This window comes from Lacinutrix jangbogonensis (assembly GCF_000797445.1).
GTDB classification, from domain to species: domain Bacteria; phylum Bacteroidota; class Bacteroidia; order Flavobacteriales; family Flavobacteriaceae; genus Lacinutrix; species Lacinutrix jangbogonensis.
Window position 1 is genome coordinate 115,344 of the sequence record NZ_JSWF01000025.1, and the last position, 57,671, is coordinate 173,014.

The following is a 57,671-nucleotide window of genomic DNA, read 5'->3' on the forward strand; positions in this document are numbered from 1 at the left end:
TAGAATTGCTCGCCTAATTCACTCACTTTTTCTATAATAGACATGTAAGCGTCGCTCTCGTAATCTGTTCTTGTTTCAAGCGCTTTGTTGAGCGCATCCATTTCGCTTTTCATTTTAAAAACGTGAGCGAATGCTTTGGAGGCTTCTTCAAAAACAGTACAATCATCTTGTGTAAGTAAATGTTGAGGAAGGTAAGCGATTACAGTATCTTTTGGATGACTAATTTTACCTCGTGTAGGATTTTGAACACCTGCAACAATTTTCATCATTGTAGATTTTCCAGCTCCGTTTTTTCCCATAAGTGCAATCTTATCGTTTGCATTTATAACGAAATTGACATCACTAAATAAGGTTGTACCACTAAATTCTACTGCTAAATTATCTACTGTAATCATATCTGTTTCTTTGAAAACGCGAAATTAGAAAAAAGCATAATATTATCTTTAAGAAAACTTGATTTTATATAAAAAATACGCGAACTTGGAACTTGTGCTGAACTTGTTTCAGTATTTAAACGGTTTTATATCAGTGTTATGCTAGCCTTAATTGTGCACAAAAACACTTAATAATTAGTGCTGTCTTTTCTGGCAACACTAGGGATAAATAAATAGTTTACAATAGAAATAAAACAATAATAAACCATAAGTATCAAGAGATGAAAAACGCAAAAAAATCAATATCCATCAATTTAAATACCTCTAAAATTCTCGTGTTTATTTGTTTTGTCCTTTTTAATTTTAATGGAGAAGCACAAGTAAATTGGACCAACGATGGGGATTCCTATTACAAATTAGAAAAAAACCAATTACTAACCTATACCTTACCCAACCATGATGCCAAGACAGTTATAACCAAAGAGCAACTGACTCCAACGGGTAAATCGGAACCTATAAATATAGCTCATTTTTCATTTTCTTCGGACCAACAAAAAGTGCTATTATTTACCAATACTAAAAAAGTTTGGAGACTCAATACCAAAGGAGATTATTGGGTATTTAACTTTAAAACAAATACGCTAAGGCAAATTGGAAAAAGCCTTCCTCCATCATCTTTGATGTTTGCAAAGTTTTCTCCTGACGGAAATACCATAGCTTATGTTTCAGATAACAATATATATGCTGAAGAATATGCAAGTGGCAATATTAAGCCCTTAACTACAAATGGTACGGTTTCATTAATAAACGGAACTTTTGATTGGGCTTACGAGGAGGAATTTAGCTGTAGAGATGGATTTCGTTGGAGCCCAGATAGCAAGTCTATTGCTTATTGGCAAATCGATGCAAGCGCTATTAAGAAGTTTTATATGATTAACAATACAGATTCCATTTATTCTCAATTAGTACCCTTAGAATACCCCAAAGTAGGTGAAACTCCATCCGCTTGTAAAGTGGGAGTTGTAACCATAAAAGATGCCCAAACAAAATGGATAGATGTGCCAGGAGATGTTTCTCAAAATTACTTGGTAAGAATGGAATTTATTCCAAGTACCAATAATCTTTTAATCCAACAATTAAACAGAAAACAAAACCAAAGCAAACTATACATAGCAGATGCTTTAAAAGGAACCGCAAATAGTATTTATGAAGAAACGGATGAAGCTTGGGTAGATTTATTTCAACTAGGCAATCCGTATGCAATTGATTATACCAATAATTTTAGTTTTTTAAACGACAACAAAAGCATTCTTTGGGCTTCTGAAAAAGATGGATGGAGGCACTTATATCAAGTTTCCCTAGAAGGAAATCCAGAGATACTCATTACCAAAGGTGCATACGATGTCATTGATTTAAAGCACATTAATTCTAAAGAAGGTTTTGTGTATTATCTAGCTTCTCCAGATAATGCCACGCAAAAATATTTATATAAAACGAAATTAAATGGAAAAGGGACAAACGAATTGCAAAGTCCAGAAAGTTTAAAAGGAAACCATGATTATTCTTTTTCTTCAAACGGTACGTATGCAGCACATATCTTTTCAAATCATTTTACCCCCTATTCTAAAGAGTTTATTAGCGTTGCCAATCACAAAGCTTTAACCGAAGAAGAAAGTATTCTTAAAAACATTAAAAAGCTAGAAGAAAAACCAACAACAGAGTTCTTTACCATCACCACGTCAGACAATATTGAAATGGACGGATGGATGGTAAAACCGACAAATTTTGATCCAAATAAAAAATACCCAGTAGTATTTTATGTGTATTCTGAACCTGCTGGAACCACAGTAAGAGACATCTATAATGTGAGCAGAAACAGGAATTACAATGGGAATATGGCTGAAGATGGATACATCTACATCTCGTTAGATAACAGAGGCACTCCTGCTCCAAAAGGACGCGCATGGAGAAAGTCCATTTACAGAAAAATTGGTGTAATTAATATTAATGATCAGGCTATGGCAGCCAAAGAAATTTTAAAATGGGATTTTGTAGATTCTGATCGAATAGCCGTTTGGGGCCATAGCGGAGGCGGATCTGCTACATTAAATTTAATGTTTCGATATCCTAAAATTTACAAAACAGGGATTTCACTCGCCGCAGTTGCAAATCAATTAACCTATGATAACATTTATCAAGAACGCTATATGGGCTTGCCTCAAGAAAATATGGAAGATTTTATTGAAGGTTCTCCTGTTACTCATGCAAAAAATCTAGAAGGAAATTTACTTTATATACATGGAACCGGAGATGATAATGTCCATTATCAAAATGCAGAAATATTAGTAAATGAATTGATAAAACACAATAGGCAATTTCAATTTATGCCTTATCCAAACAGAACTCATGGCATTAGAGAAGGAGAAGGAACGTCTAAACATTTATCCACTTTATATACCAATTTCTTAAAACTACATTGTCCACCAGGAGGAAGATAAAATTTGATTTTAAAAGCTATATTCTTAATCAAGGAAAAACGAACTTAAAACGTGTATAACAAATTGTTATTTCAGTCTTTACTTGGGCAATACTTCAAAGTTTTGCTCTGGGTCGTTTTCTTTTTCTAATTTAGTTCTCTGAAAACGCGACTAAACATTCATAAACAAGTTCGTTCAAACTCCAAACCGCCTCAAAACCAAAACTTCCCAAACAAATCAACTCCAAATCCAAAACAAAAGAGTACTTTCGCGCACTATTAAAAATAGCATTTATTATGAAGCGCATAAACGAGTACAGAAAATTATTTCAAGTTGAAGCACAACCAACGCTTGGAGAGCTTAAAAAGAAGTATAGAAACCTAGTAAAGGAATGGCATCCTGACAAGTTTCAAGATGAAGATGAAAAGGCTGTAGAAGCTGAAGTTATGGGCCGTAAGGTTATTGACGCTTACCACTTTTTAGTAAGTATTAACCCAGAAACTCACACTACTAATTTAGAAGAGTACAATACCACTATTACGTCGCCAATTATGGATTGGAAACACAAAGGTTTACTTTTAGAAGTGTCTTTTTTAGATGGTAATACTTATGAGTACTTTGGTGTAAATAAAGCGTTATACATTAAGTTTTCTCAAAGCGATAAACAAACACGTTTTGCAAAACGTAGTATTTTTAAGTCGTTTACCTATAGAAAAATAAAGAAAAAAGATGTTGTAGCATAATTAGAAAAACAGAATTTAAACCAGAATAAAAGCCTCAAAAATAAAATTTTTGAGGCTTTTATTCTATTCTGTAATTCCTACGAAGGCAGCAATCTCAGATTTAAAAGTAATCCCTGCTTTTACAAGAAAGACAAATAGTTGTTTTTAACGCAAAGTCACGCAACCTTTTAACACTAATTGCATCGTATTAATGTAACTACTCATTAAAAATCACAAAAAAGACACTTTTACTTTTAGTATTATCACTTTTTATATTGTCTTGTAATAATGCTAATGATTCCAATTCTCCAGTGGAGAACCCAACGATTGTTGGCTCATGGAAATTAACAGGCATTTATTTAGATCCAGGTGATGGTAGTGGCACTTTTGAAGATGTTACTAGTGAGAGAACTATAAATTTTAATGCCGACGGAACGTTTACTTCAAATGGAATCCTTTGTGATTTAACTGTGAGTTCAAATGTTTCAGTTTCTGGTACCTACTCTACTTCTAATACTACAATTGATGTTTCAGCTTGTAGTTTTGTACCATTAGAACTGAATTACACAATAGAAAACGCGCTTTTAATTATAAATTATCAATGTATTGAAGCTTGCCAAGCGCGTTACGAGAAACTATAAGATTCTTGGCTATACTCTGAATGACAGAATAAACTATATTATTTCTTTACACGTTGTAAATCTAAATCCTGAAAATCGAAACTAAAATCGATATTTGGTGAAATTCCTTTTAAGCTCATACTTTGTGCTTTCTTTTTATCATCTAAAGTAAAAGTAATAAAAGCATCAGCATTCATATCTTGGTATTCCCACTTTACGGCAAAAGTATTTCCTTTATAATATTGCAATGCTCCATTAAGTTTTGGAGAGCGTAAAAATTGAATCCATAGTTTACCTTTCTTTCTAAAAACTTCAGCTTTACCAAACCAATTGTCTTTATAAAAGCCTGTGAACTTTTTATGTTTAACACCTGAAGCATCTACAGCTGCGACTTCGTCCCATACTTTTTTGGTGAAATCATTACTACCAGAAGCTTTTTGCTTAAAATACGCTGCATATTTATCTACCCAATTAAAATTATCTAAGCCTAAATAGTCGTCTGTAATGGCATTAGCCACAGCTGAGAATAAACCTCCTCCATCATCACTAGTATTTGTTAAAATGATGACGCCAAGATTAAGATCTGGAATCATAACGGTATTGGATAGCATTCCTGGCAAACCACCAGTATGTTCTACTTTCATATTTCCCTTTACATCAGATAAAAACCAACCTAAACCATAACCTGCAAAATGAGAATTGTATCTAGGATTTGGATCTGCACTCATAGCAGTATGCACTTTCCACATTTCGCGATGGTTTTGTTCTGAAAACAATTGTTTCTTTAAATCGTCTCCAAACTTCCCTTTATTTAACTGCAGCAACATCCATTGTGAGATATCATCAACATTAGAGAAAATACCACCTGCAGCGCCATTCATCATTTCTTTAAAGGTAGGAATAACTCTAATCTCACCATTTTCAACGGCATGAGACGCAGATAAATTACTAGTATCTTTTATTTCGGCAAGTGAAGCGTAACTATTATCCATTTCTAAAGGTTCGAGAATATTAATTCTTATAAACGCTTCGTAAGTCATTCCGCTTTTTCTAGCAATAAGTTCTCCTGCTACTAAATATAATAAATTATCATAATCCCATTTGGTTCTAAAAGCAGATTCTGGCTTAAAATACTGAAAACTGGTAAGTAAATCTTCCATTTTAAAATCTGTACCATCGGGAAAAAACATAAGATCTCCTATTCCTAATCCTAAACCGCTACGATGTGTTATTAAATCTTGAATGTTAAAATTATCTTCAACGTATTGATTATACATTCTAAATTCGGGAATATGATCTTTTACCTTATCTAACCATGTTATTTTTCCTTCTTCAACTAAAATAGCTAAAGCAGCAGTTGTAAAGGCTTTACTATTAGATGCAATGGCAAACTGTGTGTGTTCGTTTACAGGACTTTTTGTTATAACAGATTTCACACCATAACCTTTACTATGGATCACCTTCCCATCTTTTACAACAGCAACAGCACAGCCAGCAACATTAAATTTACTCATAGCATAATTAACTAATGAGTCTACTTGCTTAGCATTCATTTGTGCATTTACGACAACCGTAAACACTAATAAAACTAAAAGTATTGATTTTTTAAATGTAGTGGATTTCATAAAAATAAATTTAAAAGATTAAAAGCGATTGGTATAAATATAAACTATTATTTTTTATTCTTCTCTTCTATCCATCTACTCATAAACTTAGTACTTTGAAGCGTGTGGTGCATAAGCATGCTTCCTATAAAGTTATTTCTGCGATGGGTTTCTAAGGCGTTTTGGGTGGTTTCAACTTTAAACAAAAAGTCTTTAATGTATAATTGTTTATCGAAACGAATATTAATAATCTTCACACCTAATTTTTGCTTTCCGGCCCAGTAAATTTTACTTGTATATAATTCTACAGCTCTATCTGCAAAACTTTTAGGAACATCCTCTACAAACCCATTAGGTTCTAAATCGCCATACATACCTTCTGCTCCAATACTAGTAGTTACACAAGGAACACCATTTAGCATAGCGTCTAAAATTTTACCTTTTAAACCTGCTCCATAACGCAATGGCACTAAACAGATTCTGTAGTTTTGCATAAGACTATTAATATCGTCCACAAAACCTTTTATTATAAAACCTTCCTTTTCATTATTTAGTTGCTTTGCTTTTTCGGTAACATAAGCACCATAAATATGAATTTCGGCTTTAGGTAGTTTTTTTCTAATTAGTGGCCAGATGTTTTGTTTTAAATGCAATAAGCCGTCTACATTTGGTTGATGTAAAAAATTACCAACAGTAACAAAGTGTTCTCTATTTTTATAATCTGGTAACTCCTTTTGGGATTTTAACGATATGGCATCTATCAAAAATGGCAAATAGCATAGTAAATCATCATTAATAAAAAACTGTTGCTTAAGGATTTCCATTTCAACTTCCGAAATAATAAGTGTAAGATCACATCTATAAATACTTGCAATCTCTCGTTTAGCAGTTTCATTATATAAGTAACTAACATCGAAAACGGCATTGTCTTTTAAAGCTTGGTGTCTTCCTCGTCTTAAGCAGTGTAAATCTTCTGTATCGAGAACTCTTAACGCCTTTGGACACTGCTCTGCAACTCTCCATCCAAATTGTTCTTCTATCATAAAACGATCGAACAACACAACGTTTGGATTTAATTCCTTTACAAAAGTGTCGAAACTAGAATCGTTAAGTACTATGGTTTCTGTCTTAATATCAATGGCTTCTAAATCGAAAGCATTATCGCTCTTTGTACAGGCAGTTGCAAAGGTAACATCGTAGTTTTCAGACTTAAATATTTCTATTAGTTGCATCATTCGACATCCAGCGGCAGAACTTTGAGGTTCTGGCCAAACGAAACCGATGATAAGAAGTTTTTTATTCAAGTTGAAAAAATTAAAAGTGTTCCATCTAATAACGCATTTTTAGTAAAAAAAATTATTCTGGTCTTGGCGCTAAAGCATAACCAGTTCTCACTTGATTAGCCCATTTTAAAATAGCTGCAATTTGCTCATCACTTAATTTTGCTTCACCATGCGTCCAGGTGTAAGAAGGTAAAGGCATCTCTTTTGCTTCTACCATTTCTATTAATTCTTCAATTTTATGATCTTTCCTTTTTACTGAATTGTCTTCCCATGTAGAAACGTTAAAATGTTTTGTTCCATGTTTTACATGGTCTGCCATCCAATAGTTTACTGGAGTAATGTTATTATACCAAGGGTATCGGGTTGCACTACTATGGCAATCAAAACACGCTTCGGTTAGTATTGCTTTTACATGTTCTGGAGGTTTAGTATCTTCAAAAAAAGCAGTTACAGATTCCATTGAACCTTCATTTTTTTCTGGCCCAAAAAACTGAGCGATTACAAATACTATTAATAAAATTAGCAGTATCTTTTTTACAATTTTCATATATTTATATTTAATATTTTTTTAGAAATCACATGCAGTTCGCTATTAATCATTGCCATTAATAGCGAACTTTTTAGCATGCGAGTTTCATTTTACTTAATTTTAAAGTCTAAAAGTAATAATTTCATTTGACTACAGAAACCTTATACCAAGAATTAAATTATGTAAATCACTCTAGAGCGAAACGATTACACTATGCCAACTTGGTTATTGATAATCCAGATTTAATACCTAAGCTCTTGGATATTCTTTTTATGGTAGACGATAAAATATCACCAAGAGCAGCTTGGGTTTTCGAATTTATGTGTGGCGAAAACTTAAATACTATTATTCCGTATCTAGATCGTTTTACCGAAAACATTAATAAAGTACACTTAGATTCAGCAGTGAGACCTGTTGCCAAAGTTTGCGAATATTTGGTAAAAGCTTTATATGGTAGAGAAAACCACAAAATTAAACAGGCTTTAAGTTCTCAACATAAAGAAAAAATTATTGAAGCTTGTTTCGATTGGATGATTAACGATGAAAAAATAGCTCCTAAAGCCTATGCTATGAATAGTTTATTTCTTTTAGGAAGTGAGTACGAATGGATTCATCCAGAGCTTGTTTTAATTTTAGAACGCGATTACCAAATACAGAGTTCTGGCTTCAAGGCACGAGCACGACAAATTTTAAAGAAGATTAAGAAATAGTGAATACTAATAAAAAAACTCAATCGTAATAGTTAAAAACCCGTTAACAACTGGCAAAAACTTTTAACACTTAACTCTTAACTTCTAACTTTGTTAACTATCTTTATGCCTTTCAAAATTTGAAACAAAACAGCACAAACTATGTCATTATCTGCATTAAGTGCCATCTCCCCAATTGATGGTCGTTATAGAAATAAAATTGAAGTATTAGGTGATTATTTTTCGGAAGAAGCCCTTATAAAATATCGCGTTTTAGTAGAAATAGAATATTTTATTGCCCTTTGCGAACAGCCTTTACCACAATTAGAAGGTGTTAACCCTTCTGTTTTTGAAGATTTACGCAAAATTTACAAAGACTTTTCTACCGAAGATGCGCAAGCGATTAAAGACATTGAAAGTGTTACAAATCATGATGTAAAAGCCGTTGAATACTTTATAAAAAAGGAATTCGATAAGTTAGGCTTGGAAAAATTTAAGGAGTTTATCCACTTCGGGTTAACCTCTCAAGATATTAACAATACAGCAATTCCTTTAAGTATAAAGGATGCAATGAACGACGTTTATGTGCCTCGTTATTTTGAATTATTAAAACGACTTGAAGCATTATCTAACGATTGGGCAGATATCCCAATGTTGGCAAGAACGCATGGTCAGCCAGCTTCCCCAACACGTTTAGGTAAAGAAATTGAAGTATTTGTTGTCCGTTTAAAAGCACAATTTAATTTATTAAACGATATCCCTAGTGCTTCTAAATTTGGTGGTGCAACAGGGAATTTTAATGCACATAAAGTAGCATATCCTAATATAGATTGGCGCGCTTTTGGAGCTGGTTTTGTACAAGAAAAATTAGGCTTACAACATTCTTTTCCAACAACACAGATTGAGCATTACGACCATATGGCTGCTTTATTCGATTGCTTAAAACGTATTAACACCATTATTATTGATTTAGATCGTGATGTTTGGACTTATGTTTCTATGGATTATTTTAAGCAAAAAATTAAAGCTGGAGAAGTAGGGAGTAGCGCAATGCCACATAAAGTAAACCCTATAGATTTTGAAAACTCTGAAGGTAATTTAGGTTTGGCAAATGCAATTTTCGAACATTTATCTGCAAAATTACCAATCTCACGTTTACAACGTGATTTAACAGATAGTACCGTATTACGTAATGTTGGTGTCCCTTTTGGACATACGTTAATTGGTTTTCAATCGACTTTAAAAGGCTTAAATAAATTATTACTGAACGCACCTAAATTCGCTCAAGATTTAGAAAATAATTGGGCTGTAGTTGCTGAAGCAATTCAAACCATTTTGCGTCGTGAAGCCTATCCAAATCCTTACGAAGCACTAAAAGGTTTAACAAGAACTAACGAAGCGATTACTAAAACGTCCATATCTAATTTTATTGATACTTTAGAAGTTAGTGATGCTATTAAAACAGAATTAAAAGCAATTTCGCCAAGTAATTATACTGGAATATAAGTTACTCTTTTATTTAAACAACAAAAGGCTATCTCTCGATAAGCCTTTTGTTGTTGTATTAACATGTAAAACTATATAAACGCTTTAAAAAAACTTATTTAAAGAAACTCATAAGATCTTTAATTTGGTTGTTATCTACATCTGCACTTTGGATGGTGTTAAATAGCTCAACCATTTTTTCTGGATTCATATCATCACCAAGAACTCGTGCAATACCAAATCCTGTACCTTTAGAACTTAATAGCACTAAAATTTCATCGACAGTATCATCATCTCCTAACGTATTAATTCTAAATTTCATACCGTCAGAACTAAACTCCATAAGCTCGCTATACTTTTTATTTTTAAAAATTTGCTTCGCTTTTTCTAACTCTACTTTATAAGCAACCATATCACCATCATTAATTTTATAGCCTATAAAATTTATTTTTTTAAAGCTTTTAACTGTTTCTTGTTGGGCTTCTGTTAACTCTGTGTCAGAAAGATCTACAAGGTTTGCTGCTAAATCTATTTGCTTAAAGTCTGGTAAATCTTGATGTGCTACAAAGTAGTTTTGTATTGATGCTTCATCTTTACAACTTACCAAAGCAAGAGCTAATAAAAGGCTTAAACAAACGGTTTTTATAATTGATTTCATGTGATTATTTATATTGTTTTTCAAAGGACACATGCTGTTCGCAATAATAATTATATTTGAATATAAAATATTAACAAGGGCGTTTCATGTGATTATTTATATTGTTTTCAATGGTCAAATGCTGTGCTATATAATAATTCTATTTTGTGATAAAATATTAACAAGATCACAGCATTTAACTAATGATTTTAGATACTGATTACTTCCTATTTTTTTTGTCTAATTCTTTTCCTCCTGGTAAATCGAAAGCGTTAATAAGCTTAGAGATTTGGTTTAAATCTATATCTCCTGTAAAAGAAACCAATACAGATTGCATTCCTCTACTCTTTCCATTAATTGAAATATCTGCATCTTTTAAAATAGCATCTAATCCATTAACAAACATTAAAAGCTCTGCAACATGATCTTCGTTTTTACCTTCTTTAACGTAGAATTTCACAACCATTCCATCATCTTTAATTTCCATTAACTCTTCTAAAGAACTAGAACGAGATTTTACCCATTTTGCTATATTTCCTGCAACCGCTTTATCGTCTGTTGCTAAGGTTTTAAAACTGGTAATACTTTTTACCATATCCATAAATTGTTGTGCTTCTTTATCGTCTGTTTCCACATTAATTTTCGCTAACATTTGAAACATTTTAGGCTTAATAGAAGCATAAGTCACATTGTCGTTGTCGCTATATTTATCAAATATATCGCTTTGAGCCATTGCTGTTAATGGCATTAGTAGTATTGCTAAAGCAAATACAATTACAGATTTTTTCATTGTGTTTAATTTATTTATTGTGTTCATTTTTTTTGATTTTAATTGTTAGTATTGTAAAAATGATTTCGCGTTTTAGAATTTGTTTTTAGTTTTTAAATTCATTTTACGCTTAGTACATTTTTTTAGTTTTATTTGTTAATTTTTAATTTGTTTTAAGTGAACTATCTTTTTAATAAGCGATCCATAGGATTAGTAATCTCTTTTAAATAATCTACTTGTTTGCTAGCTTTATTAATTTCACCTAAGTAGCTTACTTGAGCTGTGCCTTGATTAAGATGTTTAGACATGATTGCTAAAGCTTCTTTAGCATTGTTAATTTCAATTTTATCGCTTTCAGAAATTGTTTCCGCATTTAAATTAAGAGGATTATTAATAAAAATAGACACCATAAGAACCGCAACTGCTGCAACAGATAACCACTTGTAATTGAATACTCTTTTAGTTTGTAGTGGTAGTTGTTTAGTAAACTGTTCTTCTTGATTTACCAAAAAATAGTTAAACATTGGCTTATACATTTCTAAATGTGGCGCTACAGTGTCGCTTGAAAAATAGTCTTTTAACTGCTGCTCTTCTTTTAGTGATGTCTCTCCGTTTTCGTACTTTTCTAGTAAATTTTCTATATTATTTAACGCCATAATTATGTGTGCTAGTTAATTTTTCTCTTATTGTTTTTCTTGCTCTTGATAAAGCGACACGTATTGCAGTTTCATTCATATCAAGCATTTCAGCAATCTCTTTAAAATCGTATTGCTCTATGTCTCTTAATTGTACTACCATTTTTTGTTGTTGTGGTAATGTTTCCATTATTCTTCCAACCCAATCAAGACTATCGTCTATTTCTAATTGCTTTTGTAGCGAAACATTATGATCTTGATAATTACTATGTACAATTTTTAAATTCTGTGCTTGCTTAGACTTTAACTTATCGAAACAAAAATTCTTTGTCATTGTCATCGAAAATGCTTCAATATTTTTATAGTCCTTTATCTTCGCTTTATTCTTCCACAGTTTTATTAAAACTTCTTGTGTTGCATCTTCAGCCTCTTCTCTAGACACAAGCAATCTTTTTGCTAGTCTAAAGACCTTATCCTTAAAAGGTGTCACAATATTTAAAAACTCCGACTGCGTCATTTAATTTGGTTGGTTTATGTTATTACGACGAACCAATATCTATTTTGTTACAAAATATTTTAATTAAATATTCTATTAAAATAAAAGTAAGTACTTTTAAGCTGAAAAAGAAACCATTACTATTATGAAAACACCCAAATCACTTTTAGCTTTATTACTATTATCTATACTCGTTACAAGTTGTTTTGAAGATAAAGATGATAACCCAATTAGTACATTAGACATTAATAGTTTTGTCTATCGCGGTATGGATTCCTATTATTTATATAGAGATCTAGTTCCCGATCTAATTGAGGACAAAGCCAATAGCAGTAATTTTGATACGTATTTAAATAGTTTTGATGCACCCGAAGCTTTATTTGAAAGCCTAATTTACGACAGAACAAACACAGATAAATTTAGTTGGATCGTAAACGATTACATCGCTCTTGAGCAACAATTTGATGGCATTACAAAATCAAATGGAATGGAATTTGGACTAACACGTTACACACCTGGCGGTAATGAACTTTATGGAATAGTACGTTTTGTATTACCAAATACCAGCGCGGAAACGAATGGCTTACAAAGAGGCGATTTATTTAATGCTGTTAATAGTACACCCTTAACTATTAGTAATTGGAGAACACTTTTGGGTCAGGATAATCTCACCTTAAATTTTGCTACCTATAACACTAATGGAACGCCCGATATAGATGATGATACTGTCGACGCTACAAATAACACCATCAACCTTTCAAGAATACAATACGTAGAAAATCCGATTTTTAAAACAGAAATCCTACAAGTCGAAGGCGAAAATGTTGGCTATCTCATGTATAATGGTTTTGTAGGGAATTTTGATAGCGCCTTAAATGCTGCTTTTGGTGAATTTCAAGCTAATAATGTACAGCATTTAGTACTCGATTTTCGCTATAACCCTGGAGGTTCGGTAAACACAGCAACACTTCTAGGTAGTTTAGTTACCGGTCAATATTCTGGCCAGGTTTATGCAAAACTACAATACAACAGCATACAACAAGGCAACAATTTTAATTACACATTTGTAGATAACATTGAAGGCTCTGCACTAAATAGCTTAAACCTAAACAAAGTCTATGTTTTAGCAACAGGATCTTCGGCTTCAGCGAGTGAAATGGTTATTAATAGTTTAGGCGCTTATATAGATGTTATACAAATTGGCACACAAACTGTTGGTAAATCTCAAGCTTCAATAACACTTTACGATTCTCCAAATTTCACTAGAACCGAAGCAAACCCAAATCATACTTATGCTATGCAGCCATTAGTTGCAATAACTGTAAATAAAAACGATACGCAAGTGCCTGCCGCAGGGATTATACCAAGTATGGGTTTAGAAATAGAAGAACAAACAAATAATTTTGGCATTTTAGGAAATGCTAACGAACCACTTTTAGCTGAGGCTTTAGCGCATATTGCTGCCACTAATCGTTTATCGCATGTACCAGTAAGCAAAGCTGCTGAAACAGTATTTGATAGCAACGATTTATTACCACATAAAAAAGAAATGTACATTGAGCGTTAAAACCTATTTTAATTGGAGTTCTGGAAAAGATTCTGCTTTAGCTCTTTACTATTTACTTCAAGATTCGAAATATTCTGTAGAAAAATTAGTAACGTCTGTTAACTCGCATTACAATCGTGTGTCCATGCACGGTTTACCAGTTTCTCTTTTAAAAGCACAAACGGAAGCTATTGGTGTTCCTTTAGAAATTATTGAATTGCCCGAACAACCCAGTATGGCAGATTACGAAACTATTATGAGTAAAACTGTAAACGGTTTAAAAGACGAACAGTTTACACATAGTGCTTTTGGCGATATCTTTCTTGAAGATTTAAAAAAATATCGAGAGGCTAATTTAGCGCCATTTAATATACAAACGGTCTTCCCGCTTTGGAAAAAAGACACTAAAGAACTTATTATTGAATTTTTAGACTTAGGTTTTAAAGCCATAATTGTCTGTGCTAATGCTAAATATTTTTCTGAAGATTTTGTTGGACAAACCATTACAAGGGCGCTTATTGAAAGTTTACCAAAAGGTGTAGATGCTTGTGGAGAAAATGGTGAATTCCATACCTTTTGTTATGATGGACCAATATTTACATCTCCAGTTTCTTTCGCCATTGGAGACAAAATATACAGAGAATACAATACTCCAAAAACTGAAGATTCAGTTTGCGATTCCGGTAAAACTGGCTTTTGGTTTTGTGATTTAATTTTATAAAAAAAAGCCTGCAAAAATGCAGGCTTTTTAATGGTTTGATTTGGAATTATTGATTAATTATAAATTTAGTTATTAACGTAAACTATTATTATTTTCAGCTTTTAACTTGATTGGTTTACTGTTGATTTCTTTAATTAAAGTAGAATCCGTTTGGTCCAAGTCCTGCAACGTTAGTAGATAGTAAATCTCCCGTTGTAGAATATTCGTAAAAAGATCCGTTAGAAGCAAAATCTCCTGCATCTCCAATATAAATTACATCATTGTTAACAGCAAACCCATACATTACTCCAAAAGCTGAATTAGATTCGTAAGTTAAAATTGGTGTTATTGAAACTGTTGTGTCTCCTAACCCAAAACCATAAACCGAAGCTCCAGACGTAAAGTAAACCGTATTATTATCAATATTTAGATTTTTAGTACCCAAAATTGAAGCTGGAATTTCTAACGTATTTGCAATTGCATTAGATGATAAATCTATTTCCATAAATTTACCTGAGCCCGTTAAAACATAAACATCATTATTATTTACAACTATTGAATTAGATGTATTACCTGCTCCTAAGTCGATATCTGTAACCGCTAACGTATTCGTATCTATAACAGAAACCGAATGCTCTGATCCATATTGATTATTAGTTGTTATTACTTTGGTTCCAACGGCAGCAATTCTATCTAAATAATTACCAATTAAAACCTGAGAAGTAGAATAATTTGTTAAATCAATTACGGTTACAAAATCATCTGTTACAGATGCAAAACTTGCATTGTTAGTAACATAAGCCTTCCCATTTACTATTACTCCATATCTTGGGCTCTCTAAATCTGTACTAATAGTAGTGATGTACTCAAAACTATAACGATTAACAACTGTTATCGATCCACTTCCCGCAACAATAAAAGCTCTTGTAGCGTCAAAAAAGATATTTTGAACAAAGATCCCCATTTCTTCTGCATCTGGGTTTTCAATTCTAAAAACGTCTTCTGTTGTGGTACCATCGTCACCAACAAAAGTTATAGAGTTTGTTACAGAACTACCGCCACCTTCATTTAATACAAAATAGCCATTATCATAAGCTCCTAAGGGCACAGATACTGGTGTTGTCATGTCATCGTCATTACTACAAGATGTTAAAAAGAATGCAGTTGCTAATGTTAAGAGTAATACTTTTTTAAATTGTTTCATTGTAATATTTATTTATTAGTGTTTAAAAATTAAAATTAAAATAGGTGTTAAAATGAATACCAGGCATAAACCGCCCTAAAACACTTTGGTAATTATGATTAAATATGTTGTTGATTTGAGCTCCTACTTTGAAACTCTTAGTATTTCCAAGCGTGTAATCCATACCAACATTTGAGAGATAATAAGCGTTTAAATTAAATTTCTCGTTGTTATCTGATTGCGTAAATACTTCTCCTACAAATAGGTATTGATAATAAGCCGACAAGCGTTTATAGTTATATGCCAAAGCTGCAGTTACTTTATGGTAAGGCACGTAAATAAGCTGTTTTTTGCGCTCTTGATCTTCCGAAACCGTATAAGCATAAGTACTAGTTAAAGTTAAATGGTGTTGATTAATTGATTTTTCTATATTTAATCTGGATTCAATACCATACGTTTTTACGTTATCTGTATTTACAGGTTTCCATACAGTAGTAGTTGGTAACCATCTAATCATATCTGTAATATCGTTGTAAAAACCTGCTACAGATAAATCTATTGTTTTATAGGTGAATTTGTTTCCTAGTTCTAATTGATAAGATGATTCTGGTTTTAATTCTCGATTGCCTCCATCTTGCCAATACAAATCGTTGAAAGTTGGTACTCTATAATTTTTAGAACCATTAACCGATAATGTGTAAAAATCAGAAAACTCATATTTTAAACCTAGACTATACAAAAAAGGACTTTCGTAATTATTAGTTACTTCCTGTCTTGTAGTAATCTCATATAAAAAACGAGAACCTATTGTGTGCTTTAATAATAAATTAAAGCCTGTAATATCTCGTTTAACCCTTTCAATACTTGACCCTTCTCCTATACTTTGTGTATAATCCACTATTGGATTAATGGTAATATTATCAGCTAATTTGTAACTTATATCATATTTTAAAACTAGGGTGTTTACTCCACCATCTGTATAAGAGTCTCTTTCTGTATTAGAAAAATACTTATAACTTTCTGTTAAATAAGCAACTTTAAGTTTTGAAGTAAAATCACGAAAAAGGCCTAAATATTCTATTAAATGTCTAGAATCTCTATTTTTGTATTTCGAAGGTGTCTCTGTAGACACTTGTAATGAAAAATTACGCTGACCATCGTAATAATTACTGTATGCTTTTAATATATTCTTATCATTAATTTTATAGCCTAAGTTTAGCCCTATATTATTACTGTAAAACGCCCCGTTTAAGTTGGTATTATTACTATTTACATAATCGTAATCGTTAGCAGATTGTAAATAACTAACATTCGCATTAACACTCAGTCTTTTATTAGAAAAATGACCTTTGTATGTACTGTTAATAGTGCTAAAGCTTCCATAATCAATACCGACGTAATGTGTGTTTTCATTTTTATATGTTACCTTATTATTTAAATGAATAGATCCTCCAATTGCTCCACTTCCATACAAAACGCTTCCTCCTCCACTCCTAACATCTATAGCATCAAATATTTTGGTATTTACAGTACTAAAATCGGTTTGTCCATTAAGCTGAGAATTAATATTAATTCCATTCCATATAACCGCTGTTTGTTGCGCTGTGGTTCCTCTAAATGATGGAGAAGAAACCATGCCAAATCCATTTTCCTTAAAGTAAATAGTACTGTTATTGTTTAATAAATGAGTTAATAAGGGATTTCCTTTTTTTATAATACTATCAGAAAGTTTTAAAACAGACTGTGTGTTTGAAAATGTTTTCAACTTTGTATCACTCAAAGTTACTTCGTCCAATTTCTGGATAGAATCTAACTTTGTTTGAGCCATACAGCAAAAACCAAGAATTACAAATATTATAAATAGAGTGCTTTGTTTCATAATCTTAAAATCTTTCTCCCGAAGATTTTTTTGACATTGAAATTGGCAGGTCTCCTGACTCTCGTCTTATTATCTGTCTTCCCAGAAATTATTTCCAGTGACTTGAAGGATGATAACAAGCGTTCACAAACGTGAACTTAGATTACAGTTGCGGGAACAGTTCAAGATATTAACTTGATTCCCTTTTAATCGAATTCGCTTTTTTGCGAAGTCAAACCAAAATTCTGTACAAAAGTAGATTCTTTTTTAAATACAGACTAATGAAAATTAGTTTTTCTTATTCATTTTGTAAATAAGAAAAATAAAACCAACTAAAAAATGTAGTAAAATAATGCCTCCTACTATATATAGTGTTAAATTTGAATTATTATGCATGACTGAATTTTTATATAAATTTATAAAAATTTCATTTAACTAAATGTTACAAATGTTACAAAGCAAAACTCTATTACCTCTTCTTTTTTTATTTTTATTGATCCTAAATTGTAAAGAAGAAAAAAAAATCGCTCCTGATGATTTTTTAGAAACCAATAGCATAGAAGAAGTAAAACCTAGTATAAATAAATACGCAGAAGGTTTTAAAGTAATAAACGACAAGAAAGCTAAGGTTATTATAATTAGTAGCCCTTGGCCAAATGCGGAAAAAACATACAAATACCTTTTACTAGATAAAACCCAATTAGAAAGTAGTATTTATAATAAGGAGGACTACGATGGTATAATTATTACTCCAATTAAAGAAATAGTAGTCACGTCTACCACACACATTCCTGCACTAGAACTTTTAGGAGTAGAAGAAACTTTAGTCGGTTTTCCTGGAACAGATTATGTGTCTTCTGAAAAAACCAGATTAAGAATTGACAATAACGACATTAGAGAGCTTGGAAAAAATGAAGGTATAAACACCGAAGTTTTACTAGATATAAATCCAAATGTAGTTATAGGTTATGGTATAGACGGAAACAATAAAACCTTTAATACCATAGAAAAAGCTGGCGTTCCTGTTATTTATAATGGTGATTGGGTTGAGAAATCGGCTTTGGCAAAAGCAGAATGGATTAAGTTTTTTGGTGTACTCTATAAAAAAGAGAAAAAAGCTGATTCTATTTTTAATCAAATTGAAAAAGAATATTTAGAAGCAAAAAAAATTGCAGCAAAAGTCGTTAATAAACCAACTGTTTTATGTGGAGCAATGCATAAAGATATTTGGTATTTACCAAATGGAACAAGTTCAGAAGCACAGATATTAAAAGATGCAAATGTAAATTATTTATGGAGCGAAACAACTGGAAGCGGTAGTTTGGCCTTGAATTTTGAGGTTGTTTTTAATAAAGCTAAAACTGCCGAGTTATGGTTAAGCCCTTCTTATTACCCTAGTTTTGAAGCGCTTGAAAGAGCGAACCAACACTACAAAGAATTTGATGCTTTTAAAAACAAAAATATTTATACTTTTTCTAACACTACTGGAAAAACTGGAGGCGTTTTATATTACGAACTTGGAACTGCAAGACCAGATCTAGTACTCAAAGACATTATTAAAATCTGTCATCCTGAACTATTACCAGATTACACACCATACTTTTTTAAACCATTAAAATAATTGCCAAATACTAATACATATAAAGTTCCTTTTTTAGTATTACTCCTGTTATTAATACTTTGTTTTTTTGCTAATATTAGTTTAGGTTCTGTTTCTGTTCCTTTTAAATCAATTTTTGAAAGTTTAATAGGCACTGCAGACAACTATATCATTCAAAATTATAGATTACCAAAAGCATTTACAGCAATCTTGGTTGGCTCCGGTTTGGGAATTTCCGGATTATTAATGCAAACGTTATTTAGAAACCCATTAGCTGGACCGTTTGTTCTGGGTATAAGTTCTGGAGCTAGTTTAGGTGTTGCACTAATAATTTTAGGAGCAGGGATTTTTGGAGGCCTTTTTTCTACACTTTTAATTTCGAAATGGAGCATTGTTATTGCAGCAAGTCTAGGAAGTTTCCTTGTACTTTTAGCTGTTTTAATTGTCTCTTCTCGAGTTAGAGACACCATGGCTATATTAATTATTGGGCTTATGTTTGGCAGTATTACAGCTGCTATAGTAAGTGTACTCTCCTACTTTTCTTCTGCCGAACAATTACAACAATACATTTTTTGGGGATTTGGAAGTTTAGGTAACTTATCATGGAACGAACTTGGTATTTTCTTTATTATTTATAGCTTCGGAATAGTTATGAGTATCATTTCAATAAAAGGATTAAACACCTTATTACTTGGTGAAAATTATGCAAAAAGTCTAGGTTTAAATATTAAGAAAAGTCGCTTAATTATTATTATTGCAACGAGTTTACTCGCAGGCACCATAACTGCGTTCGCGGGACCGATTGCGTTTATAGGCTTGGCAATTCCGCATATTACAAGACAAGTTTTTAATACCTCAAATCATAAAGTACTATTACCAGCAGTATTTTTAATTGGTGCAATTGTTATGCTCGTTTGCGATAGTATTGCGCAACTACCAACTAGCGATTACACCTTACCAATTAATGCTATAACCTCTCTAATTGGCGCTCCTGTTGTAATTTGGTTGTTAGTTAGAAAACGTAAAATGATATTTTAGGAATAGAAAAAAGAGAAAAGAAGCTAGAAGAAAACTATGAAATTTGATTTTAGCTCCTTTCCTACAGCTGAAGAAAGGTGGATTTTACTATTGTAAAATTCAGAAAATTTTACAAAAAGCGCGAAGCGGCATTATTAAAATAATAACAATAGTGAGTTAAAAATAAAAGTGAAAGAAAAAAACCAACATATCATCTTACAAACAAAAAACCTTTCCATTGGCTATCAGTCTAACAAGGCTGAAACTATTGTGGCTTCAAATATTAATTTAGAATTAAAAGAAGGCCAATTAATTGGATTAGTTGGTGCAAATGGTATTGGTAAATCTACATTATTGAGAACATTAACTCAAGTACAACCAAAGTTATCTGGAGCTATATATTTAAATAACAAACCTCTAAAAACCTACAGTAACATAGAATTAGCACAAACAATGAGCTTGGTTTTAACCGAACAAATTGTATCTAAAAACCTATCTGTTTTCGAGCTTATTGCATTAGGAAGACAACCGTACACTAATTGGGTTGGTAACTTATCTGAAAATGATATTTCAACAGTAAATAAAGCCATTTCTCAAACAAATATTGAAAGCTTAAAAAACAAAAAATGTTTTGAACTTAGTGATGGACAGCTTCAAAAAGTAATGATCACGCGTGCTTTAGCCCAAGACACAGATTTAATTGTTTTAGATGAACCCACAACACATTTAGACATGTACCACAAAGTCTACATTCTAAAATTACTACAAAAGCTTGCTAAAGAAACTGGTAAAACCATCTTATTTTCGTCTCACGAAATAGATTTGGCGATTCAACTATGCGATAGTATGATTGTGATGTCTAAGGACAACATTGTTAGCGATTCTCCTTGTCATTTAATTGAAAAAGGAGCCTTTTCTAACCTGTTTCCTAAAGATATGATTGTTTTTGATGAAAAAATTGGAAGTTTTAGAGTAAAGAAGTAAAACTGCTCTGTACTATTTATGCTATTCAGAATTGGGATCGATTGATGAATCATTATATTAACGAAACATAGATTCTTCGCTGTACTCTGAATGACAAATTAACTACCTTTGATAAAATTCTATTTATTTAATGACTGACAACGTACTCCTTATTCTTGCTATACTAATCTCGGCCATTATTGGTGGATATTTAGGTATGCTATTCGCTAAATTAAAAAGTAAAAGCGAAAAAAGCACATTAGAAGAACGCAATACGAGCTTGCAACAACAGCTTAACGATTTTAAACAATTTTCTGAAAACGAAAAGCTAAATCAAAATCAAGCTTCCGAGAACCAACGCAATGGATTAAAAGAAACAATTTCAAAAATTGAGGTTGAACGTGAAGCTATTCGTCGTGAAAAAGACTTTTTAAATACTGAACTAGCACGAAGAAATTCAGAATATAAAAACCTTCAGCAGCTTAATCAAAAACGAGAAGAAGCATTAGAAGAACGCCAGAAACAAATGCGTACGGATTTCGAAAATCTTGCTACTAAAATTTTAGATGCTAAATCTGAAAAATTTACACTTCAGAATAAAGAAAATATCAAACAAATATTAAACCCATTACAAGAGAAAATACAACTTTTCGAGAAGAAAGTAGACGATACTCAAAAAGAAAGCATTAGCATGCATTCTGCTTTAAAAGAACAATTGTTAGGTTTAAAAGACCTTAACCAACAAATGACTAAAGAAGCCACAAACCTTACCAGAGCTTTAAAAGGCGATAGTAAAATGCAAGGAAATTGGGGCGAATTAGTATTAGAACGTGTTCTTGAAAAATCTGGTTTAGAAAAAGATAGAGAATATTTTGTGCAACAAAATTTCACCAGAGAAGATGGTACAAGAGTACTACCAGATATTGTATTACACTTACCAGATAACAAAAAAATGATTATCGATAGTAAAGTATCTTTAACAGATTATGAGCGTTACGTTAATGCAGAAGATGAAGATCGTGATACCTACTTAAAAGCACATATAAATTCTATTAGAAGGCATGTAGACCAATTGTCTGAAAAGAAGTATGAAGATTTATATGACATAGAAAGTCCTGACTTTGTTCTCCTTTTTATACCAATAGAACCCGCTTTTGCAGTCGCAATTAATGCAGACAACTCAATTTATAATAAAGCCTTTGAAAAAAATATTGTTATCGTTACACCGTCTACACTTTTAGCCACTTTAAGAACGGTTGATAGTATGTGGAATAACGAAAAGCAGCAACAAAACGCTATTGAAATTGCACGTCAAGCCGGAGCTTTATACGATAAATTTCATGGTTTAGTAACGGATTTAACAGGAGTTGGAAAGAAAATTGATGATGCTAAAAAAGATTATTCTTTAGCAATGAATAAATTAGTAGAAGGCAAAGGCAATCTTATAACAAGTGTAGAGAAAATAAAAAAACTAGGCGCAAAAGCAAAAAAAGCACTACCTGATGCTATAATTAATCGTGCCAAAGAAAACCATTAATATCGTTCAAATAAAAACAGATAGCATTTTATGAAATTTCTAAAAAAAACAATTATTGCAATACTACTTTTAATAGCGGGCTATTTTGCCTTTATTTATTATGTGTCTTATAGTGAAGGTATTCGCGCTGGTGAATTAGTAAAATTCAGTAATAAAGGCGTTATTTTCAAAACATGGGAAGGCGAAATTAGCCAAGGTGTTAGTGAAGCTCAAATTTTTAAATTCTCTGTAGAAGATGGAGAAACTAAAGTTATTGAAGACCTAAACAAATATCAAGGACACCAAGTAAAACTCACCTATTTTGAGCGCTATAAAACACTTTTTTGGCTTGGAGACACGCAGTACTTTGTTACCAAAGTAGAATTAAACAACAAAAAACAAAATGCCAAATTATAGAAAAGTTGATAGCTCACGAATAAGTCTTTCAGAATTAATGAAGCCATCACACTCTAATTTTAGTGGCAAAATTCATGGAGGCTATATATTAAGTTTAATGGATAATATTGCCTTTGCTTGCGCGAGTAAACATTCTAAAACCTATTGTGTTACGGCATCGGTAGATACTGTCGATTTTTTGAATCCTATAGAAGTTGGCGAGTTGGTAACCATGAAAGCGTCTATTAATTATGTTGGTAAAACTTCAATGGTTGTTGGCATTCGTGTTGAGTCTGAAAATATTCAAACAAGTGAAAAGAAACATTGTAATTCGTCTTACTTTACAATGGTTGCAAAAAACAAAATTGGGAAGTCTATAGAAGTTCCAGGTTTAATTTTAAACGATAAAACAGAAGTAAAACGCTATCTACAAGCTCTTAAGCGCATGGAGACTAAAAAAGCTAGGAAAGCAGAATTCGGTCACCAAGATTTTTCTCATCAAGATTATCTTGAAGAATTAAAGGATTACAAGGTTAGGGTTGAGCTTCCAGAAAATTATTAATAATCTTTGTTGTACATTGGTAAATAGAAAAGTAATTCTTAATCAATTGATATGAAAAAAAAACTTTGGATTCTACTCGTACTTTTTGCTATTTTGGGTGTCATTGGATACAACTATGTTTATCAAGACCATAGAAATATAAGTACAGAAAGCGCTTCTTATACAGTTACGGCCTCAGAACTGATTAATCAGTTTCAAGAGAACGCAACTGTTTCTCAAGAAAAATACTTAAATAAAACCATTCAAATTACTGGCACTGTAACTGCTAAAAGTGATAATGCTTTAACTTTAGATAATGCTGCTTTTTGTAGTCTTTCAAATGCAACCAAATTTGCATTAAATTCGACTGTAACTATAAAAGGTCGCTGTATTGGTTACGACGATTTACTAGAAGAAATTAAACTCGACCAATGCACTTTAATAAATTAGTGAAAAAATATGAAAAAATTTTTTTTGTCTCTCTTCTTATTTCCAATCCTTCTCTTTTCTCAAGATGACTTATTAAATGAAATAGACCAAGGGTCTCCAGAGGATAACTATGCAACTGCAACCTTTAAAGGCCTTAAAATTGTAAATTTTGAATCCACAAAACTAACAGCAAAAAAAGAGTTTACATTAGTAGTCTCTCACAGATTTGGTAGTATCGAAAACGGACTGGATAGTTTTTTTGGTCTTGATGATGCTGTTACAAGATTAAATTTTATTTATGGTTTAACAGATGGTATTAATATAAGTGTTTCTAGAAGTTCATTCCAAAAAATATACGAATCTTCAATAAAATACAGATTATCAAAACAAAAAGAAAATGGTAGTCTTTTCACTATAGTAGGCTATAACTCGATTTTAATAAATACAGCATTAGAAAAAGCCAATTTACCTAAACTAGAATTTATAGACCGATTAGGTTATACGGCTCAGTTATTAATCGCTAGGAAATTCAGTAAAAATTTATCGCTAGAATTAGCACCCACTTTTTTTCATGATAACTTTGTCGTGGATAACAACCAAGATAACTCACAGTTTGCATTGGGTTTTGGTGGTCGCTATAAATTAGCGAAACGTTGGTCTCTAAACGCAGATTATGGATGGCATTTAAACCGTTCGAGCACATCTCCTTTTAAAAACCCATTATCTATAGGTTTGGATTTAGAAACTGGCGGACACGTATTCCAAATGCATTTTTCTAATGCGCAAGCTATGAACACCAATGGCTTTTTAGGTCAAGCCACAGGAGACTGGAGTGATGGTGATATTTACTTTGGATTTAACTTAAGTCGTGTCTTTTAAATTTTAAATATGAAAAAAAATTATATATCCCTTATTACCCTATTTATATTAGCATCTTGTTCTAGCGTTAGTGAAGACGATTTGTTAGAGCCTATCATTTTAGAACCAGGAGAAACAGTAAATTATACTGAAGATATAAAACCCATAATGGAAAACAACTGCACGTTTTGTCATAGCAGCCCTCCTGTTAATGGTGCTCCAAATGCATTAGTTACATATAACGATGTTGTAAACGCTGTTAATAACAGCAACTTAATAGACCGTATTTCAAGAGCAAGTGGTGAAGCGGGCGCCATGCCGCTGGGAGGTCCCAAATTACCTCAAAATTTAATAGATTTAGTAATACAGTGGCAATTAGATGGTCTTTTAGAAAACTAAACTCGTTTTGGCAAACTATTTGATTTACACTCCTAAAACAATAAATATGAAAAATATATTATTACCATTAGCGTTAGTTTTTATTAGTTTAAGTTTTGCCCAAGACAAATACCTTACTAAAACAGGAACCGTAACTTTTGAAGCTTCTGTGCCTGCTTTTGAAGAAGTAAAAGCGAAAAACGAAAGTACAACAGCCATTTTAAATACCGAGAATGGTGAGTTTGCTGCATTAGTATTAGTAAAAGGTTTCAGGTTTAAAAATGCTTTAATGGAAGAGCATTTTAATGAAAATTATGCTGAATCTGATGATTTTCCTAAAGCTACTTTTAAAGGTACTATTTCTAATTTTTCTTTTGAAAAAATAAATAATAAGCCTACTAGCGCAACTTTTAATGGTTCTTTAACGTTCCACGGAAAGACAAAAGCAATAGAAAATAGCACATTAAACATCTCTATGTCTGATGATAATGAGATTCAACTTTCTGGTGATTTCATGGCAGATGTTTCAGATTTTGATATTGAGATTCCAAGCGTAGTGAGTAAAAAGCTTTCTAAAGAAGTTGCTGTTACTTATCAATTTACACTTTTAAAAAGGTAGTACAAATTAAAAATTTAGTATAAAAAAAGCCTTCAACATTAATTTGTTAAAGGCTTTTTTATTTTGTAAAACTTATTATTATAGTTTCACAAAACGTTTTGTTAAAGTAATATCTTGATCTGGAGATGATATTCTTACCAAATACAAGCCACTATTCCACTTTGCAACATTAATACTAGAAGACAGCTCTCCTAGTTGTTGTGAATATATTTTCTTTCCTAAAACATCAAAAATTTCAAGTTCCAAACCTCCGTCTGTTAGTGTAGGAATATTAATATTAAGAACATCACTACTTGGGTTAGGAAATATTGAAAATTTACTTGGTGCTTCGAATTGCGGCGTACTTAATGAGCCTTCAGGAACTACAGTTATTGTTCCGAACATTAATGCGCGATTAAGAGCACATTCATATTCAGTAGAACCAATAGTATTAAAAGTATAAGAGAACGAATTAGGCGTTAGAACAGGAACTCCACTATTAATGCTTTCTGTATTAGTAGCCACTCTATCAGGATTTGATTGCACATTATGAGTGCCACTTCCTATCCAAGTCCATACAACCGTATCACCAACTTCGATAGTTCTGCTTGTATTAAAATCACCAGTCGCTGTTGGATTAGAGTTAACTCCCCAATCGATGGTAACTGTCTCGACTTGTGCAGATAAGCTTAGAGATAAAATTAAACATAAAAAAAATTGTAATGTTCTCATCATAAAATGATTTTTATTAAAAATACGAAAAATTATAATACAAATATTCGTAAACAAAGAAAAGCGCAAAATTTAACTAAAAATTTGCGCTTTATATTTTAAATATAAAAGTATTTTACTTACTCAAATACATTTTTCGTCTAGAATACAAATTGTAAAACTCATCGTCTTTTAAATCGTCTATAAACAATATGCTTTCTCCTGTACTCTTCATTTCTGGACCTAACTTCTTATTAACGTTATGGAACTTATCAAAAGAAAAAACGGGTTGCTTAATTGCATATCCTTTTAATTGCGGATTGAAATCGAAATCGGTTACTTTCTTTTCACCTAGCATTACTTTAGTTGCATAATTTACATAAGGCTGTCCATAAGCTTTAGCTATAAACGGAACCGTTCGTGATGCTCTAGGATTGGCTTCGATAATATAAACCATATCATCCTTAATAGCGAATTGAATATTTATTAAACCAACCGTGTTAAGAGCCAAGGCTATTTTTTTAGTGTGATCTTTTATTTGTTGCATTACTAAATTACCAAGATTAAATGGTGGTAACGTTGCATTACTATCTCCAGAGTGGATTCCGCAAGGCTCAATATGTTCCATTATACCAATAATTTGAACATTCTCACCATCGCAAATCGCATCTGCTTCTGCTTCTATTGCTCCATCAAGATAATGATCTAATAGCAATTGATTACCTGGCATTCTTCTCAATAAATCGACAACATGTTTTTCTAATTCTTCTTTATTAATGACGATCTTCATGCCTTGTCCTCCTAGTACGTATGAAGGTCTAACTAATATTGGAAAATCTAAAACATCTGCAATTGCTGCAGCTTCATCGGCAGTCGTTGCAATAGCAAATTCTGGATAAGGAATATTAAGTTCTTTTAATAATGAAGAAAAATGTCCTCTATCTTCAGCTAAATCTAAAGATTCGAAACTAGTTCCTAAAATCTTGATCCCATATTTAGATAGTTTTTCAGCTAGTTTAAGAGCTGTTTGCCCACCTAATTGCACAATAACGCCTTCAGGTTTTTCATGTCTGATAATATCATAGATATGTTCCCAGAATACAGGCTCGAAATACAATTTATCTGCAGTATCAAAATCGGTTGAAACCGTTTCTGGATTACAATTAATCATAATGGTTTCATAACCACATTCAGCAGCTGCTAAAACACCATGTACACAACAATAATCGAACTCTATACCTTGACCTATTCTATTTGGTCCAGAACCTAAAACAATAACTTTTTTCTTATCAGAAACTATACTTTCATTATCTGCATAACGTTTACCATCAGTAGTTTCAACGTCACTTTCAAAAGTAGAATAATAATACGGTGTTTTTGCCTCAAATTCTGCAGCACACGTATCTACTAACTTAAAGACTCTGTTTACACCTAATTCTTCTCGCTTATTATAAACCTGACTTTCTAAACAGCCCAACATGTGTGCTATTTGCCTGTCTCCATAACCTTTTTGCTTACCTTCTAGTAATAAATCTTTTTGTATTGTATCAATAGTAAAAGTTGAGATTTCCTTTTCTAAGAAATATAATTCTTCATATTGCTTTAAAAACCACATGTCTATTTTAGTGATTTCATGAATACGACTTAATGGAATTCCCATTTGTATGGCATCATAAATAGCAAACACACGATCCCAACTTGCATAGGTTAGTTTTTCTATAATTTGATCGTAATCCTTATAGCCTTTTCCATCTGCACCTAATCCGTTTCTTTTAATTTCTAAAGATTGTGTTGCTTTATGAAGTGCTTCTTGGAAACTTCTACCAATGCCCATCACTTCACCTACAGATTTCATTTGCAAGCCTAAACGCCTATCACTACCTTCGAACTTATCGAAATTCCAGCGTGGTATTTTAACAATAACATAATCTAAAGTAGGCTCGAATAAAGCTGAAGTAGATTTTGTAATCTGGTTTTGTAATTCATCTAAATGATACCCTAAAGCCAATTTCGCAGCAATTTTAGCAATAGGATAACCCGTTGCTTTACTTGCTAATGCTGAAGAACGTGATACACGAGGATTAATCTCAATAGCGATAATATCTTCATTTTCATCTGGACTAACTGCAAACTGTACATTACAACCACCTGCAAAGTCTCCAATATTACGCATCATATGGATTGCCATATCACGCATTCTTTGGTACGTTTTATCACTTAATGTCATTGCTGGTGCAACTGTTATAGAATCTCCTGTATGGATACCGATTGGATCCATATTTTCGATAGCACAAATAATAACAACATTATCGTTAGAGTCTCTAAGGAGCTCTAATTCATATTCCTTCCAGCCTATTAAAGCCTTATCAATCATGACTTCGTGAATTGGAGAAATCTCTAAACCACGCGTTAATAATTCGTCAAAATCTTCTTCTTTATAAACGAATGACGCTCCAGCTCCTCCTAAAGTAAATGAAGCTCTAATTATTAAAGGGAATCCAAATTCTTGAGCAATTTCTTTTCCTTTTAGATAAGACGTAGCTGTAGCTTGAGGCGCCATAGGTATCCCTATTTTAAGCATCAACTCTCTAAATTTCTCTCTATCTTCTGTAATGTTAATGGCGTCTATATTTACGCCTATAATTTCTACATCAAAATCTTCCCAAATACCTTTTTCATCAGCTTCTATACATAAATTTAAAGCTGTTTGCCCTCCCATTGTTGGTAAAACGGCATCAATATGAGGATGGTCTTTTAGTATTTTAACTATCGATTTTGTTGTTAATGGCAACAAGTAAACATGATCCGCCATTGAAGGATCTGTCATGATTGTTGCTGGATTAGAATTTATTAAAACAGTTTCTATTCCGTCTTCTCTTAGTGAGCGTAAAGCTTGAGTTCCAGAGTAATCGAATTCACAAGCTTGCCCAATTACAATAGGACCTGAACCTATAATTAATATGGATTTTAATTTTGGTTTTTTAGGCATTTTCTTTTAGTTGAATTATGTTGTACAAAAATAAGTCAATATTAGACACAAAAAAAGGCGTTACACCTAAGTAACGCCTTTAAAATATTAACAATTGTTAATCATTATTTTTTATGTCTAGTTTCAGTTGAAACAGATAATTTTTTTCTTCCTTTTGCTCTTCTACGAGCTAATACCTTTCTACCATTAGCAGAAGCCATTCTTTCTCTAAAACCATGTTTATTTCTTCTCTTTCTTTTCGATGGCTGAAACGTTCTTTTTGGCATTGTCTTGTATTTTTAAAACTGAATAGTGATTATTTTTTATGTCTTAGCATTTCCCTAAAACTGAGCGCAAATATACAACGACTTTTCTATTTCACAAACCTTATTTAAAAAATATTTTATTATGAATTACTTTAATGCTAAAAATAAAGCCTTTTACTATAAAATAAGGTAGAATCGAAGTATAAATCCAATTGTTGAGGATTGCTATTTCAGAAAAAATGAGTTTCTTTGCAGTATTAAACAGTAAATAAAACGCTAGAATTATGATAAGCGTTTTAAAAAACGCTACAAAAACAGATTACAATGTATAATAAAGTATTTAAATTAATAATTACAGGATTAATATTAGCAACAGCTATTTGGCAGTTTACAGAAGGTGGCATTGGCAATGGGATTATGCTAATTTTATTATCTCTAATCTTTGTGTTTTTATATTTTAAAAATGAATTTATACTACTAGCCTTTTTAAAGCTTCGTAAGCAAGATTTTCCAGGTGCTCAAAATTGGTTGAATAAAATCAAGAACCCTGAAGCTGCCTTAGTAACAAAACAACAAGGTTATTATAACTATCTTCAAGGCATAATGGTTTCACAAACGGACATGAATCAAGCCGAAAAATTCTTTAAAAAAGCTGTAAGTCTTGGTTTAAGCATGGATCAAGACATGGCAATGGCTAAATTAAATTTAGCAGGAATTGCTTTTTCTAAGCGTAAAAAACAAGAAGCGACCATTCTTATTAATGAAGCTCAAAAACTAGATAAACAAGGCATGTTAAAAGAGCAAATTAAGGAAATGAAGGCGAATATGAAACGTGTTCAAGGTGCTCCAAATCAACATTTTGGACAAGGTGGAAGTATGAGAGCACAAAGAAGACGAAGTAAATAAGCACTATTTATCTTTTTAAAGTAAAATGCCCTTTATACTTAACATTATTCGCTCTTGTAACATAAAACCAATAGTCACTAGTTGGCATTTTAAATCCATTATAAGTCCCGTCCCAACCTATATCTTGGCTTCCAAATTGAGCTATAAGTTTTCCATATCTATCAAAAATTACAACTTTTAGTTCTGGTTCTAAGTTCGAAAATTTAATTTGCCATACTTCATTTTCATCATCACCATTTGGTGTAAAAAAGCGTGGGTAATTTAATAAAAACACATCTTTACTAACCGTACCACAACCCTTATTATCCTTTACGTAAACAGTATACTCTCCAGGTGTTAAATTTGTAAAAGTATGGTCTTCTTGAAAGTTAATATTATCTATAGAAAATAGATAATCTCCAGCTCCAGAAATTAAAACAGCTATAGTGTTTTGTGATGCTGTCCAATCTGATATTGTTACACTATTTATAAGTGCTGGCTCAGAACCGTTAACAATAAATTGTTTTGTGTTTTCACAACTAAAATCTAGATAGCCATTTCCAACCAAAACATCGTAAATACCTACTTCACTAATAGTTATAGATTGTGTTGTTTCTCCTGTTGACCATTCATAGAAATCGAAACCAGCATCTGCAGCTAGAGTTAACGTGTCACCTAAACAGATGTATCTAATTTCTTCTTGATTTAATTGTGGCTCTTGACCAACAAAAACAATGAAAGAAGTTGTTGCATGACATAAAATTAAATTATTATGAGATACTCTGGCAAATATGGTTTGCGGATTAGAGGTATTTGAGTATTCATCTGGTAAAGGATTATTACCGGTATCTGCATCCATTTGAGAAAGATGATAGCTAACATGGTAATTATTTGGATTTTGATTTCCTAAAATTTGCTCCTCTTGACTCGTTAATAAAAATACTTGTTCCTCAATTAAATCATCACGACAAACTGATAGACTTTCTGGCATATTTGCTCTAGCTAATGGTAATAGGTTTTCAGAATTAATTACTGTATTTTCAATACTTCCACAGGCGTCCTCAACTCTGATTTCATAAATACCAGGAGCTAAATCTAGAAAAATATTACTTGTACCGTTATCTAAAACAATTGGTGCTATAATACTAAAATTGTAAGGAGCTACTCCAATAACATCTATTATAACGTCAGACACATCAGTATTTCCGATACAATCTAAATTATATGCTCCTGATATTACTAAATCTGAAAACACGGTAAAGTTTGCAAAAATATCTAAACAAAAAGCTTCGGGATTGCTTGAGTTAAATGACTGAAATACCTTTATTAATCTAAAATCGCCAATTAAAAAAATATTAAAAAGTGTTTCAAAATTTTCTATTTGTATAGCTGTTGTTGTAGTTGGTATTTGTCCTTCTGTATAGGCTACACCTGTATTTGGATGTCCCCAAGTATTAGTGTCTGGAAAAAACATTTGCATCCAATAAGCCTTATTGGTTACGGTTTCATCCATATCATTAATACTAACGTCAAAAGATCCACAATTACGAGATAACAAATACGCTTCTGGAGTACTTGAATAACTAATAACGTCTACACTAGTATTGTATTGAAAATTACATTCATCCATAGATTCAAAAATATAATTACCAATAGGCAAATCATTAATAAAAAAAATCCCAGCTGAATCAATATTGCTATTTGCATTAAATGGTAATGTTTCCATAAACGTCTGAGGCGCAGTAATAATAGTAATAGAAGTTAGATTACCATGATTACTTTCAATGTTAACGGAACCTGTCGCTGTTTCGCAATCTGGTTTTGTGAAGGCATTTAGTTCTTGAAATTGGAAATCAGGAACTGTTGCTTCAATTGTATAAATAAAACCACAATTATCTATAATATTTAAAATATAATCTCCTGGCGTTATATTTTCTTGAATAGTTAATATACCGTTATCAATATAAGAGTTTACACTATTAGGTAAGACTTCAGTATAAGTAGAAGGTGCCGAAATAATAGTTGCAGTGATTATTTCTCTATCCGGAAGTCCTATCTCAAGAAAACCCGTTGTTGATGAACACCCACTATTACTAGTTAAAATAAGAGGATCAACTTGTTCTTCTACAACCTCAATTAACGCTGTTCCTGTTCTACCGCATGAATCAATTAAATTAATAATATAACTTCCAATTGGTAAAGCACTCTCATCATCTCCAAAACTTACTGCTGAATCATTATATGGTCCTGGATAATTCTCGTTAAAAAATAATGGATCAAACGCTATAGGATTAGAAGCAAAACTTAATGAGTATGGTGGAAGATAATTTGTAACTGATAGATTAAAGTATTGACCACAAAGTGATGGCATTGAAACTAAATTCACAATTGGACTAGGATCTAACGGCTGGTTAAATTCAATTGAATTACCACAAGAATCTGTGACTTGCATATTAACAAAAAAGATCTCTTCTCCAAAAAGAGGAATGCTTTGACTAATTTCCAATCCTTGCGAAGCTCCAGATGCTATATTTTGTGTAAAAATCATATTAGCAGACCCATCTGGCGGCATAACAGTATAAGTTACAACTAAGGGATAAATTACTGAAGAACCTGAAAACGCAAGGACATTGTTAGTAATTACGGCCTCGTCACAAGTGTTAAAAACATTTGGAAGGCTAACACCAGTCATACTGGTATTATTTGTATTTAACAACATAGTATAAGTCTTAGAAACAGCATTATCACAATCATCAAAAACTCTTATTACATAAGCTCCTGGTCCAAGATTTTCGAAAATATTTGAAGTTTGTGGACTAATTATTTCTGGTCCAGAAATAATTTCAAACCAAACTGCATTGCCAGAGATTACATTAACTACTATAGTTCCATCAGTGTCACACGCTGTATTTATTGTATGTGAAACATCGAAATCTAGCTGACTTAATAAATTATTAATTGTAATAAACTGTTGTTGAGTGTTTGTTTCATTATTTAAAAATTGATTAGCAACAACACTATAATCTCCTGACTGTAAATTATTAAAAAAATCAGCTGATGTCTCAGTTACAGGGTTTACTGTATCTGGCAATAGATATAGAGTGTAAGTAATTGCAGCGCCCGTTGTAGTGATAGATACAGCCATTTGTATAGCTCCATTACCTGAGCAAGTTTCATCTAAAGAAGTAACATTTAAATTAAAGTCTGATAGTTGTGAATGACATAACGCATACGCACACAAAAAAATAAAAGTAATAATGTGCTTTGCATCTTTTACTTTAAAACATGGTTTTATGTTAGTAAGTGCTTTAATTTCAGATATTTTTAGAATTAAATATATGTAATTATTTGCAGATTACTTCAAAATCAAATCATTTACTAAAAAACATTTTTATAGCTACAACAATTAATAACAAGCTAAAAATCTTCTTTAAAAGTGTTTCGCTTATAGAAATAGCGATTTTTGTACCAAAATAGCCACCAAAGACAAAGCAAATTGCAATAATAAAAGCATATTTAAAATTTATAGGATGTTCTCCAGTTGTGTGGTAAGTATATGCCGCAAAAAAAGTGACAGGAACTGCCAAAACAGCTAAGCTTGTTCCTTGCGCTTGATGTTGCGTGTAGCCTAAAGCAAACACCATAATAGGCACCATAACAACGCCTCCTCCAACCCCGAACATACCACTAAATACTCCTGCCAATAGTCCTACAACTATTAGAATTAACACAATCTGTAAATCCATTTTAGTTTTCATTACTGGTTTTCAAAAAAAAAAAAAAAAAGAAAATGCTTTTAAGGTTTAGAAGTATAATAGCCTTTCTTAGGAATATCTATAAAATATTTTTTTCTAGATTTATTATTTAACTTATTCTCTCTTAGCCAAGGATTATGGATTTTTAAAATCTTATAGTTAATTCCTAAGTCTTTAGCAAACTGTGCAAAATCTGTAACAACAGTATCTACAGACACTTTATAGGTTGGAATAGCAGTATACAAATCTTTTTGTCTAAAGTTAAAACCATACTTTGTTGGGTGAGATAAAATTTCTTTTAAGGCTATAATTCTAAAAACATAGCGACCCGTTTCTTGACCTAAAAGCAAATCGTAATAATCCTCAACTTTCTGAGCTTTTAGTCGTTTAGAGATACCATAGTTCCCTGCATTATATGCTGCCGCTGCATTGGTCCAAGAACCCAAACGTTCTTTAGATTTTTTTAAATAATCGCAAGCAACTTGAGTTGATAATTCTAGATTATAACGTTCATCGATATTAGCATTAACCTCTAAGCCGTTTTCTTTTGCTGTAGCCTTCATAATTTGCCAAAAACCGCTTGCCCCAGCAGCAGAACGTGCATTTGTAAGTCCACTTTCTATGACCGCCAAATATTTAAAATCGTCTGGAATTCCATTTTTAGCCAAAATAGGCTCTATAATAGGAAAGTATTTTTGTGCACGTTTAAACATTAACAAACCATTAGATTGCCAGTAGGTATTTACCAGCAATTCTTTATCCATTCGTTCTAAAATATCTGGGTTATCTAATGGCATAGCTTCACCTGCAAAATTTAAATCACTAGGAACTTGTAAAGCATACACATTATAATCGTTTATTATTTTCTTTTGTAGGTTTTCATCTGTTGGTGCATCTTGAAAGGCATTAATAAACAATGCTGCTAAGCATAAAAGACCAATTCCGGCTGCTGTTTTCTGTACAATTTTCATCATCATTTCGATTTTTATAAAATTAAAATAATTTACTGATAAACTATCCTTTTATTCTAAAATTAATTTAGGTAAATTTTGATTAAACCATTTGTACTTATCTATTATCATGATATGGGTTCCATTTTTAATGGTAATGCAGTTTTCGATATATTGATGAGGAAAAACATTGTCTTTTTCTCCATGAATATGAATTACACCTGGAATAACTTCATCTTGATCCCAATTAATAATCTGCTCTATCGACCAATCCAAATAGTATTTATTGTTAACTGAAAGGTATCTTTTATATAAATCTATACGTTTCTTTATTAAATTTCCAAATGAAAATTTGGCCAACAAATCAAGATTACCTGCTAATTGTGTCGGTAGCAGCTTATAAGCTTTTGTCGCTTTTAACACTTTGATTCTTTTTGGTAGCTCATGTTTTGTTTTTACGCTTGAGACTATAATAAGCTTTCGCAATGTAATATGCTTAGCCATTTCTTGCACCAAAAGACCTCCAAAAGAGACACCTAATAATACCACATTTTCATGCATTATTTTCTTGGTCATCCTTAAGGCATAGTTACTTATAGTTTCATTTTTAATAGGGATTTCCCAATGTAACTTATGCATTTGAAACTGATTCTCTGGTAATGAGATATTATCAAAAATCGATGGATTCGCTGCCATTCCTGGCATTAGATAAACATGTATTACATCTTGATTCATAAGTATTTAACAGTGATTAAGAACTAATTAACGATAAATTTTCGTAATTTTGCAAAAGTGTAAAGCTATAAAATAGTTGGCACTATTTTTGAATCCCTAATAATAAATTAAATTTATTACTTATGACTGATGCTGTTGAATTGGTTGACAATGATTTTCTACGTCAATTTGAATTAAAAACTGAAGACCACTTTGCTAAAATTGAATACTCACTTCAAGAACGCAAAATTTTCTTAACTAAGTTAATTATTCCTGAAGGAATTTCAGATGAAAACTTTACTACAGATTTTTTAAAATTAGTATTAGAAAATATTGAAGAACGTAATTTGAGCGTTGTTCCTACAAGTCCTGAAATAGCAAAATTTATTAGACGAAATAGACAGTATAAAAAGTTATTACCCGTTGGATTGAGAATATGATTTTTAAAAATAAAAAATAGAGATAGATTACTAAAAGTCGAAACTAACGTTTCGGCTTTTTTTATACTAATACATTTTCAAACTCAAACCTAACTAATCCATCATCATCGATATTAGCAAGATGTACTTGGTGAATGGTATTTACTAACTCAGGATTCCAAGGCGCTTTTACTTTTACATAATTTTCTGTAAACCCATGAATATAACCTGCTTTGTTTTCACTTTCAAATAATACACTTCGCGAAGTTCCTATTTGTTTTTCATAAAAAGCGCGACGCTTTTTAACACTTAAACCACGTAACATTTTACTGCGCTTACTTCTTATATGCTTTGGCACAATAGCTTCAAAACTTGCGGCTTCTGTGTTATCCCGTTCAGAATATGTAAACACATGTAAATAAGAAATATCCAAAGCGTTTAAAAAATTATAGGTTTCCAGAAAATGTTCATCTGTTTCGCCTGGAAAACCAACAATAACATCTACACCAATACAAGCATGTGGCATCACTTCGTTAATTTTATCGATACGATCGACATACAATTCTCGCATGTAACGGCGCTTCATTAACTTTAAAATAGCGTTATGTCCACTTTGCAATGGAATATGAAAATGAGGCACAAATGCTCTGGATTTGCTTACAACATCTATAGTTTCATTTTTTAATAAATTTGGTTCTATAGAAGAGATTCGAAGACGTTCTACACCTTCAACTTTATCTAATGCTTGCACTAATTCTAAGAATGTATGTTCGTGTTTTTTATTACCAAACTCACCTTTACCATAATCGCCAATATTAACACCGGTTAAAACAATTTCCTTAATACCTTTTGAAGATATCTCTTTAGCGTTATTAAGTACATTCTCTAAGGCATCACTTCTCGAAATACCTCTTGCTAATGGAATTGTGCAATACGTACATTTATAATCACAGCCATCTTGCACTTTCAAAAAGGCACGTGTTCTGTCCCCTATCGAATAACTACCAACGTAGAAATCTGCATCATTAATATCACAAGAATGCACTTCACCAAAATCGTTTTTTGTTAAATCGTTTAGGTAATCTGTTATTTTAAATTTTTCGGTTGCACCTAGCACTAAATCCACCCCATTAACATCTGCTAATTCTTGTGGTTTTAATTGCGCATAACATCCAACTGCTGCAACAAATGCATCAGCATTTGCTTTTTGTGCTTGCTTTACTATTGTTTTAAAGCGCTTGTCCGCATTTTCTGTAACAGAACAGGTGTTAATGACATAAATATCTGCAGTTTCAGAGAAATCTACACGCTCGAAACCTTCATTTTCAAAACGTCTTGCAATAGTAGAAGTTTCAGAAAAATTAAGCTTGCAACCTAAGGTGTAAAATGCGACTTTTTTATTCATTTTATTGTTTTATCATTTCCTTTGGAAAAGAAATCTCTTTATATTTACAAATTAACTTCTCCTTTTTAGGAAGCGCAAATTTACAACTAAATTATAGAATGATAAAATTGAAAAACAAGCAAGACCACAACGTAAGTCACTACTTATCGGTATTTTGCTTATTTTTTATTTTTCTTTCCTGCGGAAATAATAAAGATGAGAAGAATCTAAACCAAGTATTTAGATACAACGAACATAAAAATATTGGATCTTTAGATCCTGCTTTTGCGAAAGACAATGCAGATATTTGGGCAGTAAATCAGTTATTTAATGGTTTAGTACAAATGGATGATGCTTTAAATGTACAACCAAGTATAGCTAAAAGCTGGACCGTTTCTCAAGACGCACTCACCTATTCTTTTTCACTTAGAGATGACGTGTTTTATCACAAACACGAATTGTTTGGAAAAGATTCGACGCGAACTGTAAAAGCATCAGATTTCGAATACAGTTTTAATAGACTTATCGATAAAAAAATCGCCTCTTCTGGCCGTTGGGTTTTAAATAAGGTGGACCGTTTTTCCGCAGAAAACGATAGCATCTTTACAATTAAATTAAAGCAACCTTTTCCTGCATTTTTAGGATTATTAACCATGAAATACTGCTCTGTAGTCCCAAAAGAAATAGTAGAACACTTTGGAACAGACTTTAGAGCAAACCCTATTGGCACTGGTCCTTTTAAGTTTAAACGTTGGGAAGAGAATATTAAGCTCGTTTTTAGAAAGAACACTAATTACTTTGAGAAAGATAATAAAGGCAACAATTTACCTTATTTAGAAGCTGTTGCTATTACATTCTCACCTGATAAACAAAGTGAATTTTTACAATTTATTCAAGGTAACCTAGATTTCTTAAACTCTCTAGACGCTTCTTATCAAGATGATATTTTAACGAGTAAAGGCGAATTAAGAGCCAAATACAAAGCTGACATTAACATGATTCATGGCCCCTATTTAAACACAGAGTATCTAGCATTTTACATGGATTCTGAAGCTTCAGAAATGCAATCGAAACTAATACGCCAAGCTGTAAATTATGGTTTCGATAGACAGAAAATGATGACCTACTTACGAAATGGCATTGGTATCCCTGCAAATGGAGGCTTTATCCCAAAAGGACTTCCAGGCTACAATGCAAATATTGGTTACACTTATAATCCCGAAAAGTGTAAAGCATTAATAAATCAGTTTAAAAAAGAAACAGGAAATAATTCGCCAGAAATAACAATTACAACCACAAGTAACTATTTAAATTTCTGCGAATATATACAACGCGAATTACAAAAAACAGGGCTAATAGTTAATGTAGATGTTATTCCTGCCTCCACTCTAAAAGGTGCTAAAGCCAATGGAAAATTAGATTTATTTAGAGCCAGTTGGGTTGCCGATTATCCAGATGCTCAAAATTATTTATCCCTTTATTATAGCGAGAATTTTGCGCCAAATGGACCAAATTACACGCATTTTAAAAGTGATCAATTTGATACTTGGTATTCACAATCTTTTATTGAAACAAATACTAAATCCAGAGAAAAACTCTACACAAAAATGGATAGCTTAGTTATGCAAGAAGCGCCTATTGTTCCTTTGTATTATGATGAAGTCGTTAGGTTCACAAGACAGAACGTTAAAGGTCTTGGCATAAACCCAATAAACATGTTGGAATTAAAACGTGTTACTAAAGAGTAAGCGTTTATTTTGAATATTAAGTGAAATTGCTCTGTTAATCTCTTTTTTCTCTGTGAATCTCTGTGATATAGCTTTTATAATGAGGTTCACTAAGTCCCACTGAAAACACATCAACTAATAATTAATCAAATTACCATAGAGCCATTAATCTCTTCTAAACTTCTTAGTTTCCTCAAAAACGTGCTCTAAAATAGCTTGATCAATTTCTGTGAATGCAATAGTTCTTCGAGACATCACCACTTTGCACACCTCAAATGCCTTCTTAGTTAAATAAGTGGCAAAACCACTATGTCCTCCCCAACTATAACTAGGTATAAAGTTTCTTGGAAAACCACTTCCAAATATATTAGCATTTACGCCAACAACAGTTCCAGTATTAAACATCGTATTAATACCACATTTACTATGGTCTCCCATCATTAGTCCACAAAACTGTAAACCCGTTTTAGCAAAACCTTCGGTTTCATAATCCCACAATCTCACTTCAGCATAATTATTTTTTAAGTTAGAATTATTAGTATCCGCACCTAAATTACACCATTCGCCAATTACAGAATTTCCTAAAAAGCCGTCATGACCTTTGTTAGAATACCCAAATAAAACAGAATTATTTACTTCTCCTCCAACTTTACTATGCGGTCCAACAGTAGTTGGTCCATAAATTTTTGTTGCTAATTTTAAAGTCGCATGATCACACAAAGCTAATGGTCCGCGTACTAGACTACCTTCCATAATCTCGGCATTCTTTCCAATATATATTGGGCCTGAACTTGCGTTAAGTGTTGCAAATTCAAGAGTTGCACCTTCTTCAATAAAGATGTTTTCTGGAGCTATTATATTATTAGACTTTGGTATGGGCTGAGACGCTCTGTTTTTTGTTAGCAGTTCAAAATCTTGAGCAATAGCTTCTCCGTTTTTAGAAAAGATATCCCATGTATGCTCTATTGTAATTATATCTTCTTCAAATTCTATAGCTTCAAATGTAGATAAATCTATTTCTTCTTGATCTTCTTCAGTAAAAAAAGCAATAACCTCTTCGTCTTTAAAAATAGCTTCGTTTTTTTTTAAACTTTTAATTTTATCAACCAAATTTTCGGTTGGACAAAACGATGCATTGATCATAACATTAAATTCCATCTCAACCATAGGCCACTTTTTAGACAAATAGTCTTCTGTAACCGTCGTTGTTGTAGCATGCAAAAAATACTCCCATTTTTCGCGAATAGTTAAAATACCTACTCTAATATCTGCAACTGGTCGTGTATAAGTAAATGGCAATAATTGGTTTCGTGACGGACCGTCGAAAAGAATGTAATTCATAAGGAAGTTAAAAGTTTAAAAGCTTAAAAGTTTTTACTCAAACGCTAGCTTTACCGTTATTATATCAAAAGTAATGTAAATACTGAAAACAAAAAAAAGCCTTTCATTTTTATATGAAAGGCTTTTAGATATGTTATAAGCTAAATTACTTTTTAAATTTAGCGTATTTAGTTTTGAACTTGTCAATACGACCAGCTGTATCTATTAATTTAGATTTACCAGTGTAAAATGGATGTGACGTTCTAGAGATTTCCATTTTTACTAATGGGTACTCAACACCTTCAACCTCTAAAGTTTCGCTTGTGTTAGCAGTAGATTTTGTTAAAAAAACGTCTTCATTAGACATGTCTTTAAATGCTACTACTCTATAATTTTCTGGATGTATATCTTTTTTCATCGCTAAATGCTTTAATTGTATTCTAAATTCGAGGTGCAAATTTAATCATTTTTTACAAATCAGCACTATTTTTTTAAAAAGAATTTAAACTTATTTGTGTAACGTTTTTTTATCTTTGACTACTAACTATTTATAAATAACTAATCAACTAAAAAAACATGGAAACTTCAACAAAATCATCAGCAATTAATTTAGGCCTTTATTTGGGAGGAGGATTAGCACTTATTACAATCTTGTGCTACGCTCTTAAAATCGAACTTTTAGTTAATTTATGGCTAGTCTTATTAATACTGCCAATCATTATGATAATAGTAGGTGTTATTTCTACAGCAAAATCTAAAAGTATACAAGCTGGCTTTATCTCATTTAAAGAAGCATTTTCTTCATATTTTATAACAGTTGCGATTGCTATTATCATTAATACCGTTATAGGTTATATCTTATTCAACTTTATTGATCCAGATGCTGCAATACAACTTAAACAATTAGCAATAGAAAAGACTGAATCAATGATGAGAGGAATGGGAGCACCATTAGATGACATAGCAAAGCAAGTTGAAGCAATTGAAAACGAAGATAGCACATCTATTGGCTCTCAATTACTATCAATGGCACAAAGCCTTATCTTTTTTGCTGTTATTGGATTAATTGTGGCTTTAATAATGAAAAGAAACCCTGAAAGCGAATAATATTATATCTTTGAAATATCAATTTCAAAATATTACATGGATATATCTGTAGTTATACCACTACTTAACGAACAAGAATCTCTTACAGAATTACACGATTGGATTGCAAAAGTTATGCAATCCAATCGTTTTTCTTATGAAATACTATTTATAGACGATGGCTCTACTGATGGATCATGGAAAACTATAGAAACACTTTCTAAAAGCGATGCTAATGTAAAAGGCATTCGGTTTTTAAAAAACTTTGGAAAATCCCAAGCATTACATGCAGGTTTCGAAAAAGCTCAAGGCGATGTTATTATTACCATGGATGCCGATTTACAAGACAATCCTGAAGAAATCCCTTCACTTTATAATAAAATTACTAAAGAAAATTTCGACCTTGTTTCTGGATGGAAAAAGAAACGATACGATAATAAATTTACTAAAAACCTACCGTCTAAATTATTTAATTGGGCAGCAAGAAAAACATCTGGTGTTGAACTTAATGATTTTAATTGCGGGCTAAAAGCCTATAAAAATATTGTTGTTAAGAATATCGATGTCAATGGAGAAATGCATCGTTATACACCTGTACTAGCAAAAAACGCAGGCTTTACTAAAATTGGAGAGCAGGTTGTAAAACACCAAGCTAGAAAATATGGCGAAACCAAATTTGGTATGGAACGTTTTATTAATGGTTTTTTAGATCTCATTACCATTTGGTTTATTTCGCGTTTTGGAAAAAGGCCTATGCATTTATTTGGTGCTTTGGGTGTTGTTATGTTTGGTATTGGCTTCGCATTCTCTATTTATTTAGGTATCGACAAAATGTTTTTTCATAAAACAGGAAGACTAATTACTCAAAGACCTCAGTTTTACATTGCTTTAGTCACCATGATTATTGGTACTCAGTTTTTTATTGCTGGGTTTTTAGGTGAAATAATTTTACGCTCTAAACAAAACAAAAAACGTTATAAGGTAAAGGAAGAGTTAAACCTAAACCATAAAACATCAAATTAACACAACGTTAATCCTAACTTTTTATATAATGCTTACTTTTGCATTCTATTAATTTACAACCATGATACACATAGAACCAGAATTACTAAATAGAGTCAATACTTGGTTAACTCCAGCTTTCGACAAAGACACGCAGTTACACATAAAAGACCTTATTGGTAGTAACCCTGAAGAGCTAAAAGAAAGTTTTTACAAAGATTTAGAATTTGGAACTGGCGGCATGCGAGGTGTTATGGGCATTGGCACTAATAGAATTAACAAATATACATTAGGAAAAAATACGCAAGGCATTAGTGATTATATGCACAAAGTGTTTCCTAACGAAACATTAAAAGTTGCCATAGCTTTCGATTGTAGACACAATAGTAAATCCTTAGCTAAAGTAGTAGCAGATGTGTTTTCTGCTAATAATATTGAAGTTTTTTTATTTGAAGACCTGCGCGCAACTCCAGAACTATCTTTCGCTTTAAAACATTTAGACTGCCATTGTGGTATTGTTTTAACAGCGTCTCATAATCCTCCAGAATATAACGGTTATAAAGTCTATTGGCAAGATGGCGGGCAATTGGTTCCACCTCAAGATGCTGAAATTATTTCAATAATAAATGATTTAGATTATGCTGAAATAAAATTTGAATCAAATGAAAAACTAATCCACTATATAGGCAAAGATGTCGACGATGTTTTTATTAATGCAGCTGTTAAAAACGGAAGCTTTAATACTTCCGCGGAAGCGAGAGAAAATTTAAACATTATATTCACATCACTTCATGGCACATCTATTACTGCAGTGCCAGAAACGCTAAAACGTGCTGGCTATACCAATGTAAATATAGTTGAAGAGCAACGCGAACCAAATGGCGATTTTCCAACAGTTGTATCTCCAAACCCGGAAGAGCCAGAAGCTTTAAAAATGGCCATGGCATTGGCTAATAAAACAGCAGGTGATATTGTTATTGGTACGGATCCAGATTGCGACAGATTAGGCGTTGTAGTTAGAGATTTAGAGAACAACCTTGTTATTTTAAATGGTAATCAAGCCATGCTATTAATGACGGATTTCTTACTTAAACAATGGCAAAACCAAGATAAAATAAACGGCAAACAATTTATAGCAAGTACAATTGTTTCTACACCAATGATGCGCGTTTTAGCAAAATCTTATAGTGTAGAATGCAAAATTGGCTTAACAGGCTTTAAGTGGATTGCTAAAATGATAAAAGACTTTCCAAAGCTCGATTTTATTGGTGGTGGTGAAGAAAGTTTTGGTTTTATGGTTGGCGATTTTGTTCGTGATAAAGATGCCGTTACAGCAACGTTATTAGCGTGTGAAATTGCTGCACAAGCAAAAGCTAAAGGCAGCAGTGTTTATCAAGAATTAATAAGTTTGTATGTAGCACATGGTTTGTATAAAGAACGCTTAGTTTCTATTACAAAAAAGGGAATTGAAGGCGCGCAGGAGATAAAGCAAATGATGGTTGATGCCCGAAAAAATCCATTACAAGAAGTTAACAACTCTAAAGTTGTTTTAATTGAAGATTATCAATTATCAATTTCAAAAAACACCGTTACAGGAGAAACCACTGCAATTGCTATTCCAAAATCTAACGTCTTAATTTACCATACAGAAGATGGTAGTAAAATTGCCTTAAGACCAAGTGGAACAGAGCCTAAAATCAAGTTCTACATCAGCGTAAATACAGCCTTAGACAATGTATCTGCTTTTAAAGCAACGGAACAACAATTGGAAGCTAAAATTGATGCGATACTAAAAGACATGCAGCTTAACTAGATGAAAAAAATAATACTACAGTTATTACCTTTTATTAAAAAGTTTAAAAAGCACGTGATTTTAAATGTGATTTTTAATCTATTGTATGCCTTGTTTAGTGCATTAGCATTTATTTCTTTAATACCAATGCTAAACGTATTATTCGGTCAAACAGATACGGTAACAAAAGCGCCTGTTTGGGAAGGTATTACAAAGATAAAAACCTACGGTGAGCAATTATTAAATTACAAAGTAAGCGGTTATTTAGAGAATGGAAATGCCCAAATGGCATTAGTAATTGTAACTGGACTAGTAATTTCTACGTTTATACTCAAAAACATATTTGGCTATTTTTCAATGCAGCACATGATGTATCTTAAAAATGGTGTTCTTAATGATTTAAGAAAAGAGATGTACAAAAAGATTATTAATCTTCCTTTAGGTTTTTATTCTAAAAGGCAAAAAGGAGATGTAATGGCCAGAATTTTAGGTGATATAACTGAAATGCAAAATTCATTTTTTATCGCTCTAGAACTTATTGTAAGAGAACCTGCTACAATAATATTTTCATTGATTTTCATGTTTTCATTTAGTTGGAAATTGACTCTTTTTGTATTATTTTTTATACCAATTGCAGGGTTTTTAATTTCTAGAATAGGAAAAAATTTAAAAAGCAATTCGTTAAAAGCACAACAAGAATCTGGTAAATTAATTTCAATTGTAGAGGAAACTTTAACAGGATTAAAAATAGTAAAAAGTTATACTGCAGAAAAAATATTTAAAGGCAAGTTTGTAAACTCTTCAGATACAATATTAAAACTATCTAATAAAATCGGCTTAAAAAACAACCTTGCAGGCCCCGTAAGCGAAGTTTTAGGAATTGCCACTATTGCGGTTTTATTATGGTATGGAGGTCAACTGGTTCTAGTTGAAAAGGTAATTAAAGGTACAGATTTCTTAGCTTTTATGGGATTAGCTTATGCTATTTTAACACCTGCAAAAGCAATAAGCAAAGCATCTTACCGTGTTAAAAACGGTATAGCAGCGGCAGATCGTGTTTTTGAAATTTTACATGAAGAAGATACTATGGCAGATTTGCCAAATGCTAGTATTATAGATGATTTTAATAATGAAATATCGGTTAATAATATTTCTTTTAAATACGATAATGACATCGTACTTAAAAACTTTAGCATAAAAGTACCTAAAGGTAAAACGGTCGCTTTAGTTGGGCAATCTGGATCTGGAAAAAGTACCATTGCTAATTTACTAACTAGATTTTATGATGTAAATGAAGGTAGTATAGAAATTGACAGCAATAATATAAAAGATATTACAAAAAAATCATTGCGTGGTTTAATGGGTTTAGTTACTCAGGATTCCATATTGTTTAACGATACTATAAAAAATAATCTTTTAATAGGTAAACCTGATGCTACTGATGAGCAAATTATTGAAGCATTAAAAATTGCAAATGCTTGGGAATTTGTAAAAGATTTACCGGAAGGGATTAAAACAAATGTAGGAGATGCAGGAAACAATTTTTCTGGCGGACAAAAACAACGCTTAAGTATCGCGAGGGCTGTTTTAAAAAATCCTCCAATTATGGTTTTAGATGAAGCCACCTCAGCTTTAGATACAGAAAGTGAACGCTTAGTTCAAATTGCATTAGAAAACATGATGAAAAACAGAACTTCTATCGTTATTGCGCATAGATTGTCTACCATTCAAAACGCAGACGAGATTATTGTAATGCACAAAGGAGAAATTGCAGAACAAGGGAAACATAGCGAACTTATAGCATTAAACGGCATCTACAAAAAGCTAGTAGATATGCAAAGCTTTGATTAATAGGTTATTAAAAATATAAAATAACAAAAAAGGGATAAACATAAGGTTTATCCTTTTTTTGTTTTACGTATCGTTTTAGCAAAAAATAAATTAGCAATAGTATTCATTTTAAAAGAAAATTACATTTACTTTAAACTATATTAATTTATTGTAGTCTAAAAGAAAATCATTTATAGTGACCACAGAAACCGAACTTATAGCTCAGCTACAGACTAAAGGCAATAAAGATGCTGCTTTTAGAGAACTTGTTGCGCAATATAAAGAGCGCTTGTATTGGCATATTAGAAACATTGTAAAATCGCATAACGATGCAGACGATGTGCTTCAAAATACATTTATAAAGGTTTATAGAAGTATTGATGGTTTTAAAGGCCAAAGTAAACTCTATTCCTGGTTATATAGAATTGCAGCTAACGAAGCCATTACACTTATTAATAAAAATTCAAAACGATTACAAATAACAAACCAAGAAGTTCAAGATTTAGCAATAAATAATATGGAGTCTGATGTTTACTTTGAAGGTGACGCGATACAACTTAAGCTTCAAAAAGCAATTGCAACATTGCCAGAAAAACAACAATTGGTTTTTAATATGAGATATTTTGAGGAGATTAAATATAAAGATATGTCGGAAATATTAGAAACCAGTGAAGGTGCTTTGAAGGCCTCTTATCATATTGCAGCAAAAAAAATTGAAGCCTATTTAAAAAGTAATTAAACTAATTAAGAATTATAGAGTCCTAATACTAGTAAACACTTAAAAGATTTCTGATGTCTCGGAAAGCAAACATGAAAAAAGAAAATATACATAACATAAAAAATTCAGGATTTAAAGTACCTCAAAATTATTTTGAAGGTCTTGAAGATTCGGTTTTAGCAGAAGCTAAGCTTAAAAATTTAGTTAGCGATTCTGGTTTTAAAACTCCTGAAGGGTATTTAGAAAATTTTAGTGTTTCTATTAAAAAGGAAACTAAAGTCATCTCTATTTTCTCTAGAAAGAACATGCTATTTGTTTCAAGTATTGCAGCGGCAATAGTCTTATTTTTTAGCTTAAATGTTTTCAATAATTCGCCTTTAACTCTTAACGATTTAGATATAACAACCGTAGAAGATTACATTTTAGACGAAACTGAATTAGGTGATTTAGCATCACTATTTCAAGACAACGAGTTAAGTGAATCCCAATTTATAGATTACTCATTAAGTGATGAAACACTAGACAACTATCTAGAATCTATTGATGTTAACGACTTATATTCAGAATAAAAAAAAACAAAAATGAAAACAAAAATATTACTTATCCCTATTATAGCTTTACTATTATCGATAAATAGTTATGCGCAAAAGTCACATAAAGAAAAGATTGATGCATTAAAAGTAGCTCATATTACAGAGCAATTAGATTTAACTGCGAAAGAAGCTCAAGTCTTTTGGCCAATATATAATGCCAACGAAGAAGCGCGCTTTAAACTTAGAGATAATAAAGTGAGAAATCAATTAGGGAAATTATGCAATTCGTTATCAGATACTGAAATCACAGAAACTGAAGCAAAAGAATTGTTAAACCAAATATCAATAATTGAAGAAAACAAACACAAACTTCAAAAAGAATATTTAGCTAAGTTAAATACTGTTTTAACTTCAAAGAAAATATTAAAACTTATGAATGCTGAACGTACTTTTAAACGTAAAATGCTTAAAGAATTTAAAGAAAGACATGGAGGAGAAAGGTCTAGACGTAAGTAGTATTCAGTATTGAGTATTCAGTATTCAGTATTCAAAGTTTGAAAAAATCAGCAAATCAAAATAAATTAGTGCTATTCATTTTCAAAAAAAGGCTACAACAACCTAAAATCAAACTACAGATTAGTGAAAATTCGACTAATTCGTGACTAAAAACCTCAAGAGTAAATCAACTCTACAAAAGACACCTCTACAATAAACAACATTCTACCTAAAAGTGAGCTTTGCAATACGTTTGTTTCCTGCTGCATAAGCAACACTATCATTTACAAAGCGCAGTGTATAAAAACCTTCATCGCTTAAATGTTTCCACGTATCACCAGCATCGTTAGAATAATCTATGCCTTTAAAACCAATTGCAACTAACTCTTTAGCTTCTCTACCAGGAATATACTGTACACAACTTCTATAACCAGGACTTTGGTTTTTTGCGACTAATTGCCAAGTTCTTCCGCCATCAGCCGTTCTTATTTTATTAGCCGAACTATCTGCAGCTTTTGTATAATCTCCACCTATGGCAAATCCGTTTTTATTATCGTAAAAATCTAAACTGTACATGCCTTGTGGACCATCACCTTGCACAATTGGAGTATTAAAAACTTCCCAAGTTTCTCCTTTATTTGGAGAATATAAAATGCGGCTTGCTCCTCCTCCGGTTGCTACCCATGTTTCGTCTCCTACAATTGCAATATTAGTATCACTTGCTGCAAAAGCAGCTTCGTCTTTTTTAGTTTTTGGCAAAATAGCGCAAGACAGTTTAGTCCATGTGTTTCCTCCATCTCGAGTTATAATAATACTCAAACAATCTCCTGTTGGATCTCCAATAGCAATACCTTCTTTATCGTTCCAGAAATCCATAGCATCGTAGAATGCTTTTTCGTGGTTTTCTTGATAGACTAATTCAATTCCTAAATCATTTGATTTATACAAAAGTGCTGGACTTCCAATAGTTAGTAAAAAGCCTGCTTTATTAGTTACTGCTATCGCTCTAAAATTATTGGGAATAGTATCATTTTTTAAAATATTTGGAGCAACCGATGAAACAAGTTGATTATCAACTAAATTAATACTAGCATTGCCCAGTCTTCCATCTGAAGTTGCAAAAAATGCTTCTTGGTTTTTAATAACTTCCAAAGCGCGAACATTCAAAGTCGAATCCCTTAAAAGCAAACCAATTTCAACTTCTGTTACATCTCTTGGAATAAAAATAGCCTCTTTTTTTACTTCATCTTTTTTACATGAGAATAATGATAATAGGACGCAAAAAACAATTATAAGGTTTTTCATAAATTTTAAATTTCTATAAAAGTAGAAAAGCTCCACGAGAAACCTATTACGCATCAAAGAAAAATTAGCTCAATACTAAAAGCGCTAGACAAATTGAAAAAATAATAGTTTAAATAAATCAGTTATATATCGTACCTTTGCACGCTGAATTAATCATTAGGATAACTTGATTTTTAATTCGTTTAAATATTGAAAATGAGATTACACAGAAATTTATGTTTTGCTACAGTTGATGGATTATTACTAATCTTTAACGAAGGCAACTATGCAGATAAAGTAGTACAACAACTTCTTAAACGCGACAAACGTTGGGGAAGTAGAGATCGTGGTTTTGTTGCAGAAACGACTTACGATATTGTACGTTGGAAACGCTTATATGCTGAAATCGCAAATGTAAAAGAACCTTTTTCGCGCGACGATATTTGGCGGTTATTTGCTGTTTGGGCTACATTAAAAGGTATTAAGTTACCAGATTGGACATACTTTGAAGGTACACCTACACGGAAAATAAAAGGACGTTTTGACGAATTATCTAAAATTAGAAAAATAAAGGAATCTTTTCCAGATTGGATGGATGAACTTATTTTAAGCGAATTGGGTGAAAAAACATGGAATAAAGAAGCTACTGCTTTAAATGAGCAAGCAGATGTTATTTTAAGAGTAAACACACTTAAAACTACCAAAGAAAAATTAAAGACCGAATTATTTGATTTAGACGTTGAAACCGAAGAGATAAAAGGCTATCCAGATGCTTTAAAACTTGCTGTACGTGGGAACGTTTTCACAACAGATGCTTTTAAAAAGGGATGGTTTGAAGTACAAGATGCTTCTTCACAGTTAGTAGCAGAATTTCTTGATGTAAAAAGTGGAATGAAAGTTGTTGATACTTGTGCAGGAGCAGGTGGAAAAACACTTCATATTGCTGCCTTAATGGAAAATAAAGGCCAGATAATTGCAATGGATATTTATGATAATAAATTAAAAGAATTAAAGCGTCGTGCTAAACGTGCTGGAGCTCACAATATAGAAATGCGAGTGATAGATTCTACCAAACCCATTAAAAAATTATACGATAAAGCAGATCGCGTTTTAATAGATGCGCCTTGCTCTGGTTTAGGCGTTTTACGTAGAAACCCTGGTGCAAAATGGAAAATGCAACCAGAATTTATTGAAAAAATAAAAAAAACACAAATCGAAATTCTAAACTCGTATTCTAGAATGGTTAAACCTGGAGGAAAACTAGTATACGCTACTTGCTCTATTTTACCTTCTGAAAACAACCAACAAGTTGATACGTTTTTAAAATCGGAAAACGGTAAAGAGTTTACCTTCGTAAAAGACAAAGTAATATTATCACACCAATCTGGTTTCGACGGGTTCTACATGGCTTTACTAGAAAAAAAATCTTCAAATTAAATTTGCACACAATATGAAACACCTATACATTACAGTCACTTTCTTACTCACTATATTTACTTTATCAGCTCAAGTTCCTACAAATTATTATAGCTCAGCTACTGGCAATGGTTACGCGTTAAAAACGCAATTAAAAAATATTATTAATAATAGTGATGATGGATTAACAACTGAATATCAATCATCAGATTTAGGTTATAGTGCACTATATACAACCTTTAGTAGCTCAGATATTGATCTTTATTTTGAAAATAATGGCACGCTATTAGATATGTATTCTGAAAACCCTTCAGGCACTGATGCCTACGAATACAGTTATGGAACAAACCAAGATGATGGCTCTGGCGGAACTGCTGAAGGTCAAAAATACAATCGAGAACACATAATACCACAATCTGTTTTCGATGGTAATTCGCCTATGAAAAATGATGCGCATTTTGTTGTCCCTTCAGATAAGTACATAAATGCACAAAGAGGTAGTTTTCCTTTTGGAGTTGTAGAAACAGCAAACTTCACTTCTACTAACAACTCAAAAAGAGGAAATAATTTAGACTCAGGGTATTCTGCTGGTTATACAAATACGGTATTCGAACCTATAGACGAATTTAAAGGTGATATTGCAAGAATGTACTTTTATTTTGTAACACGATATGAAGACAATTTTGTAAATAATGATTTTGATAGTTATGCAATGTTTAATGACTCTGCTGATCAAGTCTTTGAACTAACCTTTTTCAACATTCTTTACCAATGGCATACGCAAGATCCAGTGTCTCAGCGCGAATTAGATAGAAACAATGCTATTTTTAATGCGCAAAATAATAGAAATCCTTTTATAGACAACCCTACTTACGTTTCTGAAATATGGCAAGGTTTATTATCTGTAGATGAGTTTACTGCTGAAGCGGCAGTAAAAATATATCCTAATCCTGTAAAAGGAAGCTTTTTAAATATTGAAGTAAAACAAAATACCTCTTTTGAAATCTACGATATTCTAGGTAAAAAAATATTAGATGGTAATGTTACGCCAACAAGTAAACAAATAGGTGTATCACAATTAAATAAAGGTGTGTATATATTGAAATTAGAAACACCAAACGGAGGTCTCTCTAAAAAATTAATTAAAAGTTAATTTTCATTCAAGTCTTGGTAAAAAAAACTCAAACGCGTCTTAATTCGACAGATTCTCTAGCGCTTTATTAGAAAGAAGCCTTCAAATTAAACTAGTAGTTATTATGAAACACTTATACATAACATTCACTTTTTTACTCACCGCATCTATTGCTTTTGCTCAAGTACCCACAAGTTATTACAATGCTGCAACTGGAACAGGTTACACCCTAAAAACACAGCTTAAAGTCATTACTTCTAATGGCCATACAGCAAGAAGTTACGATCAATTATATGATGGGTCAGGTGTATCAGGTTCTCAAGGTTATATAGACACGCATTCTGACACCAACGTTACAGGAGGAGCTAATTATGAAGATGATAATACGGTTTTAGATATGTATTCTGAAAATCCTTCAGGAACAGATCCTTATAATTTCAATCATAATATTGGAAATTCTGGAAATCAATCGAATGAAGGCGACTGTTATAATAGAGAACATTTAGTACCACAATCGTCTTTCAATAGTAATTTCCCAATGCAAAGTGATATTCATCACGTAATCCCAACAGATTGTAGAGTAAATAATTTTAGAGGAAGCCTACCTTTTGGAAATGTTGCATCAGCCAACTGGACATCACAAAACGGATCTAAAAGAGGATCAAGTGGAGTTATAGGATACTCTGGGACTATGTTCGAGCCTATAGACGAGTTTAAAGGAGATATTGCAAGAGCACTACTCTATTTTGTAACACGTTATGAAGATAACATTGATGGATACACAAGTTTCGAGATGTTTAATGGTACAAACGACGAAGTCTTTTTTCCGTGGGCAATTACAACTTTACTCGATTGGCATAACACTATAGATCCTGTAGATGAAAGAGAACGTTTAAGAAACGATGAAGCTTATAATTTTCAGGGTAATGCAAATCCATTTGTAGATCACCCAGAATATGCAGATATGATTTGGAATCCTGTGTTAGATAGTCAAGATCCAACGGTTCCTGCAAATTTAATGGCATCCAATCCTTCAACATCATCTATAGATTTATCATGGACAGCGTCAACAGATAACGTGTCGGTAATAACTTACGATGTTTATGTAAATACTGCCTTTTACGTAACTACCAATTCAGCAGCAAATACATACACAGTAACCGGATTATCTCCACAAACGATGTATACTTTTAATGTTCGCGCTAAAGATGGATCAAACAACACATCAGCGCAAAGTAACTCTGCTTCGGAAACTACATTACCAGGAACTATAACTACAAATGAGATATTTATTTCAGAATATGTAGAAAGCGGAAACAATAAGGCATTAGAAATAGCTAATTTTACTGGTACAACAGTTAATTTATCTGCTTACACAATTGCTAGAGATGTTAATAGTAATGGTGCTTTTGGTGACGCTTTACAATTAATAGGAAGTATTACAAATGGAGCTGTACATGTCATTACAAAAGGGAATGCAGAATCTGCTTTAACTAGCTTAGCAGACCAACTATCGAGTGCAGATGCTATGTTATTTAATGGTAATGATCCTGTTGGCTTATTTAAAAATGGAACACTAATAGATATTTTTGGAACATTTGGTGGCAGTAATGATTATGACGATATCGTTTACAGAAGAAAACCTTCTGTAGAAAACCCAACGACTAGTTTTAATTTAATTGCTGAATGGGATGCGTTTCTTGAAGGCGATTACACAAATTTAGGCAGTCATTCTCAAACTTTAAACGTTACTAGTTTTGATGCTAATACTTTTAAAATCTATCCAAACCCTATTAATGGAAACCTCTTAAATATTGAAGTAAAACAAAATACACGATTCGAAATCTATGATATTCTAGGCAAGAAAATATTAGAAGGTAATGTTACTCCAACACATAAAGAGGTTGCTGTATCAAGATTAAATAAAGGTGTTTACATTTTAAAATTAGAAACACCTAATGGAACTATATCTAAAAAATTAATTAAAGGATAAATTCCTTTTCAACATATTTTAAAAAAAGCGATTCTAAACGAATCGCTTTTTTTATGGTTAATAACCACGTGAATAACTCTAAAATTAAGTCTGATTTTTAATGTCACAATTCCACTAAAAAAACTAAATTTGTGCTTTTAAAAACAACTTCAAATACTATATATAATGATTCATTTCTTCGGAAACCAAAACAGTAAATTATTTGCTGTTCAAGCAACAAAAGAATTATCAACTACAACCCTTTCAAAATTGATATGGTTATTTGGCAACCAGCCAAAAATAGAACACACATCATTAGAGGCTTATTTTATTGGTCCACGTGCTGCTATGATTACACCTTGGAGTACCAATGCTGTTGAAATCACCCAGAATATGGGAATAGAAGGCATTCTAAGAATTGAAGAGTTTCAAAATTGCCCTGAAGATTTCAAGGACTTCGATCCTATGATTTCTGAAAAGTATAGTAGCTTAAACCAAGCGTCTTTTGCAATAGATGTTAAACCTGAACCCATTCTAAATATAGAGGATATTTCAGCATATAACAAACAAGAAGGCTTAGCATTAAACGAAGAGGAAGTTGGATATCTAGAAGGTGTTTCTAAAAAAATTGGAAGACCACTTACAGATTCTGAAGTTTTTGGATTCTCTCAAGTCAATAGTGAGCATTGTCGTCATAAAATATTCAATGGAACATTTATCATTGATGGTGAAGAAAAACCAAGTTCATTATTTAAATTAATTAAAGAAACAGCGAAACAACATCCAAATACTATTGTTTCGGCATATAAAGATAATGTGGCTTTTATTAAAGGCCCAAAAGTGGAACAGTTTGCACCTAAAACGGCAGATAAACCAGATTTTTACACCACTACAGACTACGAATCTGTAATTTCAATAAAAGCAGAAACACACAATTTTCCAACAACTGTTGAGCCTTTTAATGGAGCAGCAACGGGTTCTGGAGGAGAAATTAGAGACCGATTAGCTGGAGGAAAAGGGTCGTTACCATTAGCAGGAACTGCTGTTTACATGACATCGTATTCTCGTTTAGAAGATAACAGACCTTGGGAACAGAAAATGGAAGCACGAGAATGGTTATACCAAACTCCTGTAGATATATTAATAAAGGCTAGTAATGGAGCATCAGACTTTGGGAATAAGTTTGGCCAGCCTTTAATTTGTGGCTCTGTATTAACTTTTGAACATGAACAAGACGCAAGAAAAATTGGTTTCGATAAAGTAATCATGCAAGCTGGTGGTATTGGTTATGGTAAAGCAGATCAAGCTTTAAAAGACACACCAAAAACTGGCGATAAAATTGTAATACTTGGTGGTGAAAACTACCGTATTGGAATGGGTGGAGCTGCAGTTTCTAGTGCAGATACAGGAGCATTGAGTTCTGGTATTGAGCTTAATGCTGTGCAGCGTTCTAATCCGGAAATGCAAAAACGTGCTGCAAATGCAGTTCGTGGAATGGTTGAAAGTGAAGAGAATTTTATTGTTTCTATTCACGATCATGGCGCTGGTGGACATTTAAATTGTTTAAGTGAATTAGTAGAAGATACTGGAGGAAAAATTGATTTAGATAAATTGCCTGTAGGCGATCCTACTTTATCTGCAAAAGAAATTATTGGTAACGAATCTCAAGAGAGAATGGGACTAGTAATTGCCGAAAAGCACTTAAATACTTTAAATAAAATCGCAGAACGTGAACGTTCTCCAATCTATACCGTTGGTGAGGTTACAGGAAACGACCGTTTTACTTTCGAGTCTAAAACCAAAGGAGACAAACCAATGGATTTAGCTTTAGAAGATATGTTTGGAAGTTCTCCAAAAACTATAATGAATGACATTACTGTCGATAGAAATTATGGAGGTATCTCATATAACCCAGATGAATTTTACAACTACTTAGACCAAGTTTTACAACTTGAAGCTGTAGCCTGTAAAGACTGGTTAACAAACAAAGTAGACCGTTGTGTTGGTGGAAAAGTTGCCAAACAGCAATGTGTTGGTCCTTTACAAATTCCGTTAAACAATGTTGGTGTAATGGCTCTTGATTATAAAGGAAAAGAAGGTATTGCCACTTCTATTGGCCACGCTCCTATTTCAGGATTAATAAATCCTATTGCAGGAAGCAGAAATAGTATCACTGAGGCTTTAACTAATATTATTTGGGCACCTTTAAAAGATGGATTGCAAAGTGTCTCACTCTCCGCAAATTGGATGTGGCCTTGTAAAAATGAAGGTGAAGATGCACGATTATATGAAGCTGTAAAAGCGATTTCGGAATATGCCATAGCTTTAGGAATTAATGTTCCAACAGGAAAAGATTCGCTTTCAATGAAGCAAAAATATCCTAACGAGTCCATTATTTCTCCTGGAACTGTAATTATTTCGGCAGCTGGAAACTGTAACGCTATTTCTAAAGTTATAGAACCCGTTTTACAGAAAAATGGAGGTGATATTTATTATATAAATATATCGCAAGACGATTTTAAATTAGGTGGGAGTTCATTCGCTCAAATTTTAAATAAAATTGGAAATGATGCTCCAAATGTTACGGATTCAGCTTTTGTAAAAAATGTATTTAACACGATACAAATCTTAATAAAAGACGAGCAAATTGTTGCAGGACACGATGTAGCTTCTGGTGGTTTGATAACTACACTTTTAGAAATGTGCTTTGCAGATACTAATTTAGGAGCAGCATTAGATATTACTGCTTTAAACCAAAAAGATTCTTGTAAGGTATTGTTTGGTGAAAATGCAGGTATTGTTTTTCAATCTAAAGATGCTGCAATAGAAAACGTTTTAGCAGATGCTAATATAGAATTCTTCAACATAGGAAAAGTAACAGAAAGCGACACGCTAAGCGTAATTAATCAAGCTGAAGTATTTACAATGACAGTTTCTAGATTACGAGATGTTTGGTACAAAACGTCTTTCCTTTTAGATCAAAAGCAAACTGCCAACAATTTAGCTGAAGCGCGTTATAACAACTATAAAAAACAACCTTTAACATATACATTTCCAAAACATTTTACTGGTAAATTAAGCGATGTCATTCAGAGTGCAAGTGAAGAATCTCGTCCAAAAGCAGCGATCTTACGTGAAAAAGGGTCTAACTCTGAGCGTGAAATGGCAAATGCCATGTATTTAGCTGGCTTTGATGTAAAAGATGTACATATGACCGATTTAATTTCTGGTCGTGAAACTTTGGAAGATATTCAGTTTTTGGGAGCCGTTGGTGGTTTCTCAAATTCTGATGTTTTAGGTTCTGCAAAAGGTTGGGCAGGCGCCATTAAATATAATGAGAAAGCAAATAAAGTAATTAATGATTTCTTTAATCGCGAAGACACACTTTCTGTTGGTATCTGTAATGGTG

General features: G+C 32.2%; 52 protein-coding genes and 1 riboswitch (2 of these 53 cut by a window edge). Of the genes, 31 read left to right on the forward strand and 21 right to left on the reverse strand.

Going from position 1 to position 57,671, the window contains the following annotated elements; genetic code table 11:
• Positions 1-395 carry the beginning of an ABC-F family ATP-binding cassette domain-containing protein gene (locus RH82_RS07310; RefSeq protein ID WP_034059393.1) on the reverse strand. Its footprint begins 1,237 nt before the window's first position, so 395 of the gene's 1,632 nt are visible here — the first part of the coding sequence; it begins with the start codon at positions 393-395; its stop codon lies off the left edge, out of view.
• Positions 396-655: 260 nt separating this feature from the next.
• Between RH82_RS07310 and RH82_RS07315 the strand changes: the two genes are divergently transcribed.
• The 3 genes from RH82_RS07315 (at position 656) to RH82_RS07325 (ending at position 4,214) form a co-directional block, all read left to right on the forward strand.
• A complete protein-coding gene (locus tag RH82_RS07315) occupies positions 656-2,872 on the forward strand; it encodes a S9 family peptidase (RefSeq protein WP_052158251.1) in 2,217 nt (738 codons plus the stop codon).
• Between the two features lie 275 nt (positions 2,873-3,147).
• Positions 3,148-3,594 (forward strand): KTSC domain-containing protein, encoded by a 447-nt coding sequence (locus RH82_RS07320; protein WP_034059396.1) that lies wholly within the window; start codon positions 3,148-3,150, stop codon positions 3,592-3,594.
• 254 nt (positions 3,595-3,848) lie between these two features.
• Positions 3,849-4,214 carry a lipocalin-like domain-containing protein gene (locus RH82_RS07325; protein WP_034059397.1) on the forward strand — a complete coding sequence of 122 codons (366 nt, stop codon included), beginning with the start codon at positions 3,849-3,851 and terminating at the stop codon, positions 4,212-4,214.
• Positions 4,215-4,252: 38 nt separating this feature from the next.
• On the opposite strand, the gene RH82_RS07330 is transcribed toward RH82_RS07325, so the two are convergent.
• Genes RH82_RS07330 through RH82_RS07340 form a run of 3 tightly spaced genes read right to left on the reverse strand, consistent with a single transcriptional unit; the run spans position 4,253 to position 7,627 of the window.
• The gene (locus tag RH82_RS07330; RefSeq protein WP_034059399.1) at positions 4,253-5,818 is read right to left on the reverse strand and encodes a serine hydrolase; all 1,566 of its coding nucleotides are present in this window, start codon (positions 5,816-5,818) and stop codon (positions 4,253-4,255) included.
• Positions 5,819-5,865: 47 nt separating this feature from the next.
• Positions 5,866-7,101, reverse strand: coding sequence for a glycosyltransferase (locus RH82_RS07335; protein WP_034059402.1), 1,236 nt, complete (start codon positions 7,099-7,101; stop codon positions 5,866-5,868).
• A 52-nt stretch (positions 7,102-7,153) separates the two neighbouring features.
• Positions 7,154-7,627 (reverse strand): heme-binding domain-containing protein, encoded by a 474-nt coding sequence (locus RH82_RS07340; protein WP_034059403.1) that lies wholly within the window; start codon positions 7,625-7,627, stop codon positions 7,154-7,156.
• Between the two features lie 128 nt (positions 7,628-7,755).
• Here RH82_RS07340 and RH82_RS07345 point away from each other — a divergent pair, with 128 nt between their 5' ends.
• Together RH82_RS07345 and purB are read left to right on the forward strand one after the other, a co-directional pair.
• Entirely contained in the window at positions 7,756-8,319 is a 564-nt protein-coding gene (locus tag RH82_RS07345; RefSeq protein ID WP_034059405.1) for a hypothetical protein, read from the forward strand.
• Positions 8,320-8,460: 141 nt separating this feature from the next.
• A complete protein-coding gene (gene purB / locus RH82_RS07350; protein WP_034059406.1) occupies positions 8,461-9,804 on the forward strand; it encodes an adenylosuccinate lyase in 1,344 nt (447 codons plus the stop codon).
• A gap of 94 nt (positions 9,805-9,898) precedes the next feature.
• On the opposite strand, the gene RH82_RS07355 is transcribed toward purB, so the two are convergent.
• The 4 genes from RH82_RS07355 to RH82_RS07370 form a co-directional block, all read right to left on the reverse strand.
• Entirely contained in the window at positions 9,899-10,441 is a 543-nt protein-coding gene (locus tag RH82_RS07355; protein ID WP_034059408.1) for a DUF4252 domain-containing protein, read from the reverse strand.
• 199 nt (positions 10,442-10,640) lie between these two features.
• Positions 10,641-11,237 carry a DUF4252 domain-containing protein gene (locus RH82_RS07360; RefSeq protein WP_081979212.1) on the reverse strand — a complete coding sequence of 199 codons (597 nt, stop codon included), beginning with the start codon at positions 11,235-11,237 and terminating at the stop codon, positions 10,641-10,643.
• A 134-nt stretch (positions 11,238-11,371) separates the two neighbouring features.
• Positions 11,372-11,845 (reverse strand): hypothetical protein, encoded by a 474-nt coding sequence (locus RH82_RS07365; protein ID WP_034059409.1) that lies wholly within the window; start codon positions 11,843-11,845, stop codon positions 11,372-11,374.
• Entirely contained in the window at positions 11,832-12,341 is a 510-nt protein-coding gene (locus RH82_RS07370) for an RNA polymerase sigma factor (protein ID WP_034059410.1), read from the reverse strand. Before RH82_RS07370 ends, RH82_RS07365 begins: the two co-directional genes overlap by 14 nt.
• A 124-nt stretch (positions 12,342-12,465) precedes the next feature.
• Between RH82_RS07370 and RH82_RS07375 the strand changes: the two genes are divergently transcribed.
• Both RH82_RS07375 and RH82_RS07380 read left to right on the forward strand, forming a co-directional pair.
• Positions 12,466-13,887 (forward strand): S41 family peptidase, encoded by a 1,422-nt coding sequence (locus RH82_RS07375; protein ID WP_034059411.1) that lies wholly within the window; start codon positions 12,466-12,468, stop codon positions 13,885-13,887.
• On the forward strand, positions 13,877-14,587 hold the full coding sequence (locus RH82_RS07380; protein ID WP_034059413.1) for a Dph6-related ATP pyrophosphatase: 711 nt from the start codon (positions 13,877-13,879) through the stop codon (positions 14,585-14,587). The genes RH82_RS07375 and RH82_RS07380 overlap by 11 nt, the downstream gene beginning before the upstream one ends.
• A gap of 130 nt (positions 14,588-14,717) precedes the next feature.
• Here RH82_RS07380 and RH82_RS07385 read toward each other — a convergent pair whose 3' ends face one another.
• Positions 14,718-15,770 (reverse strand): hypothetical protein, encoded by a 1,053-nt coding sequence (locus RH82_RS07385; protein WP_034059416.1) that lies wholly within the window; start codon positions 15,768-15,770, stop codon positions 14,718-14,720.
• A 22-nt stretch (positions 15,771-15,792) separates the two neighbouring features.
• A complete protein-coding gene (locus RH82_RS07390; protein ID WP_034059418.1) occupies positions 15,793-17,628 on the reverse strand; it encodes a TonB-dependent receptor plug domain-containing protein in 1,836 nt (611 codons plus the stop codon).
• 27 nt (positions 17,629-17,655) lie between these two features.
• A riboswitch (cobalamin riboswitch) is annotated at positions 17,656-17,864 on the reverse strand.
• Positions 17,865-18,055: 191 nt separating this feature from the next.
• Between RH82_RS07390 and RH82_RS07395 the strand changes: the two genes are divergently transcribed.
• The 10 genes from RH82_RS07395 to RH82_RS07440 all read left to right on the forward strand — a co-directional run bounded on the left by RH82_RS07395 (position 18,056) and on the right by RH82_RS07440 (position 25,924).
• Positions 18,056-19,228, forward strand: coding sequence for an ABC transporter substrate-binding protein (locus RH82_RS07395; protein ID WP_034059762.1), 1,173 nt, complete (start codon positions 18,056-18,058; stop codon positions 19,226-19,228).
• Positions 19,229-20,245, forward strand: a complete 1,017-nt coding sequence (locus RH82_RS07400) for a FecCD family ABC transporter permease (RefSeq protein WP_034059420.1) — start codon at positions 19,229-19,231, stop codon at positions 20,243-20,245.
• A gap of 168 nt (positions 20,246-20,413) precedes the next feature.
• Positions 20,414-21,208 (forward strand): ABC transporter ATP-binding protein, encoded by a 795-nt coding sequence (locus RH82_RS07405; RefSeq protein ID WP_034059423.1) that lies wholly within the window; start codon positions 20,414-20,416, stop codon positions 21,206-21,208.
• A 130-nt stretch (positions 21,209-21,338) separates the two neighbouring features.
• The gene (gene rmuC / locus RH82_RS07410; RefSeq protein WP_034059424.1) at positions 21,339-22,724 is read left to right on the forward strand and encodes a DNA recombination protein RmuC; all 1,386 of its coding nucleotides are present in this window, start codon (positions 21,339-21,341) and stop codon (positions 22,722-22,724) included.
• Between the two features lie 30 nt (positions 22,725-22,754).
• On the forward strand, positions 22,755-23,120 hold the full coding sequence (locus tag RH82_RS07415) for a hypothetical protein (protein ID WP_034059426.1): 366 nt from the start codon (positions 22,755-22,757) through the stop codon (positions 23,118-23,120).
• Positions 23,107-23,661 carry an acyl-CoA thioesterase gene (locus RH82_RS07420; RefSeq protein WP_034059429.1) on the forward strand — a complete coding sequence of 185 codons (555 nt, stop codon included), beginning with the start codon at positions 23,107-23,109 and terminating at the stop codon, positions 23,659-23,661. Before RH82_RS07415 ends, RH82_RS07420 begins: the two co-directional genes overlap by 14 nt.
• Before the next feature lie 51 nt (positions 23,662-23,712).
• The gene (locus RH82_RS07425) at positions 23,713-24,090 is read left to right on the forward strand and encodes an OB-fold protein (protein WP_034059431.1); all 378 of its coding nucleotides are present in this window, start codon (positions 23,713-23,715) and stop codon (positions 24,088-24,090) included.
• 9 nt (positions 24,091-24,099) lie between these two features.
• Entirely contained in the window at positions 24,100-24,948 is an 849-nt protein-coding gene (locus RH82_RS07430) for a DUF5777 family beta-barrel protein (RefSeq protein ID WP_034059432.1), read from the forward strand.
• Positions 24,949-24,957: 9 nt separating this feature from the next.
• Positions 24,958-25,326: a hypothetical protein gene (locus RH82_RS07435; RefSeq protein ID WP_034059434.1), complete on the forward strand. Its 369-nt coding sequence runs from the start codon at positions 24,958-24,960 to the stop codon at positions 25,324-25,326.
• 46 nt (positions 25,327-25,372) lie between these two features.
• Positions 25,373-25,924, forward strand: a complete 552-nt coding sequence (locus RH82_RS07440) for a YceI family protein (protein WP_034059437.1) — start codon at positions 25,373-25,375, stop codon at positions 25,922-25,924.
• 78 nt (positions 25,925-26,002) lie between these two features.
• Here the strand turns inward: RH82_RS07440 and RH82_RS07445 are convergent, their stop codons facing one another.
• The 3 genes from RH82_RS07445 to rpmH form a co-directional block, all read right to left on the reverse strand.
• Positions 26,003-26,638: a T9SS type A sorting domain-containing protein gene (locus tag RH82_RS07445; protein ID WP_081979213.1), complete on the reverse strand. Its 636-nt coding sequence runs from the start codon at positions 26,636-26,638 to the stop codon at positions 26,003-26,005.
• Between the two features lie 112 nt (positions 26,639-26,750).
• The gene (carB, locus tag RH82_RS07450) at positions 26,751-29,603 is read right to left on the reverse strand and encodes a carbamoyl-phosphate synthase large subunit (RefSeq protein WP_034059441.1); all 2,853 of its coding nucleotides are present in this window, start codon (positions 29,601-29,603) and stop codon (positions 26,751-26,753) included.
• Between the two features lie 104 nt (positions 29,604-29,707).
• Positions 29,708-29,869 carry a 50S ribosomal protein L34 gene (gene rpmH, locus RH82_RS07455; RefSeq protein ID WP_034059443.1) on the reverse strand — a complete coding sequence of 54 codons (162 nt, stop codon included), beginning with the start codon at positions 29,867-29,869 and terminating at the stop codon, positions 29,708-29,710.
• Between the two features lie 303 nt (positions 29,870-30,172).
• Between rpmH and RH82_RS07460 the strand changes: the two genes are divergently transcribed.
• Positions 30,173-30,754 carry a hypothetical protein gene (locus RH82_RS07460; RefSeq protein WP_034059446.1) on the forward strand — a complete coding sequence of 194 codons (582 nt, stop codon included), beginning with the start codon at positions 30,173-30,175 and terminating at the stop codon, positions 30,752-30,754.
• A gap of 7 nt (positions 30,755-30,761) precedes the next feature.
• Here the strand turns inward: RH82_RS07460 and RH82_RS17750 are convergent, their stop codons facing one another.
• From RH82_RS17750 to RH82_RS07480, 4 genes are all read right to left on the reverse strand, one after another.
• A complete protein-coding gene (locus RH82_RS17750; RefSeq protein WP_156112437.1) occupies positions 30,762-33,878 on the reverse strand; it encodes a T9SS type B sorting domain-containing protein in 3,117 nt (1,038 codons plus the stop codon).
• Between the two features lie 226 nt (positions 33,879-34,104).
• Positions 34,105-34,491: a sulfite exporter TauE/SafE family protein gene (locus RH82_RS07470; protein WP_081979214.1), complete on the reverse strand. Its 387-nt coding sequence runs from the start codon at positions 34,489-34,491 to the stop codon at positions 34,105-34,107.
• A 38-nt stretch (positions 34,492-34,529) separates the two neighbouring features.
• On the reverse strand, positions 34,530-35,459 hold the full coding sequence (locus RH82_RS07475) for a lytic transglycosylase domain-containing protein (protein ID WP_034059449.1): 930 nt from the start codon (positions 35,457-35,459) through the stop codon (positions 34,530-34,532).
• A gap of 51 nt (positions 35,460-35,510) precedes the next feature.
• The gene (locus RH82_RS07480; protein ID WP_034059451.1) at positions 35,511-36,173 is read right to left on the reverse strand and encodes an alpha/beta hydrolase family protein; all 663 of its coding nucleotides are present in this window, start codon (positions 36,171-36,173) and stop codon (positions 35,511-35,513) included.
• A gap of 122 nt (positions 36,174-36,295) precedes the next feature.
• Between RH82_RS07480 and RH82_RS07485 the strand changes: the two genes are divergently transcribed.
• Positions 36,296-36,592, forward strand: coding sequence for an N-acetyltransferase (locus RH82_RS07485; protein WP_034059453.1), 297 nt, complete (start codon positions 36,296-36,298; stop codon positions 36,590-36,592).
• Between the two features lie 61 nt (positions 36,593-36,653).
• Here RH82_RS07485 and mtaB read toward each other — a convergent pair whose 3' ends face one another.
• Positions 36,654-37,976, reverse strand: coding sequence for a tRNA (N(6)-L-threonylcarbamoyladenosine(37)-C(2))-methylthiotransferase MtaB (gene mtaB / locus RH82_RS07490; protein WP_034059455.1), 1,323 nt, complete (start codon positions 37,974-37,976; stop codon positions 36,654-36,656).
• A gap of 98 nt (positions 37,977-38,074) precedes the next feature.
• Between mtaB and RH82_RS07495 the strand changes: the two genes are divergently transcribed.
• Positions 38,075-39,703, forward strand: a complete 1,629-nt coding sequence (locus RH82_RS07495; protein WP_034059767.1) for an ABC transporter substrate-binding protein — start codon at positions 38,075-38,077, stop codon at positions 39,701-39,703.
• A gap of 144 nt (positions 39,704-39,847) precedes the next feature.
• On the opposite strand, the gene RH82_RS07500 is transcribed toward RH82_RS07495, so the two are convergent.
• Positions 39,848-41,023, reverse strand: a complete 1,176-nt coding sequence (locus RH82_RS07500; RefSeq protein ID WP_034059457.1) for a GlmU family protein — start codon at positions 41,021-41,023, stop codon at positions 39,848-39,850.
• Positions 41,024-41,168: 145 nt separating this feature from the next.
• Positions 41,169-41,420: a type B 50S ribosomal protein L31 gene (locus RH82_RS07505; RefSeq protein WP_034059458.1), complete on the reverse strand. Its 252-nt coding sequence runs from the start codon at positions 41,418-41,420 to the stop codon at positions 41,169-41,171.
• 158 nt (positions 41,421-41,578) lie between these two features.
• Between RH82_RS07505 and RH82_RS07510 the strand changes: the two genes are divergently transcribed.
• From RH82_RS07510 to RH82_RS07540, 7 genes are all read left to right on the forward strand, one after another.
• Complete coding sequence (locus tag RH82_RS07510) at positions 41,579-42,109, forward strand: DUF4199 domain-containing protein (RefSeq protein ID WP_034059459.1); 531 nt, start codon at positions 41,579-41,581, stop codon at positions 42,107-42,109.
• Positions 42,110-42,145: 36 nt separating this feature from the next.
• A complete protein-coding gene (locus RH82_RS07515; RefSeq protein ID WP_034059460.1) occupies positions 42,146-43,111 on the forward strand; it encodes a glycosyltransferase family 2 protein in 966 nt (321 codons plus the stop codon).
• Between the two features lie 61 nt (positions 43,112-43,172).
• Positions 43,173-44,903, forward strand: a complete 1,731-nt coding sequence (locus tag RH82_RS07520; RefSeq protein WP_206420417.1) for a phospho-sugar mutase — start codon at positions 43,173-43,175, stop codon at positions 44,901-44,903.
• Positions 44,904-46,733, forward strand: coding sequence for an ABC transporter ATP-binding protein (locus RH82_RS07525; protein ID WP_034059461.1), 1,830 nt, complete (start codon positions 44,904-44,906; stop codon positions 46,731-46,733). It begins immediately after the preceding gene.
• A gap of 175 nt (positions 46,734-46,908) precedes the next feature.
• Positions 46,909-47,451: an RNA polymerase sigma factor gene (locus tag RH82_RS07530; protein ID WP_034059462.1), complete on the forward strand. Its 543-nt coding sequence runs from the start codon at positions 46,909-46,911 to the stop codon at positions 47,449-47,451.
• A gap of 71 nt (positions 47,452-47,522) precedes the next feature.
• Complete coding sequence (locus RH82_RS07535) at positions 47,523-47,999, forward strand: hypothetical protein (protein WP_034059464.1); 477 nt, start codon at positions 47,523-47,525, stop codon at positions 47,997-47,999.
• A gap of 12 nt (positions 48,000-48,011) precedes the next feature.
• A complete protein-coding gene (locus RH82_RS07540) occupies positions 48,012-48,479 on the forward strand; it encodes a hypothetical protein (RefSeq protein ID WP_034059467.1) in 468 nt (155 codons plus the stop codon).
• A 204-nt stretch (positions 48,480-48,683) separates the two neighbouring features.
• On the opposite strand, the gene RH82_RS07545 is transcribed toward RH82_RS07540, so the two are convergent.
• Positions 48,684-49,763, reverse strand: coding sequence for a WD40/YVTN/BNR-like repeat-containing protein (locus RH82_RS07545; protein ID WP_034059469.1), 1,080 nt, complete (start codon positions 49,761-49,763; stop codon positions 48,684-48,686).
• A gap of 195 nt (positions 49,764-49,958) precedes the next feature.
• On the opposite strand from RH82_RS07545, the gene RH82_RS07550 reads away from it, so the two are divergent.
• The 4 genes from RH82_RS07550 to purL all read left to right on the forward strand — a co-directional run.
• Positions 49,959-51,179 (forward strand): RsmB/NOP family class I SAM-dependent RNA methyltransferase, encoded by a 1,221-nt coding sequence (locus RH82_RS07550; RefSeq protein WP_034059471.1) that lies wholly within the window; start codon positions 49,959-49,961, stop codon positions 51,177-51,179.
• A gap of 13 nt (positions 51,180-51,192) precedes the next feature.
• The gene (locus tag RH82_RS07555) at positions 51,193-52,311 is read left to right on the forward strand and encodes an endonuclease (RefSeq protein WP_034059473.1); all 1,119 of its coding nucleotides are present in this window, start codon (positions 51,193-51,195) and stop codon (positions 52,309-52,311) included.
• A gap of 103 nt (positions 52,312-52,414) precedes the next feature.
• On the forward strand, positions 52,415-54,283 hold the full coding sequence (locus RH82_RS07560; protein ID WP_034059475.1) for an endonuclease: 1,869 nt from the start codon (positions 52,415-52,417) through the stop codon (positions 54,281-54,283).
• Positions 54,284-54,448: 165 nt separating this feature from the next.
• A protein-coding gene (gene purL, locus RH82_RS07565; protein WP_034059478.1) for a phosphoribosylformylglycinamidine synthase crosses the window boundary here: on the forward strand, positions 54,449-57,671 show its 5' portion. Its footprint extends 455 nt past the window's final position; 3,223 of the gene's 3,678 nt are visible here — the first part of the coding sequence; the start codon lies at positions 54,449-54,451; the stop codon falls past the right edge of the window.

What these genes read in the sequence shown, in the direction of transcription:
- RH82_RS07520 (WP_206420417.1), top strand. Translation starts at nt 43,173, where the DNA reads ATGATACACATAGAACCAGAATTACTAAATAGAGTCAATACTTGGTTA.
- RH82_RS07315 (WP_052158251.1), top strand. Translation starts at nt 656, where the DNA reads ATGAAAAACGCAAAAAAATCAATATCCATCAATTTAAATACCTCTAAA.
- RH82_RS07385 (WP_034059416.1), bottom strand. Translation starts at nt 15,770, where the DNA reads ATGAAACAATTTAAAAAAGTATTACTCTTAACATTAGCAACTGCATTC.
- RH82_RS07515 (WP_034059460.1), top strand. Translation starts at nt 42,146, where the DNA reads ATGGATATATCTGTAGTTATACCACTACTTAACGAACAAGAATCTCTT.
- RH82_RS07360 (WP_081979212.1), bottom strand. Translation starts at nt 11,237, where the DNA reads ATGAACACAATAAATAAATTAAACACAATGAAAAAATCTGTAATTGTA.
- RH82_RS07475 (WP_034059449.1), bottom strand. Translation starts at nt 35,459, where the DNA reads ATGAAAATTGTACAGAAAACAGCAGCCGGAATTGGTCTTTTATGCTTA.
- RH82_RS07540 (WP_034059467.1), top strand. Translation starts at nt 48,012, where the DNA reads ATGAAAACAAAAATATTACTTATCCCTATTATAGCTTTACTATTATCG.
- RH82_RS07320 (WP_034059396.1), top strand. Translation starts at nt 3,148, where the DNA reads ATGAAGCGCATAAACGAGTACAGAAAATTATTTCAAGTTGAAGCACAA.
- RH82_RS07555 (WP_034059473.1), top strand. Translation starts at nt 51,193, where the DNA reads ATGAAACACCTATACATTACAGTCACTTTCTTACTCACTATATTTACT.
- RH82_RS07545 (WP_034059469.1), bottom strand. Translation starts at nt 49,763, where the DNA reads ATGAAAAACCTTATAATTGTTTTTTGCGTCCTATTATCATTATTCTCA.
- RH82_RS07525 (WP_034059461.1), top strand. Translation starts at nt 44,904, where the DNA reads ATGAAAAAAATAATACTACAGTTATTACCTTTTATTAAAAAGTTTAAA.
- rmuC (WP_034059424.1), top strand. Translation starts at nt 21,339, where the DNA reads ATGACTGACAACGTACTCCTTATTCTTGCTATACTAATCTCGGCCATT.
- RH82_RS07440 (WP_034059437.1), top strand. Translation starts at nt 25,373, where the DNA reads ATGAAAAATATATTATTACCATTAGCGTTAGTTTTTATTAGTTTAAGT.
- RH82_RS07460 (WP_034059446.1), top strand. Translation starts at nt 30,173, where the DNA reads ATGTATAATAAAGTATTTAAATTAATAATTACAGGATTAATATTAGCA.
- RH82_RS07445 (WP_081979213.1), bottom strand. Translation starts at nt 26,638, where the DNA reads ATGATGAGAACATTACAATTTTTTTTATGTTTAATTTTATCTCTAAGC.
- RH82_RS07505 (WP_034059458.1), bottom strand. Translation starts at nt 41,420, where the DNA reads ATGAAAAAAGATATACATCCAGAAAATTATAGAGTAGTAGCATTTAAA.
- RH82_RS07435 (WP_034059434.1), top strand. Translation starts at nt 24,958, where the DNA reads ATGAAAAAAAATTATATATCCCTTATTACCCTATTTATATTAGCATCT.
- RH82_RS07480 (WP_034059451.1), bottom strand. Translation starts at nt 36,173, where the DNA reads ATGAATCAAGATGTAATACATGTTTATCTAATGCCAGGAATGGCAGCG.
- RH82_RS07330 (WP_034059399.1), bottom strand. Translation starts at nt 5,818, where the DNA reads ATGAAATCCACTACATTTAAAAAATCAATACTTTTAGTTTTATTAGTG.
- RH82_RS07370 (WP_034059410.1), bottom strand. Translation starts at nt 12,341, where the DNA reads ATGACGCAGTCGGAGTTTTTAAATATTGTGACACCTTTTAAGGATAAG.
- RH82_RS07340 (WP_034059403.1), bottom strand. Translation starts at nt 7,627, where the DNA reads ATGAAAATTGTAAAAAAGATACTGCTAATTTTATTAATAGTATTTGTA.
- RH82_RS07415 (WP_034059426.1), top strand. Translation starts at nt 22,755, where the DNA reads ATGAAATTTCTAAAAAAAACAATTATTGCAATACTACTTTTAATAGCG.
- RH82_RS07425 (WP_034059431.1), top strand. Translation starts at nt 23,713, where the DNA reads ATGAAAAAAAAACTTTGGATTCTACTCGTACTTTTTGCTATTTTGGGT.
- RH82_RS07500 (WP_034059457.1), bottom strand. Translation starts at nt 41,023, where the DNA reads ATGAATTACATTCTTTTCGACGGTCCGTCACGAAACCAATTATTGCCA.
- RH82_RS17750 (WP_156112437.1), bottom strand. Translation starts at nt 33,878, where the DNA reads ATGGCTGTATCTATCACTACAACGGGCGCTGCAATTACTTACACTCTA.
- RH82_RS07390 (WP_034059418.1), bottom strand. Translation starts at nt 17,628, where the DNA reads ATGAAACAAAGCACTCTATTTATAATATTTGTAATTCTTGGTTTTTGC.
- RH82_RS07430 (WP_034059432.1), top strand. Translation starts at nt 24,100, where the DNA reads ATGAAAAAATTTTTTTTGTCTCTCTTCTTATTTCCAATCCTTCTCTTT.
- RH82_RS07550 (WP_034059471.1), top strand. Translation starts at nt 49,959, where the DNA reads ATGAGATTACACAGAAATTTATGTTTTGCTACAGTTGATGGATTATTA.
- RH82_RS07365 (WP_034059409.1), bottom strand. Translation starts at nt 11,845, where the DNA reads ATGGCGTTAAATAATATAGAAAATTTACTAGAAAAGTACGAAAACGGA.
- RH82_RS07485 (WP_034059453.1), top strand. Translation starts at nt 36,296, where the DNA reads ATGACTGATGCTGTTGAATTGGTTGACAATGATTTTCTACGTCAATTT.
- RH82_RS07420 (WP_034059429.1), top strand. Translation starts at nt 23,107, where the DNA reads ATGCCAAATTATAGAAAAGTTGATAGCTCACGAATAAGTCTTTCAGAA.
- carB (WP_034059441.1), bottom strand. Translation starts at nt 29,603, where the DNA reads ATGCCTAAAAAACCAAAATTAAAATCCATATTAATTATAGGTTCAGGT.
- RH82_RS07535 (WP_034059464.1), top strand. Translation starts at nt 47,523, where the DNA reads ATGAAAAAAGAAAATATACATAACATAAAAAATTCAGGATTTAAAGTA.
- RH82_RS07495 (WP_034059767.1), top strand. Translation starts at nt 38,075, where the DNA reads ATGATAAAATTGAAAAACAAGCAAGACCACAACGTAAGTCACTACTTA.
- RH82_RS07560 (WP_034059475.1), top strand. Translation starts at nt 52,415, where the DNA reads ATGAAACACTTATACATAACATTCACTTTTTTACTCACCGCATCTATT.
- RH82_RS07470 (WP_081979214.1), bottom strand. Translation starts at nt 34,491, where the DNA reads ATGAAAACTAAAATGGATTTACAGATTGTGTTAATTCTAATAGTTGTA.
- RH82_RS07510 (WP_034059459.1), top strand. Translation starts at nt 41,579, where the DNA reads ATGGAAACTTCAACAAAATCATCAGCAATTAATTTAGGCCTTTATTTG.
- mtaB (WP_034059455.1), bottom strand. Translation starts at nt 37,976, where the DNA reads ATGAATAAAAAAGTCGCATTTTACACCTTAGGTTGCAAGCTTAATTTT.
- RH82_RS07375 (WP_034059411.1), top strand. Translation starts at nt 12,466, where the DNA reads ATGAAAACACCCAAATCACTTTTAGCTTTATTACTATTATCTATACTC.
- RH82_RS07355 (WP_034059408.1), bottom strand. Translation starts at nt 10,441, where the DNA reads ATGAAATCAATTATAAAAACCGTTTGTTTAAGCCTTTTATTAGCTCTT.
- purB (WP_034059406.1), top strand. Translation starts at nt 8,461, where the DNA reads ATGTCATTATCTGCATTAAGTGCCATCTCCCCAATTGATGGTCGTTAT.
- RH82_RS07395 (WP_034059762.1), top strand. Translation starts at nt 18,056, where the DNA reads ATGTTACAAAGCAAAACTCTATTACCTCTTCTTTTTTTATTTTTATTG.
- rpmH (WP_034059443.1), bottom strand. Translation starts at nt 29,869, where the DNA reads ATGCCAAAAAGAACGTTTCAGCCATCGAAAAGAAAGAGAAGAAATAAA.